The following is a 56,752-nucleotide window of genomic DNA, read 5'->3' as shown; positions in this document are numbered from 1 at the left end:
TACGATCTGATGTACACCGTCGGCGGCGCGCCAGAAGGGGTGATCTCCGCCTGCGCGGTAAAAGCGCTGGGCGGCGACATGCAGGCGGCGCTGATCGATTTTTGTGAAGCGAAGGGGGAAAGCCCCGAGAACCGTCTGGTGGCCGAGCAGGAGCACCGGCGCTGTGCGGAGATGGGCGTAGAGGTCAATCGTGTTTACACCCTTAACGAACTGGTGGAGGGAGATGACATTCTCTTCAGCGCGACAGGCGTGACGGGCGGCGATCTGGTGACGGGTGTTCAACAGGTTGCGAAGGGGGTGCGCACGCAAACTTTGCTCATCTGCGGCGCCGACCGAACGTGTAATATAATAGACTCCCTGCATTCATGGTGATTTATCGAGAAACGAATGACGACGCTAACCGAAGACGACGTAATTGAGCAACTGGATGCTCAGCTGGATTTACTTTCGTTTATGACAACGGCAAATGAGATTTTGCTGCTGGGGATCAGACGTTTTCTGCCGTCGCTGTTCGTGAATAATGATGAAGAGATCGTGGAATATGCAGTGAAGCCGTTACTCGCGCAAAGCGGGCCGCTTGACGATATAAGCGTGGCGTTGCGTTTGATTTACGCGCTGGGAAAAATGGATAAATGGCTTTATGCCGATATCACCCATTTCTCCCAGTTCAGTCAGTATCTGAGCGAACAGAGTGATATTCCGGGGTTCGCGGATGACATCACCTGGGATTTTATCAGCAACGTAAATAGCATTACCCGTAATGCAACCTTATTTAATGCCCTTAAATCGATGAAATTTGCCGATTTTGCTGCATGGTCTGAGGTTCGCTTTACTGGCATGGTCAAGACGGCAATGACGCTGGCGGTAACGACGATACTCAAGGAATTAGAACCGTGAAAATTAGCCTGACAGTGAATGGATTACCGGTTGAAGCGCAGTATGGCGAAGATGAGATACAAAACGTCCATCTCCCTCTGTTACAGGATATCGCGAAGCTGCACAGACGTGGCGGTAAAAGAAGGACCGTTGTTTTTCTCAGTGCTCCGCCGGGAACAGGCAAGTCCACATTAACGACGTTCTGGGAATATCTCTCGCAGCGGGAGCCCGGTCTGCCTGATATACAAACTCTCCCGATGGATGGATTCCATCATTACAATGACTGGCTGGTTGCAAACCAACTGCGTCCTTATAAAGGCGCACCGGAAACCTTCGATGTGGCGAAGCTGGCAAAAAATCTGCGCCTACTGGGCGAGGAGACCGCAGTCTGGCCTCAGTATGACCGACAAAAACACGACCCTGTTGAAGCAGCGATTGCGGTTACGGCCAGCATTGTTATCGTCGAAGGAAACTGGCTTTTACTGGATGACGATAGGTGGAAGGCGCTGGGGGCGTTCTGTGATTTCTCCATCTTTATTACTGCACCTGCGTCAGCGCTGCGTGAGCGTCTTGTGCAGCGCAAGGTCGCAGGGGGGTTATCGCAGGAGGAGGCGCAGGCCTTTTATTTACGTACGGATGGGCCGAATGTTGAGCGCGTGCTGGGCCATAGTCGCCAGGCCGATGCGCTGTTGCGCATGACGGAAGCAGGTGAATACCGGTTTGCCTGAATGGAATAATACGGCGCGCTTTGGGTCATGAAAATGTGACGCAAGTCAGATAAATGGCGAATCTATCCGGCGGAACGTTCCTTTTATTCCCCGTTTCGCTTATTCTTGCTGAAGCGTTTCAGTCGATTAAATGTTCGACAAATGACCAATCAATCGCAGTTTGTGACAGGCAAGGATTCCCCTCAGAACGTAGCTGGATTACTCTTTCAGCCACCTCAAACCCAGGGATAGCTTTGCAGGAGATCTATGACCGTACGCGTAGCGATTAATGGCTTCGGTCGCATCGGACGTAACGTGGTTCGTGCTTTATATGAATCCGGGCGTCGTGCGGAAATCACCGTGGTGGCAATCAATGAACTGGCGGATGCTGCGGGCATGGCGCATTTATTGAAATACGACACCAGCCATGGGCGCTTTGCCTGGGACGTTCGCCAGGAGAGGGAGCAGCTGTTTGTCGGCGACGATGTCATTCGCGTGCTGCATGAGCCTGCTCTTGAGTCGCTACCCTGGCGCGAGTTGGGAGTGGACGTCGTGCTGGACTGTACCGGCGTGTACGGCAACCGTGAGCACGGTGAAGCACATCTGAACGCCGGCGCGAAAAAGGTGCTGTTTTCCCATCCCGGCAGTCACGACCTCGATGCCACTGTCGTTTTCGGCGTCAACCAGCACGAGCTGCAGGCCGAACACCGCATTGTCTCCAACGCCTCCTGTACCACCAACTGCATTATTCCGGTCATTAAACTGTTAGACGATGCGTATGGCATTGAGTCCGGTACCGTGACCACGATCCACTCCGCTATGCACGATCAGCAGGTTATCGACGCGTATCACCCGGATTTGCGGCGCACCCGTGCGGCGAGCCAGTCCATCATTCCGGTTGATACCAAGCTGGCGGCCGGGATCACCCGAATTTTCCCGCAGTTTAACGACCGTTTTGAAGCGATTGCCGTGCGTGTTCCCACCATTAACGTGACCGCAATCGACCTCAGCGTGACGGTGAAAAAACCGGTAAAAGCCTGTGAAGTCAACCTGTTGCTGCAAAAAGCGGCACAGGGTTCATTTCATGGTATAGTTGACTATACGGAATTACCGTTGGTCTCAGTAGATTTTAACCATGACCCGCACAGTGCCATTGTTGATGGCACACAAACGCGAGTCAGTGGCGCACACCTTATCAAGACGCTGGTCTGGTGTGACAACGAATGGGGCTTTGCTAACCGGATGCTCGACACCACGTTAGCAATGGCCGCGAAAGGTTTCAGGTAGAGCGCACGTTGCGCTTGCAAAACTTTAAGAATCAACGAGAGGATTCACCATGTCTGTAATTAAGATGACCGATCTGGATCTGGCAGGTAAACGCGTTTTCATCCGTGCCGATCTGAACGTACCGGTTAAAGATGGCAAAGTGACCAGCGATGCGCGTATCCGTGCTTCTCTGCCAACCATCGAACTGGCACTGAAACAAGGTGCAAAAGTGATGGTCACCTCCCACCTGGGTCGTCCAACTGAAGGCGAGTACAACGAAGAGTTCTCCCTGCTGCCAGTTGTTAATTACCTCAAAGACAAACTGTCCAGCCCGGTTCGCCTGGTAAAAGATTACCTGGACGGCGTAGAAGTTGCTGCCGGTGAACTGGTTGTTCTGGAAAACGTTCGCTTCAACAAAGGCGAGAAGAAAGACGACGAAACGCTGTCCAAAAAATACGCTGCGCTGTGTGACGTATTCGTGATGGATGCATTCGGTACGGCGCACCGCGCTCAGGCTTCTACCCACGGTATCGGTAAATTCGCAGACGTAGCTTGTGCAGGTCCACTGCTGGCTGACGAACTGGAAGCGCTGGGTAAAGCACTGAAAGAGCCAGCACGTCCAATGGTGGCTATCGTCGGTGGTTCTAAAGTCTCTACCAAACTGACCGTTCTGGATTCTCTGTCCAAAATCGCTGACCAGCTGATCGTCGGTGGCGGTATCGCCAACACCTTCGTGGCGGCTCAGGGCCACAACGTGGGTAAATCCCTGTACGAAGCAGACCTGGTTGACGAAGCGAAACGCCTGCTGACCACCTGTGATATCCCGGTTCCAACTGACGTTCGCGTGGCGACCGAGTTCTCTGAAACCGCAACCGCGACCCTGAAATCTGTCAACGACATCAAAGATGACGAGCAGATTCTGGACCTGGGCGACGTTTCTGCACAGAAACTGGCTGAAATCCTGAAAAACGCAAAAACCATCCTGTGGAACGGTCCAGTTGGCGTGTTCGAATTCCCGAACTTCCGTAAAGGGACTGAAATCGTTGCTAATGCTATCGCAGACAGCGAAGCGTTCTCTATCGCAGGCGGTGGTGACACCCTGGCAGCAATCGACCTGTTCGGTATCGCTGACAAAATTTCCTACATCTCCACTGGTGGCGGCGCATTCCTCGAATTCGTGGAAGGCAAAGTTCTGCCAGCAGTAGCAATGCTCGAAGAGCGCGCTAAGCAGTAAGCCATTCAAGGGCAGGGAAACCTGCCCAATTTTCAGCGCGCTTATAAGAGCACGCACCTTTTCTAACGGCCGAAGATACAGGACTAAGCAACATGTCTAAAATTTTTGATTTCGTAAAACCTGGCGTTATCACTGGTGATGACGTACAGAAAGTGTTCCAGGTAGCTAAAGAAAACAACTTTGCTCTGCCAGCAGTTAACTGCGTCGGTACCGACTCTATCAACGCCGTACTGGAAACCGCTGCTAAAGTAAAAGCACCGGTTATCGTTCAGTTCTCTAACGGTGGTGCTGCGTTCATCGCAGGTAAAGGCGTGAAAACTGACATTCCTCAGGGTGCTGCAATCCTGGGTGCTATCTCTGGCGCACATCACGTACACCAGATGGCTGAGCACTACGGTGTTCCAGTTATCCTGCACACTGACCACTGCGCGAAGAAACTGCTGCCGTGGATCGACGGTCTGCTGGACGCGGGTGAAAAACACTTCGCCGCGACCGGTAAGCCACTGTTCTCTTCTCACATGATCGACCTGTCTGAAGAGTCACTGCACGAAAACATCGAAATCTGCTCCAAATACCTGGCGCGCATGGCCAAAATGGGCATGACCCTGGAAATCGAACTGGGTTGCACCGGTGGTGAAGAAGACGGCGTGGACAACAGCCACATGGACGCTTCTGCCCTGTACACCCAGCCAGAAGATGTTGATTACGCGTACACCGAGCTGAGCAAAATCAGCCCACGCTTCACCATTGCAGCGTCCTTCGGTAACGTACACGGCGTTTACAAACCAGGTAACGTGGTTCTGACGCCAACTATCCTGCGTGATTCTCAGGAATACGTGTCTAAGAAACACAACCTGCCGCACAACAGCCTGAACTTCGTCTTCCACGGCGGTTCCGGTTCTTCTGCTCAGGAAATCAAAGACTCCGTCAGCTACGGCGTAGTGAAAATGAACATCGATACCGATACCCAGTGGGCAACATGGGACGGTATCCTGGGCTACTACAAAGCTAACGAAGCTTACCTGCAGGGCCAGCTGGGCAACCCGAAAGGCGAAGACCAGCCGAACAAGAAATACTACGATCCACGCGTATGGCTGCGTGCTGCACAGACTTCAATGATTACGCGTCTGGAGCAGGCATTCAAAGAACTGAACGCGGTTGACGTTCTGTAATTTGAGCTGCTGAAAGCCTTATAAGGCCCGCAATCGCGGGCCTTTTTTTATGTTTTTTCAATATCCTGCAATACCTGTTTTTGTGATCTGCTTGGCAATACGCATACTTTTTGTTTACCCTTTACTGACCTGCCTGTCTCGCTATGGGATGGTTTTTGTTGTTTATAAGAGCATAAGGAAAGATAAATGGAAGATCTCGGTGTTGTAGATAGCATCAATAACGCTGGCTCCTGGCTGGTGCGTAATCAGGCGCTGCTCATCAGCTACGCTGTGAATATTGCGGCGGCAATTGCCATTATTGTCGTGGGGATGATTGTTGCCCGTACCGTTTCCCGGGCCATCAATCGCGTCATGCTCACTCGCCACATTGACGCCACGGTTGCTGATTTCCTGTCAGCGCTGGTGCGCTATGGCATTATCGCATTTACCCTCATTGCGGCATTAGGCCGGGTTGGCGTTCAGACCGCCTCCGTTATTGCCGTGCTGGGTGCCGCCGGTCTGGCCGTTGGTCTGGCGCTTCAGGGCTCGCTCGCTAACCTGGCGGCTGGCGTTCTGCTGGTCACCTTCCGTCCGTTCCGCGCGGGTGAATATGTCGATCTGGGCGGCACGGCGGGCACAGTGCTGAACGTGCAGATTTTCTCCACCACGCTGCGTTCGGCGGACGGTAAAATCGTTATTGTGCCGAACAAGAAAGTCATCGACGGGAACATCACCAACTTCTCCCGTGAGCCGGTTCGCCGCAATGAACTGGTGATTGGCGTGGGTTACGATTCCGATACCGAGCTGGTTAAAAAGCTCATCACCGATATTATCGAGTCTGACGAACGTATCCTGAAAGATCGCGAAATGACCGTACGCCTGAACGAGCTGGGCGCATCGTCAATTAACTTCGTGGTGCGTATCTGGAGCAAGAGCAGCGATCTGCAGAACGTTTACTGGGACGTGCTTGAGCGCATCAAACGTGATTTTGACGCCAACGGCATCAGCTTCCCGTATCCGCAGATGGACGTGAACTTTAAGCGCGTAAAAGAAGCCGAATAACGCGTGTCGATTCAGTCAACGCCCGCCGGAAAAGCGGGCGTTGTGCTTTATGGCTGTTTACGCGCGCTTCCCTCAAGAAGCTGGCTTACCTCGCGCATCAATGTGCCCGCGTCCGCATTACCTTTACTTTCCTGCTGAATCACCCACTCACGTTGTACCGCTTGATACTGCGTCACTCTCTGCCATTTCTCCAGCTCGCCACGGCTAAGAAGATGAAACTGAGCGCCTTCCTTTTCCAGCGTAGCGGTCAGAGATGCCAGCCCCTTGTCCAGGGTCGCGCCGAGCTGTTTCTCTGTGATGTTAGCCGCGCGATAAATAGCCTCTCGATCCTGCCCGGACATGGCATTCCAGGTATCTTTATTCATCACCAGAAGATAGACATGTCCAAGCCAGAGCGCTGGGGAAGAGTAGATATAAGGTGCCTCACGCTGAGCATGAATGTCATACCCGCTGTCGAGGTTGACCATCAGCCCGTTCAACTGTCCGGCGCGCAACGCGTCGGTAATGTTGTTGTTCCAGGGCATTGCCACGGTGGTTGCGCCAGCGTTGCGTAAAAATGACTGATGCCAGAAGCTGGCGGTTCGCCACGTTGTTCCCTCTAACTGACTTAACTTCACACCTGGCTGACGCGTAAAAAAACCTGCCGGATAACCCAAGAAGAACTGCAAATTTACCAGGTTATTTCGCTCCAGTTCCTGGGCAAACTGTGGATGTTGCCCGAAGACGCGATGAAAGAACGTCACCTGTGCATCACCGTTATCTGGCCCCAGAGGGAAGCTTTTAAATATCTGATGCAGCGGAAGTTGTTCAGCCGTATATTCGGGCACGACAATGCCGATGTCAGCTTCTTTACCTTGACTCAACGTCCTTAACGCATTGTAGCTACTTGATATTTCCCCGTTCCAGTGGGCATCAATTTTCAGGCGGCCTTGCGACTCTTTTTCGATCTCACGAAAGAAAACCTGTTTGATAAATTGAGTGCGCATATTGCCGTACGGTTCGTGGTCAGTGTACCGCAGGATCTTTTCCGCGCTCGCGGTGGCCGGAAAGGCAGATAACAGCGCGAATGTGGCATAGACGAACGCTGCAAGGCCTTGATGCTTCATAGTTTTCCAGGAGAAGTTTAGTGAGTCAGGGATCGCATAAGGATACGCCGGTTAATGGAGCAGGGGACTTGATAAAATCTGAATATTGCACCCTGCACAGGGTTTTATTAATTATTCTAATTAATCATTAAAATTATCAATTTTCTCTAATGGCAGGCTCGCAGTATAGTCTGCACATAGAGAAAACCTGATGAGAGTTATGCTATGTTATCTTACTATTTTCAAGGGCTTGCGCTAGGTGCGGCGATGATCCTTCCTCTCGGCCCGCAAAATGCGTTTGTCATGAACCAGGGCATTCGCCGCCAGTATCATCTGATGATTGCCCTGCTGTGTGCGGTGAGCGACCTGCTGCTGATCTGCGCCGGCATTTTTGGCGGCAGCGCACTGCTGATGCAGTCACCATGGCTGCTGGCGCTCGTGACCTGGGGCGGCGTCGCATTCCTGCTCTGGTATGGGTTTGGGGCGCTGAAAACGGCGATGAGCAGCAACCTGGAACTCGCCAGCGCCGAGGTGATGAAGCAGGGGCGCTGGAAAATTATTGCCACCATGCTGGCCGTAACGTGGCTGAACCCCCACGTTTACCTCGATACCTTCGTGGTGCTGGGTAGCCTTGGCGGACAGCTCGACGTGGAGCCTAAGCGCTGGTTTGCGCTGGGAACCGTGAGCGCGTCATTCCTGTGGTTCTTTGGCCTCGCCATTCTGGCTGCGTGGTTGGCACCGAGGCTGCGTACGGCAAAAGCTCAGCGCATCATTAATACGCTGGTCGGGCTGGTGATGTGGTTTATCGCGTTCCAGCTGGCGAAAGAGGGCGTTCACCATGTTCAGGCATTGTTCAACTAAGCGTTGTCTTATGGACATCTGAATAAGACCCGCTAAGCTTGCTGGCATGAGCCCTGTTGTTAGGGCACTCTTCGCAACATGGAGGAATAACAGTGAAGTTTAACGTGATAGCCCTGGCGGCGTTAGTGAGTTTAGGTGCGGTTTCGGCGCAGGCGAATGAACTGCCTGCGGGTCCGCACATCGTCACGTCAGGCACCGCAAGCGTGGATGCGGTACCGGATGTTGCAACCCTGGCGATTGAAGTGAACGTCGCGGCAAAAGATGCCGCGTCCGCGAAGAAGCAGGCGGACGATCGCGTTGCGCAATATCTCTCCTTCCTGGAGCAGAATGGCGTGGCGAAAAAAGATATCAACTCCGCGAACCTGCGCACCCAGCCGGATTATGACTACCAGAACGGTAAAAGCATTCTGAAAGGCTACCGCGCCGTGCGTACGGTGGAAGTCACCCTGCGCCAGCTGGATAAGCTGAACTCGCTGCTGGACGGCGCGCTGAAAGCGGGGCTGAACGAAATCCGTTCCGTCTCTCTGGGCGTTGCGCAACCGGAAAAATACAAAGACGAAGCGCGTAAAGCCGCTATTGATGATGCCATCCACCAGGCGCAGCAGTTGGCGTCCGGCTTCAAAGGCAAACTCGGCCCGGTGTATAGCGTGCGCTACCACGTCTCAAACTATCAGCCAAGCCCGATGGTGCGTATGATGAAGGCCGATGCGGCACCGGTATCTGCGCAGGAAACGTACGAACAGCCGACGATCCAGTTCGACGATCAGGTTGATGTGGTGTTCCAGCTGGAGCCAACGCAGACTCAGCAAACTGAGGCGGCTAAGGCGCAGTAATTTGCCCTCACCCTGACCCTCTCCCACAGGGAGAGGGAATTCAGGCGATTAATCCTGTCTCAACACCTTGTGACCAAATGCCAGCAGCGCGTCGGTGACGTTGCGCATCATGCGGCTTTCCGGTGCAAAACGGTGCCAGTAGAGCATCCGGCGCTGATACAGCCCCGGCGTTAAATCAATCAGCTCACCGCTTTTCAACTCTCTCTCAATCTGCAAATGCGGGATCATGCAGCAGGTGGTTCCCTGACGCGCAAGCTGCACAAAGGCCTCCGACGAGTTCACGATGTGGCACGGCACGCTGCCCGGCGGCAGGTCGAAGTTTTGCTGCAGGAAGGCCTGATGCATATCGTCGAGATGGTCGAACGCCACGGCGGGCGCTTTCAGCAGCGCGGCGCGCGTTACGCCGTTCGGGAAGTAGCGTTCGGCAAAGGCTTTTGAGCCAACAAACAGGTAGTCCAGCGCACCCAGCTGATCGACCAGACAGCTTGGCAGCGCCTGAGGCTGAATACTGACCGCGCCGACCACTTCACCGCGACGCAAACGCTCCTGGGTGCGGGTTTCATCTTCTACCTGCAAGTTGAGCCGGATAGGGGAGTCGGCCAGCACCGGCGCAAGGGCAGGCAGCAGCCAGGTTGCCAGGCTGTCGGCGTTCACCGCCAGTGACAGCAGCAGCGGCGTGGAACCGGTCTGTTCATCACCCAGCCATTCATCTTCCAGCAGCTCAACCTGGCGCAGCAGGGCGAGCAACTTTTGGCCCTGCTCGGTCGGGCGTGGTGGCACGGTACGCACCAGCAGGGGTTGTCCGAACATGTTTTCAAGCTGTTTGATACGCTGTGACACGGCGGATTGGGTGATGCACAGCTTTTGCGCCGCGCGTTCAAAACCACGTTCGCGAATGACGGCATCAAGGGCCTGTAATGTTCTGTAATCCGGACGTTTCATTGCGGGTCAATACTCCTGAATTTTACTTATTCTGCACTATGACACAATTTTCCCCTCGTGACAGACGAAATCCATTCCGCGTGTTCTATAATGCGGCCTGAGTTTTCACACCACAGGCAAAACGATCATGACGCAGGATGAACTGAAAAAAGCAGTAGGATGGGCCGCTCTCCAGTACGTACAGCCAGGTACCATTGTGGGTGTTGGTACGGGGTCAACGGCGGCACACTTTATCGATGCCCTTGGCACGATGAAAGGGCAGATCGAGGGCGCGGTATCAAGCTCCGATGCTTCCACGGAAAAGCTGAAAAGCCTTGGTATTACCGTTTTTGATTTGAACGAAGTGGACCGTCTCGGCATCTACGTTGACGGCGCGGATGAAATCAATGGCCATATGCAGATGATCAAAGGCGGCGGCGCGGCGCTGACGCGTGAAAAGATCATTGCCTCCGTTGCGGACAAATTTATCTGCATTGCCGATGCGTCCAAGCAGGTCGATATTCTGGGTAATTTCCCGCTGCCGGTCGAAGTGATCCCAATGGCACGCAGCGCAGTGGCGCGCGAGCTGGTGAAGCTGGGTGGCCGGCCGGAATATCGTCAGGGCGTGGTGACGGATAATGGCAACGTGATCCTCGACGTGCACGGCCTGGAGATCCTCGATGCGGTGGCGCTGGAAAACGCCATCAACGGCATTCCCGGCGTGGTGACGGTAGGGCTGTTCGCCAACCGTGGCGCGGATGTGGCGCTGATCGGAACCGCTGACGGCGTGAAAACCATCGTAAAATGATCTGACGGGGGGAGCCTTCCCCCCGCTAAAAAAATTTTGAACCGCTAAATTCGGTGACTTGTGTCACGTTTTTACGCCTGTTTTGCCGATCCTGCCGCTTTCGCAATCTTCCTTAGCATTTTCCTCTGCCATTTTGCCCTGTATGACTTTTCTTCAGAGTGCCGACGCAAACGTTCATATTGCTGCAATAGTTTTTTTTGATATGTTGGCTGGAGCGGATGCATATCCAGCACAACATCAGTTCAGACAAAAACAGGGTCGGGTAAATGGCAAAGGTATCACTGGAGAAAGACAAGATTAAATTCCTGCTGGTCGAGGGCGTGCATCAGAAAGCCATCGATAGTCTTCGTGCGGCAGGCTACACCAATATCGAATTTCACAAAGGGGCGCTCGACACCGACGAGCTGAAAGCGTCCATCCGTGATGCCCATTTCATCGGCCTGCGATCCCGTACCCACCTGACTGAAGACGTTATTGCTGCGGCGGAAAAGCTGGTGGCTATCGGCTGTTTCTGCATCGGTACCAACCAGGTGGATTTGAATGCAGCCGCCAGACGCGGTATTCCGGTCTTTAACGCCCCGTTCTCCAACACCCGTTCCGTGGCGGAACTGGTCATTGGTGAACTGCTGCTGTTGCTGCGCGGTATCCCTGAAGCGAACGCCAAAGCGCACCGTGGCGTGTGGAACAAACTGGCGTCCGGCTCATTCGAAGCGCGTGGCAAGAAGCTCGGGATCATCGGCTACGGTCATATCGGCACGCAGCTGGGGATCCTGGCTGAGTCGCTGGGGATGCACGTCTTCTTCTATGATATCGAAAGCAAGCTGCCGCTCGGCAATGCTACCCAGGTACAACATCTGTCCGATCTGCTGAACATGAGCGACGTGGTGAGCCTGCATGTGCCGGAAAATGCGTCAACCAAAAACATGATGGGGGCGGAAGAGCTGGCGTTGATGAAGCCGGGCTCCCTGCTGATCAACGCCGCGCGCGGCACCGTAGTGGATATTCCGGCGCTGGCAGATGCCCTGAAGCGTAAACACCTGGCGGGCGCTGCCATCGACGTTTTCCCGACCGAGCCTGCGACCAACAGCGATCCGTTCACCTCTCCGCTGTGCGAGTTCGACAACGTGATCCTGACGCCGCATATCGGCGGGTCTACCCAGGAAGCGCAGGAGAATATCGGCCTGGAAGTGGCGGGCAAGCTGAGCAAATACTCTGACAACGGTTCGACGCTTTCCGCCGTGAACTTCCCGGAAGTGTCTCTGCCGCTGCACGGTGGCCGCCGTCTGCTGCACATCCATGAAAACCGTCCGGGCGTGCTGACTGCCATCAACCAGATCTTCGCCGAGCAGGGCGTGAACATTGCCGCACAGTATCTGCAAACTAACTCGCAGATGGGTTATGTGGTTATTGATATTGAAGCGGATGAAGATGTCGCTGAGAAAGCACTGCAGAGCATGAAGGCGATTCCGGGGACGATCCGCGCGCGTCTGCTGTACTGATAGTGCGGGCTGTGGTGTCGGGTGGCGCTTACGCTTACCCGACCTGGAAGGTCCGGGGAGTTATGTAGGCCGGGTAAGCGTGAGCGCCACCCGGCTTTATTCTACCAGGTCCAGGTTTTGCCGGGCGTCACCACCGCAGGCAACGGGATATCCCATTTCTCCACCGGCAAGGCCTCTACAGCCTGACAATCATGCGCATACCCTACCGGCTGAAAGCCATGATGCTGCCAGTTTTGCAGCGTTCTGTCATAAAATCCCCCGCCCATACCCAGGCGCTGACCCTGCTCATCAAACGCCACCAGCGGCGTGACCAGCACGTCCAGATCTGCCAGCGGCAGCACATCGCGGACGTCGAGTTTGGGTTCGGTAATTTTCAGACGATTCACCACCAGTTCGCTGCGCGGATGGTAGTGCAAAAACAGCAGGTTGCCCTTGCTGAACGGGTGTAGCACAGGCAGGTACACCTTCTTTCCGGCGCGCCAGAGTTGGTCGATAAGCGGTTGGGTATCCAGTTCACCATCAAAAGAGAGAAACAGCGCGACCGTATGCGCCATCACAACAGGGGGATACGCCATCATACGCGCGGCGGCCTGCTGGGCAAAAAACGCTTGTTGTTCGGGGGTTAACGCACGACGACGTTGACGGATAAGCTGACGAATAGCCTGGCGAGACGCGGGTACTTCAGGGAATTGTGTCATGGTAGTCGGTAGAGAAGAGAGAGGGAATCTCCGAGATGCCGCCGCAGGCTGTAACCCTTGAACCCTTGGTTCAAGGTGAATGTGTCGTCATAGTTTTAAGGCTTCTCGGACGAACCGAGCATGCTCACCAACCATGGAGCGCCACATTCTTGTGGTATGAAATATCGGCTCAGGGGACTGGCCCGCTTGCGAACATCTCAGAGAAATTTTGTCTTCACAGTTACTCTACCATAGTCAACTGAGAAGTGTTATTCAAACTTTGGTCCCGGTCTTTCGGGATTGCGACCCTGATCAAGCAACGCCTGTTCAATGGTCTGCTGGAGCATTTTAATGCGCTGCTCCATGCTTGCCGCGTAGTCGCGGGTCTTCGTTTTTTCCTGAGTCAGTTCATAGCTGATGTTCAACGCGGCGATGAAGACCAGCTGCTCAGTATTTGTGACTCTAGTGCGTTCTTTGAGATCTTGCAACCGCTGATTCAAATCGTCCGCAGCCTGATTCAGGGCATCCCTTTGTTCAGGTGGACAATTCACTCGCAGTGAACGGCCAAAAATCTGGAGATCGACGGGTTGTGCAGACATGCCACCTTCCTGCTGATTGACTGCGCTGCCTTCGCTTACTGCCCCGGGGGCTGCGAAGGGGCGACACTATAGCTACCCTGATGTGAAGATACAAGCCCTTTTCTGGTATCACCAGGGTCCAAAGTGGTAGCATATCATGAATATCCTCCCTTTGATGACGAATGCGTATGTCTATACAGAACGAAATGCCTGGTTACAAGGATTTAAACCAGTTACTGAACCAGCAGGGAGTCGGTTTAACCCCTGCCGAAATGCACGGTCTGATCAGTGGCATACTGTGCGGCGGAAACAGCGACAGCTCATGGCAGCCGCTGATCCACGACCTGACGAACGAAGGGCTGGCCTTTGGTCATGAGCTGGCGGAAGCGCTGCGTAAAATGCACGCGGCAACCAGCGATTCACTGGAAGACGATGGCTTCCTTTTTCAGCTTTATCTGCCTGAAGGCGACGATGTCAGCGTGTTCGATCGCGCCGATGCGCTCGCGGGCTGGGTCAACCACTATCTGTTGGGGCTGGGCGTAACCCAACCTAAACTGGATAAAGTGACCGGCGAAGCGGGTGAGGCCATCGACGATCTGCGTAATATTGCGCAGCTGGGCTACGAAGAAGACGAAGATCAGGAAGAGCTGGAGATGTCCCTCGAAGAGATCATTGAATATGTTCGCGTAGCGTCACTGCTGTGCCACGACAACTTCACGCGCTCGCAGCCCACCGCGCCGGAAGTGCGCAAGCCAACCTTACATTAAGAAAAACAACGCACAGGAGGGTGTCATGGTTATGTCTACTCAAGAGTATTCTCGCCGTCGTCAGGCGCTGCTGGCAAACATGCAGCCGGGCAGCGCCGCGCTGATTTTTGCCGCGCCCGAAGTGACGCGCAGCGCCGACAGCGAATACCCCTATCGCCAGAGCAGCGATTTCTGGTACTTCACCGGGTTTAACGAGCCGGAAGCGGTACTGGTGCTGATCAAAAGCAATGACACCCACAACCACAGCGTCATTTTTAACCGCGTGCGCGATCTGACCGCAGAAGTCTGGTTTGGTCGCCGCCTCGGCCAGGAGGCTGCGCCTGCGAAGCTGGGTGTTGACCGTGCGCTGGCGTTCAGCGAAATCAACCAGCAGCTTTACCAGCTGCTGAACGGTCTGGACGTGCTCTACCATGCTCAGGGCGAATACGCCTACGCCGATGAGATCGTCTTCACCGCGCTGGACAAGCTGCGTAAGGGCGCGCGTCAGAACCTGTCCGCGCCCGCCACGCTGACGGACTGGCGTCCGGTGGTGCACGAGATGCGCCTGTTTAAGTCAGAAGAAGAGCTGAACGTGATGCGTCGGGCCGGCGAAATCAGCGCGCTGGCGCACACCCGCGCGATGGAAAAATGCCGTCCGGGGATGTTTGAATATCAGCTCGAAGGTGAAATTCACCACGAATTTAACCGTCACGGCGCGCGCTTCCCGTCCTATAACACCATCGTGGGCGGCGGCGAAAACGGCTGCATCCTGCACTACACCGAAAACGAAAGCGAACTGCGCGACGGTGAACTGGTGCTGATCGACGCCGGGTGCGAATACCTCGGCTATGCCGGAGACATTACACGCACCTTCCCGGTGAACGGCAAATTCTCGCCCGCGCAGCGCGAAATCTACGATATCGTGCTCGAATCACTGAATACCGCCCTGACGCTGTTCCGTCCGGGGACCTCTATTCAGGAGGTCACCGGGGAAGTGGTTCGCATCATGATTACTGGCCTGGTGAAGCTGGGCATCCTGAAAGGCGACGTGGACACACTGATTACCGAAAATGCCCATCGTCCGTACTTTATGCACGGCCTGAGCCACTGGCTGGGGCTGGACGTTCATGATGTCGGCGCATACGGCCCGGATCGTTCACGCGTGCTGGAGCCGGGTATGGTGTTAACCGTCGAGCCGGGGCTGTATATCGCACCGGATGCCGATGTGCCAGACGCATACCGTGGGATCGGCATTCGTATAGAAGATGACATCGTCATCACCGAAACCGGCAACGAAAACCTGACCGCGAGCGTCGTGAAAAATGCCGACGACATCGAGGCGCTGATGGCGGCGGCACGCGGATGAGCGTGATTATCGTTGGCGGAGGCATGAATGGCGCCACGCTGGCGCTGGCCATTTCGCATTTGACCCAGGGCCAGCTGCCGGTGCATCTGGTCGAGGCCGTGGCGCCGCAGACGACGAACCACCCCGGGTTTGATTCGCGTGCCATTGCGCTGGCGCAGGGGACGTGTCAGCAGCTGTCACGCATTGGCATCTGGCAGGCTATCGCCGAGTGTGCGACAGCGATCAAGACCGTTCACGTTAGCGACCGCGGACACGCCGGGTTTGTAACCCTGGATGCCCATGATTACCGCATTGATGCTCTGGGCCAGGTTGTCGAACTGCACGACGTCGGGCTGCGGCTGTTCCGTCTGTTGCAGGACGCGCCGGGCGTAACCTTGCACTGCCCGGCCCGCGTGGCGAACGTGAGCCGCAGTGAAGAGGCGGTCAGCGTGACGTTAGAGAACGGTACCACGCTTGAAGGCCAGGTGCTGGTGGCGGCGGACGGTTCACGCTCCGCCATTGCCACCCGGTTTGGCGTGCAATGGCAGCAGGAGCCGTACGGGCAGGTCGGCGTGATTGCCAATGTCTCCACGGCGAGTGCGCACAACGGCAGAGCGTTCGAACGCTTCACGCAGCACGGACCGCTGGCGATGCTGCCGATGTCGCACGGGCGCTGCTCGCTGGTGTGGTGCCATCCGCAGGAGAAGGCGGACGAGGTGCTCGGCTGGACAGATGACCGTTTCTGCAACGAGCTGCAAAAAGCCTTTGGCTGGCGACTCGGACGCATCACGCATGCAGGCAAACGTGCGGTTTATCCGCTATCGTTAACCACCGCATCACAATGTATTTCGCATCGCGTGGCGCTGGTCGGCAACGCCGCGCAGACGCTGCATCCGATTGCGGGGCAGGGCTTCAACCTGGGGCTGCGCGACGTCATGAGCCTGGCGGAATCGCTGACGCAGGCATGGTCTGAGCAAAAAGACGTCGGCGGCTATGCCGTGTTGAGCCATTACCAAAACCGCCGCCGGGCCGATAAAGAGGCGACCATTGGCGTCACCGATGGCCTGGTACACCTGTTTGCTAATCGCTGGGGGCCGCTGGTTGCGGGTCGTAACCTCGGGCTGATGGCGATGGAATTGTTCATTCCGGCACGCGACGTGCTGGCGCAGCGGACTCTTGGTTGGGTCGCGCGTTAAGGAGTTATCACCGTGCAAAATGTTGATGTCGCTATCGTTGGCGGCGGAATGGTTGGACTGGCGCTGGCCTGTGGACTGCAGGGCAGCGGCCTGCGTGTGGCCGTGCTTGAGCAAAATCAGCCTCAGCCCGTCGCGCAGGATGCGCCGCCGGAACTCCGCGTCTCGGCCATTAATGCGGCGAGCGAGAAGTTGCTGACTCATCTTGGCGTCTGGTCAGATATTGTGGCCCAGCGAGCCAGCTGTTATCACGGTATGGAAGTGTGGGACAAAGACAGCTTTGGTCACATCACTTTCGATGATGAAAGCCTGGGCTATAGCCATCTCGGCCATATCATCGAAAACGCGGTGGTTCACCACGCGCTGTGGCAAAAGGCGCAGGCCTGTAGCGACGTTACGCTGATTGCAACCGCACAGCTTCAGCAGGTGGCGTGGGGTGAAAACGAAGCGTTTATCACCCTGCAAAATGGCGATATGCTGACCGCGCGTCTGATGGTCGGGGCCGACGGCGCCAACTCCTGGCTGCGCAATAAAGCTGACATTCCGCTGACGTACTGGGATTATCATCACCATGCGTTAGTGGCCACGATCCGCACCACCGAGCCGCACGGCGGCGTAGCGCGTCAGATTTTCCATAACGACGGCATACTGGCCTTCCTGCCGCTCAGCGATCCGCATCTCTGCTCGATTGTCTGGTCCCTGGTGCCTGAAAAAGCTCAGCAGATGCAGGACGCGACGCCCGATGCCTTTAACCAGGCGCTGTGCATCGCGTTTGATAACCGCCTTGGACTGTGCACGCTTGAAAGCGAGCGTCAGGTCTTCCCACTCACGGGCCGTTACGCCCGCCAGTTTGCCGCGCACCGTCTGGCGCTGGTTGGTGATGCAGCGCATACCATTCACCCGCTGGCCGGCCAGGGGGTCAACCTGGGCTTTATGGATGCGGCCGAGCTGGTTGAAGAGTTGCGCCGTCTGCACCGCGAAGGTAAGGATATTGGTCAGCATATGTATCTGCGTCGCTACGAGCGCAGCCGCAAGCACAGCGCGGCCATGATGCTGGCGGGAATGCAGGGCTTCCGCGAGCTGTTTGCCGGGGCGAACCCGGCGAAAAAACTGCTGCGCGACATTGGCCTGAAACTCGCCGACACGCTTCCCGGCGTTAAGCCTCAGCTTCTTCGTCAGGCGATGGGCCTTAACGATCTCCCTCACTGGCTTCGCTAAACGCTAATTTTGACCCCCGTCACACTTTATTTTCCCGGCGCTGACGCCGGGAAAATCTCCTCGTTTGAAATAATCTAATTTCACGCCGTTTTTCGCATTAGATAATCTAATCTTACGTTTTTTTCGGAACGGAAAATCGGCCCGCTTTTCCGCACGAAATATCACCATCTTCTAAATACTGTTAGATCATTGTTAATTTTATGCGGGTTTAATCGCATTTTCCCAGTGAATAACTCTGTAGGCTTTTTAGCGTTTTTTGGTCATAAGCTAATGTGATGACCCGTTTTACCTTATGGTTAACCGCCGGTTTCGGTGGTAAGTTCAGGTAAAAGAGAACGTTTGCGTCGGCGTCTGAAACGGAGGTCGGCGCCGGGTTTCGTGGCAATGTTGTTGCCTGTGAAACGCAAGACAGCCCTGCTTATTCAACGAGGAAAAGATGGCTCAACAGACTCCTTTGTACGAACAACACGTGTTATGCGGCGCACGCATGGTGGATTTCCATGGCTGGATGATGCCGCTGCACTATGGCTCGCAGATTGATGAGCACCACGCGGTGCGCACGGATGCCGGGATGTTCGACGTATCCCACATGACCATTGTCGACCTGCGCGGCAGCCGCACCCGGGAGTTTTTGCGTTATCTGCTGGCAAACGACGTCGCGAAGCTAAAAACGCCGGGCAAAGCGCTTTATACCGGCATGCTTAATGCCTCCGGCGGCGTGATTGATGACCTAATCGTCTATTACTTCTCCGAAGATTTCTTCCGCCTCGTTGTAAACTCCGCCACCCGCGAAAAAGACCTCTCCTGGATTTCCCAACACGCCGAACCTTACGCCATCGACATCACCGTGCGTGACGATCTGTCGCTGATCGCCGTGCAGGGGCCGAACGCGCAGGCGAAAGTCGCCACGCTGTTTACCGATGAACAGCGCCACGCTACCGAAGGCATGAAGCCGTTTTTCGGCGTGCAGGCGGGCGATCTGTTCATTGCGACCACTGGCTATACCGGCGAAGCGGGTTATGAAATTGCGATGCCGAATGAGAAAGCCGCAGGGTTCTGGCAAGCGCTGGTAGAGGCGGGCGTGAAGCCTGCGGGCCTGGGCGCGCGCGATACGCTGCGTCTGGAAGCCGGTATGAACCTCTACGGTCAGGAGATGGACGAAGGCGTGTCGCCGCTGGCGGCTAACATGGGCTGGACCATTGCCTGGGAACCGGCTGACCGCGACTTTATTGGCCGTGAAGCGCTGGAGATGCAGCGCGAGAAGGGCACCGACCAGCTGGTTGGCCTGGTGATGACCGAGAAGGGCGTGCTGCGCGGCGAGCTGCCGGTACGTTTCACCGATGCCGACGGCAATCACCGCGAGGGGGTGATCACCAGCGGGTCCTTCTCCCCGACGCTTGGCTACAGTATTGCCCTGGCGCGCGTCCCGGCGGGCATTGGCAGCACGGCGGTGGCGCAGATCCGCAACCGCGAGATGCCGGTCAACGTGACCAAACCGATTTTTGTTCGCGCCGGTAAGCCGGTCGCTTAACGCTTTTTATCAGGAGAAATTTTATGAGCAATGTGCCAGCAGAACTGAAATACAGCAAAGAACACGAGTGGCTGCGCAAAGAGGCGGACGGCACTTACACCGTAGGGATCACCGAGCATGCGCAAGAGCTGCTGGGCGATATGGTGTTTGTTGATCTGCCCGACGTAGGCACCACCGTGAGCGCAGGCGACGACTGCGCCGTGGCGGAGTCCGTGAAAGCGGCCTCTGATATTTATGCCCCGGTAAGCGGTGAAATCGTCGCCGTGAACGACGCGCTGAGCGATTCGCCGGAGCTGGTGAACAGCGAGCCGTATGAAGGCGGCTGGATCTTTAAGATCAAAGCCAGCGATGAAGCGCAGGTAGCCGCGCTGCTGGATGCCACCGCGTACGAAGCATTACTGGAAGACGAATAACCGTTTTTCTCCCTCTCCCTTTGGGAGAGGGCCGGGGTGAGGGTATCCATTTTCCCCTCACCCTAACCCTCTCCCAAAGGGAGAGGGAACTTAAATTCACTGCACGTTTCAGGAACCATCGCTCATGACACAGACTTTAAGCCAGCTTGAAAACCGTGGCGCTTTCATTGAACGTCACATTGGGCCGGACGCTCAGCAACAGCAGGAGATGCTGAAGACGGTTGGCGCGGATTCATTAAACGCACTGATCGGCCAGATCGTGCCGAAAGACATCCAGCTTGCCACGCCGCCTCAGGTGGGGGAGTCCACGACGGAGTTCGCCGCGCTGGCGGAGCTGAAGGCGATTGCCGGCCTCAACAAGCGCTATAAGTCTTATATTGGCATGGGCTACACCAACGTGCAGTTACCGCCGGTTATCCTGCGCAACATGCTGGAAAACCCGGGCTGGTACACCGCTTACACCCCGTATCAGCCGGAAGTGTCTCAGGGCCGTCTGGAAGCGCTGCTGAACTTCCAGCAGGTAACCCTGGACCTGACCGGACTGGACATTGCCTCCGCTTCTCTGCTGGATGAAGCCACTGCCGCAGCCGAAGCGATGGCGATGGCAAAACGCGTGAGCAAGCTGAAGAATGCCAACCGCTTCTTCGTGGCGGCAGACGTCCATCCGCAGACGCTGGACGTGGTGCGCACCCGTGCGGAAACCTTCGGTTTTGACGTGATTGTCGACGATGCCGATAAAGTGCTGGATCACCAGGACGTCTTTGGCGTGCTGTTCCAGCAGGTAGGCACCACCGGGGAAGTGCATGACTACAGCGCGCTGATCGCCGAGCTGAAATCCCGCAAAGTGATTGTCAGCGTCGCGGCTGATTTTATGGCGCTGGTGCTGTTGACCGCACCGGGCAAACAGGGCGCAGACATTGTCTTTGGCTCTGCCCAGCGCTTCGGCGTGCCGATGGGCTACGGCGGCCCGCACGCAGCCTTCTTCGCTGCAAAAGATGAATTCAAACGCTCCATGCCTGGCCGCATTATCGGCGTGTCGAAAGACGCCGCAGGTAACACCGCCCTGCGCATGGCGATGCAGACCCGCGAGCAGCACATTCGCCGCGAGAAAGCGAACTCCAACATCTGTACTTCACAGGTGCTGCTGGCCAACATCGCCAGCCTGTATGCCGTCTTCCACGGCCCGACAGGGCTGAAACGCATTGCCAGCCGCATTCACCGTCTGGCCGACATTCTGGCCTGCGGCCTGCAGCAGAAGGGCCTGACGCTGCGCCACGCGCACTATTTCGACACCCTGTGCGTTGACGTCGTCGATAAAGCAGCGGTGCTGGCGCGTGCCGATGCTGCAGAAATCAACCTGCGCAGCGACATCCACAACGCGGTCGGCATTACGCTGGATGAAACCACCACCCGTGACGATATCGTTAACCTGTTTAACGTACTGCTGGGCGATGCGCACGGCCTGGACATCGACGCGCTGGACAAAGACGTCGCGCACGACAGCCGCTCCATTCAGGAGAGCATGCTGCGTAATGATGCCATCCTGACGCATCCGGTCTTTAACCGCTATCACAGCGAAACCGAGATGATGCGCTATATGCACTCGCTGGAGCGCAAAGATCTGGCGCTGAACCAGGCGATGATTCCACTCGGCTCCTGCACCATGAAGCTGAACGCCGCGGCCGAGATGATCCCAATCACCTGGCCTGAGTTCTCTGAACTGCACCCGTTCTGCCCGGCTGAGCAAGCGGAAGGCTATCACCTGATGATCAACCAACTCTCCGACTGGCTGGTGAAGCTGACCGGCTACGACGCGCTGTGCATGCAGCCTAACTCCGGCGCGCAGGGGGAATACGCGGGTCTGCTGGCGATTCGCCATTATCATGAAAGCCGCAACGAAGGGCATCGCGATATCTGCCTGATCCCAAGCTCCGCGCACGGCACCAACCCGGCATCTGCTCAGATGGCAGGTATGGACGTGGTGGTGGTCGCCTGTGACAAAAACGGCAACATCGATCTCACCGACCTGCGGGCGAAAGCCGAGCAGGCGGGCGAGAAACTTTCCTGCATCATGGTGACCTACCCGTCGACCCACGGCGTGTATGAAGAGACCATCCGCGAGGTGTGCGAAGTGGTGCATCAGTTCGGTGGCCAGGTCTACCTCGACGGCGCGAACATGAACGCCCAGGTGGGCATTACCTCGCCGGGCTTTATCGGCGCGGACGTGTCGCACCTGAACCTGCACAAAACCTTCTGCATTCCGCACGGCGGTGGCGGCCCGGGTATGGGACCGATCGGCGTGAAGGCGCACCTGGCACCGTTTGTGCCGGGCCACAGCGTGGTGCAGATTGAAGGGATGCTGACCCGACAGGGCGCGGTCTCTGCGGCACCGTTTGGCAGCGCCTCTATCCTGCCTATCAGCTGGATGTATATCCGCATGATGGGCGCGGAAGGGCTGAAGCAGGCAAGCCAGGTGGCGATCCTCAACGCCAACTACATTGCCACGCGCCTGAAATCTGCCTTCCCGGTGCTCTATACCGGCCGTGATGGCCGCGTGGCGCACGAGTGCATCCTTGATATTCGTCCGCTGAAAGACGCGACGGGCATCAGCGAGCTGGATATCGCCAAACGCCTGATCGACTACGGTTTCCACGCCCCAACCATGTCCTTCCCGGTGGCGGGCACGCTGATGGTGGAACCAACGGAGTCGGAAAGCAAAGCCGAGCTGGACCGCTTCATCGACGCGATGCTCGCCATCCGCATGGAGATCGATCGCGTGCAGGACGGCGAGTGGACGCTCGACGACAACCCGCTGGTCAACGCGCCACACACTCAGCACGAGATGGTGGCGGAGTGGACCCACGCTTACTCTCGCGAGCTGGCGGTCTTCCCGGCGGGCGTGGCAAACAAATACTGGCCGACCGTGAAGCGTCTTGATGATGTCTACGGCGACCGTAACCTGTTCTGCTCCTGCGTGCCGATGAGCGAATACCAGTAATTCTGTTGCTGTAGTAACGTAGGCCGGGTAAGGCGAAGCCGCCACCCGGCTTTTTTATTGGGAGAAGACAATGGCAATTGCACTGGTTACCGGCGCCAGCCGCGGGATTGGTAAAGCCACCGCGCTGCAGCTGGCAAGCGAGGGCTACACTGTGGCGGTGAACTTTCACCACAACATCAAGGCCGCGACGGACGTGGTCAATCAGATTGTTGAGGCGGGTGGCAAAGCTTTTGCCGTGCGCGCCGACATCAGCGATGAAGCGCAGGTGCTGGCCATGTATGACAGCATCGATCGCGAAGGCGAACCGCTTATGGCGCTGGTGAATAACGCCGGCATACTGTTTGAACAATCGACCATCGAAAACCTGTCGGCCGAGCGCATCAACCGCGTGCTCGCCACCAACGTGACGGGCTACTTTCTCTGCTGTCGCGAAGCGGTAAAACGCATGTCGTTTAAACATGGCGGCAAAGGCGGGGCGATAGTGAATGTTTCATCCGCAGCTTCGCGTCTGGGCGCGCCGGGTGAATATGTGGATTACGCGGCCTCCAAAGGGGCAGTGGATTCGCTGACTACCGGTTTATCGCTCGAGGTGGCGGCACAGGGCATTCGCGTCAACTGCGTACGCCCTGGCCTGATTTATACCGATATTCACGCCTCGGGCGGCGAGCCGGGACGCGTGGATCGGGTCAAGTCCATGCTGCCGATGCAGCGCGGCGGCCAGCCGGAAGAGGTGGCGCAGGCGATTGTCTGGCTGCTCAGCGAGAAGGCGTCGTACGTGACGGGCAGTTTTATTGAACTGGCGGGCGGGAAATAAACGCCGGGTGGCGGCTTCGCCTTACCCGGCCTACGATTCGCAGGTTTTGTAGGCCGGTGCAAGCGTAGCGCCGCCCGGCGTTACGGCGTTAAAGTTGCTCGCCGTTGCTGGCGATCACGGTTTTGTACCATTCAAAACTCTTCTTACGCGAACGGGACATATCGCCGGTGCCGTCGTCGTGCTTGTTCACGTAGATAAAGCCGTAGCGTTTGCTGTACTGGCCGGTGGTGAAGGAGACGCAGTCGATGCAGCCCCACGGGGTGTAACCCATCAGGTCGACGCCGTCGTAAGTGACCGCCTTCATCATCTCTTCAACGTGTGCTCGCAGGTAGTCGATACGGTAATCATCGTTAATGCTGCCGTCCTCTTCCACCTTGTCGTACGCGCCGAAGCCGTTTTCCACGATAAACAGCGGCTTCTGGTAGCGCTCATACAGCTCGCACAGGGAGTAGCGCAGGCCCACCGGGTCAATCTGCCAGCCCCAGTCAGACGCCTTGACGTGCGGGTTCGGTACGCTGCCTTCAAAACCTGAGATGGCATCGCCCGTGCCGCCTTCCGCTTTCACCGCGTTGGTCATGTAATAGCTGAAACCTAAGTAGTCACAGGTACCTTCGCGCAGGATCTGCTCGTCGCCGGCTTCCATGTTGATGGAGAACCCGCGGCGCTCCCACTCGTTGAGCACGTAAGACGGGTAATAGCCGCGCAGCTGGACGTCGGTAAAGACATAGCGCTCGCGCATGGATTCCTGGGCAAACATCACGTCCTCTGGTTTGCATGAGAACGGGTAAAGCGCCACCATCGCCAGCATGCAGCCGACTTTCATTTCCGGGTTAATACGTCGCGCTGCTTTCACCGCCAGCGCGCTGGCCACGAACTGGTGGTGCAGCACCTGGTACATGGTCTCTTCCGGATTATCATGCTCGGTATAGACCACGCCGGAGCAGCAGTAGCCGAACAGCGGCGCGCGCCAGTTGCGCTGGTTATTGATCTCGTTGAAGGTCATCCAGTATTTGACCTTATTTTTGTAGCGCTCAAACACCACTTCGGTGAAGCGTACAAAGAAGTCGACCACTTTACGGTTGGTCCAGCCGCCGTATTCCTGCACCAGATGCAGCGGCATTTCAAAGTGGGAGAGGGTGATCACCGGCTCGATGTTGTATTTCAGTAGCTCATCGAACATGTCATCGTAGAACTTCAGCCCCTCTTCATTCGGCTGGGTTTCATCCCCTTTCGGGAAGATGCGCGTCCAGGCAATGGAGGTGCGGAAACATTTGAAGCCCATCTCGGCGAACAGTTTGATGTCTTCTTTGTAGTGGCCGTGGAAGTCGATGGCTTCATGGTTTGGATAGTATTTTCCTTCCACCACGTCCTGGGTGATTTCGCGCGGCACGCCGTGGGCACCCCCGGTCAGAACGTCACAAATGCTCGGCCCTTTGCCGCCTTTGTTCCAGCCGCCTTCAACCTGGTGAGCGGCAACCGCGCCGCCCCATAAAAAGTCTTTCGGTAAGGTCAATTTTTTCATCGGTGCTATTCTCAATAAATGACAACTGAATTCGAGTCTAGCAAAGCGAAATTAAATGTCACGATATAACAATTTCAGCAAAATGTGATTTGTCACAGCGAAAAAACAGGGTGTTTTATTGCGTTAATTTCTTCGCCAGTTTGCGCCCGAGTGACTCCAGAATATAGATGACCGGAATTTGCGTGGTGATATCGTACACGCCGCCGATGCGCGTCTGGGGCACATGCCATGAAAGGTTAAAGTCGGCGAGCTTTGCCAGCCGGGAGTGTTCGTGGCTGGTGATGGAGAGCACTTTGCAGCGGTGCAGGCTGAACTGGCTGGCAAAGCGGAGGATCTCCTCGGTTTCGCCGGAAACGGACAGAACGATTGCCAGGGCATTTTTTGCCATATCGTTAGTGACCGGAAAATAAGGATCGTCAATATGGTTGCTGAATTTGCCAATATTAGAAAAGAAGCGAGCACCATATTTAGCCAGCGAGCCAGAGGTACCTGCCCCGACAAATATAATACGCTCGGATGACAGAATAATATCCACGGCATTATCTAACAGGGTGTCGAATTCTTCGTTATTTACGCTCTTAAAGAAACTGATGATTTCACTGGCACCGAAATTGGCCTGCTGCGGTTCGTTCTGCTCCAGATAGAGCTTAAAGCGCACGCGGAATTCAGAGTAGCCTTCACAGTTAAGCTTGCGGCAAAAACGCAGGATGGTGGTCGTGGATACGCCAGCTGCATCCGCCAGTTCACGGATGGTCATGTACATCACTTTGTCACGATTTTTGATGACATAGTTGTAGACCATCATCTCAAGATTATTGAGGCTGGCTATGGCGGAGTGGGTAAACATGCTCACTATGGTAAAACTCATATTCAGACATCTTATGAGAATCATACCATGCAGCCCTGAGAGGACATGCACTTTTATGGTATTGATTATCAATAGCTTACCGATAAATAGAACAAGTGTTAGGTGAAATTATCTGTCATTACACTGATTTTCAAAGATAAATCTGGAATGTGCATTTATTTTAGCTAACAGGTGTTCACTGGAAAAATTCTCAGTTAGCATGGTTACACGATGAATAATCATCTTTCGTTTTCCCGGAGTTACCTATGGTGAGCAAACCATCAATTGCACAGGGATATTCACTGGCTGAGGAAGTAGCCAACAGCATTAGCCACGGCATCGGGCTGGTGTTTGGCATAGTCGGACTGATATTGCTGCTGGTGCAGGCAGTCGATACCAACGCCAGCGCGATGGCGATTACCAGCTACAGCCTGTATGGCGGGAGTATGATCCTGCTGTTTCTGGCCTCGACGCTGTATCACGCCGTTCCGCATCAGCGCGCTAAAACCTGGCTCAAGAAATTTGACCACTGCGCGATCTATCTGCTTATCGCAGGGACGTACACGCCTTTCCTGCTGGTGGGCTTAAACTCGCCGCTGTCGCGCGGGCTGATGATTGTTATCTGGAGCCTGGCGCTGCTGGGGATCCTGTTCAAGCTGACCATCGCGCACCGGTTTAAAGTGCTGTCGCTGGTGACCTATCTGACGATGGGCTGGCTGTCGCTGATTGTGGTGTATCAGCTGGCGATCAAGCTGGCGGTAGGGGGCGTGACGCTTCTGGCCGTGGGCGGCGTGGTCTACTCGCTGGGTGTGATTTTCTACGTCTGCAAGCGTATTCCGTACAACCACGCAATCTGGCATGGGTTTGTGCTTGGCGGCAGCGTGTGCCACTTCCTGGCGATCTATTTGTATGTCGGGCAGGTGTAGTTTTTTACACCGTCCGGGCGGTTGCCCTCACCCACAGGGAGAGGGAGAACACCAAAACCACAGGCCCGGTAAGCACAGCGCCACCGGGCGATACAGCATCACTCTTCCAGCGAATACGGCAGCGGCTCGATGCTCAGGGTATTGGCATCATCCCGCACGCGGAATACGCTGTCGGCTTCCATATCGTTATTCATGACCACCTGAACCAGCACGCGGCCGTCGTCCAGCTGTACGGCGGCTAATACGGTGCCGGTACGGCGCCAGTTATCACCCATCTTCAGCTCGATATCTTCACCTGCTTGTGGAACGCGTCCGGCATGTCCCGCTAGGGTCCACAGCGCGCGCTTGTTCGCCCCACGGAATTTAGCGCGAGCCACCATTTCCTGGCCGGTATAACAACCTTTCTTAAAGCTGATGCCCCCCAGCGCCTGCAGGTTAGTCGCCTGCGGAATAAATTGGGCGCTGTTTGCAGCGTCGATTACCGGCAGACCCGCTTCGATATTCAGCGCCAGCCACTGCTGGCTATTGTTGAACTGCGCTTCACCGCGCAGGGCCTCGGTAACGCGTTCAGCCGTTGCCTCGTCGGTCACCAGCAGAAAACGTTCGGCCGGATGTTCAAACCACAGCAGGGAGGTAACGCCTTCGCTGACCAGCGGTTTGTCAGCATCCGGAAGCGCGGCAAACAGGTTTTTCAGCGCGGCGCGCGCCTGGAAACCCGCCACGCCCAGCAGAACATGTTCATCATCCGGGGCGATGGTGACTTTGGAAAAGACCGCGTACTTTTTCAGTTCGGCCAGCTGGGCATCGCGCAGGCTACGGCGTTCGATAAAGGCAAAACCGTCCTGACGACGGAACAGACGCAGGTTGCTCCACATCTTGCCTTTAGGATCGCAGTGCGCCGCCAGCAAATGCTGATGCTCGGTCAACTGGGCGACGTCAGCCGTCACCTGACCCTGCAGGTATTTTTCGCTGTCCGCACCGGTGAGCGTCGCCAGTGCCCAGTCATCAAGAGTAATAAGCGTCAGCGGCAGACGCGCGGAGGCGGCAGGCTGGCGAGGAGAAAATGGTGTAAATGCCATAAGGATGTCCTGAATTGCTTAACGCTTTGATAATGCCTAATGGTAAAAGAGACTGTCGGCATTGCAAGTGCTTTCAGCAGGCCATTCGTGCCATCGAAGACTTCTGCGTAGTGCCACGCAAAATTATGTAATCCGTTGTCTTAGTGGGGGATAATCTGGCAGCCCGCTTCCAGGTCGTAATATTCCAGTAAAGAAACGGTCAAAAACACGTTACACTAGCGAGTGTTCCCACAAAGAAATAACGCACCTGTAATGGGATACCGACTGTGCCAAATGTAATGCAGGAAACAGAACATGGATATTAACAACAAGGCCCGTATTCACTGGGCGTGCCGTCGCGGTATGCGTGAACTTGATATCTCCATCATGCCGTTCTTTGAGTATGAGTACGACACCCTGAGCGATGACGATAAGCGGCTCTTTGTGCGCCTGCTCGAATCAGACGATCCGGATTTATTCAACTGGCTGATGAATCACGGCAAACCCGCCGACACCGAGTTGCAACGGATGGTGCAATTAATTCAAACACGGAATCGGGAACGTGGTCCTGTGGCAATCTGAACTTCGCGTCTCATGGCGCTCGCAGTGGATGTCTTTATTGCTCCACGGCCTGGTGGCGGCCTTTGTATTACTGATGCCGTGGCCCCTCAGCTACACGCCTCTGTGGTTGCTGCTGCTGTCATTTGTAGTGTTTGACAGCGTGCGCAGCCAGCGCCGGATTAATGCCCGTCAGGGTGAGATCAAACTGCTGATGGATTCCCGCCTGCGCTGGCAGGGAAAAGAGTGGGACATCATCGGTACGCCGTGGATGCTCAATTCCGGCATGATGCTGCGCTTGCGAAGCGTGGATGGAGAGCGTCGCCAGCACCTGTGGCTGGCGGCTGACAGTATGGACGCTGCCGAGTGGCGGGATCTGCGCCGGATGATGTTGCAGCAGCCGACGCAGGATTAACGGCGCGCTAGCTGAACTGCTCGGCCATTTCACCCAAAATTTGTTCGCACCAGTTTTGCAGGCGCTCGTCGCTGAGATCGTACTGATTGGTTTCATCCAGCGCGAGCCCGACAAAGAGCTGGCCGTCGGCGACGATCGGCTTTTTACTGGTGAACTCGTAGCCTTCAGTGGGCCAGTAGCCGATAAATTTCGCCCCTTTTGGTGCCAGCTTGTCGTGCAGCATTCCGAGTGCGTCCAGGAACCACTCGCCGTAGCCCAGCTGGTCGCCCATGCCGTACATCGCAATGATTTTGCCGTCAAGATTGAGCGTATCGAGTTGGTCCCAGATGGCTTCCCAGTCTTCCTGGATCTCACCGAAATCCCAGGTTGGGATACCGAGGATCAGCACGTCGTACTGCTCCATCAGCGCGGGGGCATCATCTTTCAGGTTATGCAGCGTCACCAGTTCCGGGCCAATGATGTCGCGGATTTTTTCCGCTGCCATTTCGGTGTAGCAGGTGCTGGAGCCGTAAAACAGACCAATATTCATCGCGTAACTATCTCAATTCTTGCTATGACATTGCGCGTAGTGTACCAGAAACCGATGGCAATCAGGCATAATGGCAAGATTGCAGAATCAAAGGGGCCGATGTGGAAAAGGATCTCGCACTTGTCGAACAGTTTCTTGATGCGCTGTGGCTGGAGAAGAATCTGGCCGAAAATACGCTCAGCGCCTACCGACGGGACCTCACCATGCTGGTGGAATGGCTGTCGCGCAGAAAACTCTCACTTGAGACCGTGCAGCACGACGACCTGCAGGCGCTGCTGGGCGAGCGCGTGGACGGCGGCTACAAAGCCACCAGCTCCGCGCGTCTGTTAAGCGCCATGCGTCGCCTGTTCCAGCATCTTTTCCGCGAGAAGATCCGCGCGGACGATCCCAGCGCGCTGCTGGCATCACCCAAGCTTCCGCAGAGGCTGCCTAAAGATCTCAGCGAAGCACAAGTTGAGAGATTATTACAGTCGCCCGCGGTTGACCTGCCGCTGGAGTTACGCGATAAAGCCATGCTTGAGTTATTGTATGCAACCGGCCTGCGCGTCTCTGAGCTTGTTGGGCTGACGATGAGCGATATCAGCCTGCGTCAGGGCGTGGTGCGCGTCATCGGTAAAGGTAACAAAGAGCGTCTGGTGCCGCTGGGCGAAGAGGCGGTGTACTGGCTGGAGACCTATCTGGAACACGGTCGGCCATGGCTTCTGAACGGCGTGTCTATCGATGTTCTCTTCCCGAGCCAGCGCGCGCAGCAGATGACGCGACAAACGTTCTGGCATCGCATCAAGCATTACGCCACACTGGCAGGTATCGACAGTGAAAAGCTGTCGCCGCACGTTTTGCGTCATGCCTTCGCGACGCATCTGTTAAACCACGGCGCGGATTTACGCGTGGTGCAGATGCTGTTAGGACACAGCGATCTTTCAACGACGCAAATTTACACCCATGTCGCGACGGAACGCCTGCGGCAGCTACACCAACAGCACCACCCTCGTGCGTGAGTGCAGACGAATTGTAACAGGATCAACTATGAAAAAGTCTTTCGCGCTGTTCACTTTGCTGGCAGCTTCTTTTACCGGTTTTGCCCACGCTGACGATGCCGCCATTAAACAATCGCTGACCAAGCTGGGCGTGACCAGCAGCGACATTCAGCCTGCACCGGTTGCAGGGATGAAAACGGTATTGACCAACAGCGGCGTGCTGTACGTGACCGAAGACGGTAAACACATCATCCAGGGCCCAATGTACGACGTGAGCGGCGCGCAGCCGATCAACGTGACCAACCAGCTGCTGATGAAAAACCTGAACGCGCTTGAAAAAGAGATGATTGTCTATAAAGCTGCGCAGGAAAAACACGTCATTACCGTCTTCACCGACATCACCTGTGGCTATTGCCACAAGCTGCATGAAGAGATGAAAGACTACAACGCCCTGGGGATCACCGTGCGCTATCTGGCCTTCCCGCGCGCTGGCGTACAGAGCCAGCCGGAGCAGGATATGAAGGCCATCTGGTGTGCGAAAGACCGCAACAAAGCGTTTGATGATGCCATGAACGGTAAAGGCGTTAAGCCTGCCACCTGTGATATCGACATCGCTAATCACTACGCGCTTGGCGTGCAGTTTGGCGTTAGCGGTACGCCGGCGATCGTGCTGAGCAACGGCTACGTTGTGCCGGGCTATCAGGGGCCAAAAGAGATGAAAGCATTCCTCGACGCGCACCAGAAACAGACTGGTGGTAAATAATCCGCGTGAAAGCCCCGATAACATTGCGCCGCCGCGACGCGGCTGACACGACAGGTTTACCCGCCGATCTTCCGCCGCTGTTAAAGCGGCTGTATGCCAGCCGTGGTGTCAAGACGGCAGAAGATCTTGAGCGCAGCGTCAAGGGCATGTTGCCCTGGCAGCAGCTCAGCGGTGTCGAAAAAGCGACTGAGATGCTCTACAACGCGTTCCGTGAAGGGACGCGGATTGTGGTGGTAGGGGACTTTGACGCCGATGGCGCAACCAGCACCGCGCTGAGCGTTCTCAGTCTGCGCGCGCTGGGCTGCGATAACGTTGCGTATCTGGTGCCGAACCGTTTTGAAGACGGTTACGGCCTCAGCCCGGAAGTGGTCGATCAGGCTCACGCGCGCGGCGCGCAGATGATCATGACCGTGGATAACGGGATCTCCTCCCATGCGGGCGTCGATCGTGCCCATGCGTTGGGGATCCCGGTACTGGTCACCGATCATCACCTGCCGGGGGATACCCTGCCGGATGCAGAAACCATCATTAACCCCAATCTGCGCGACTGTGATTTCCCGTCGAAATCTCTGGCAGGCGTCGGCGTGGCGTTTTATCTGATGCTGGCGCTGCGCACGCTGCTGCGCGATAAAGGCTGGTTTGAATCGCGCGGTATTGCTGTGCCGAACCTGGCGGAATATCTCGATCTGGTGGCGCTCGGTACCGTGGCGGACGTGGTGCCGCTCGACACCAACAACCGCATTTTGACCTGGCAGGGCTTAAGCCGCATCCGGGCGGGCAAGTGCCGTCCTGGGATCAAAGCGCTGCTGGAAATTTCTAACCGCGATCCGCTCAAGCTGGCGGCCAGCGATCTCGGCTTTGCCCTTGGGCCTCGTCTCAACGCGGCGGGGCGGCTGGATGATATGTCCGTCGGCGTGGCGCTGCTGCTGTGCGACAACATCGGCGAAGCGCGCGTGCTGGCGAACGAGCTGGATGCCCTGAACCAGACCCGCAAAGAGATTGAGCAGGGGATGCAGGCCGAAGCGTTGACCCTGTGCGAAAAGCTGGAGCGCAGCGGCGACACGCTGCCGGGCGGGCTGGCAATGTATCATCCCGAGTGGCACCAGGGCGTTGTCGGTATTCTGGCGTCACGCATTAAAGAGCGCTTCCACCGCCCGGTGATCGCCTTTGCGCCTGCGGGAGACGGCACGCTGAAAGGCTCGGGCCGCTCGATTCAGGGGCTGCACATGCGCGATGCGCTGGAGCGTCTTCACACGCTTCATCCGAATCTGATGATTAAGTTCGGCGGCCACGCGATGGCGGCGGGCCTGTCGCTGGAAGAGGCGAAGTTTGACGAGTTTCAGCGACTGTTTGGCGAGCTGGTGACCGCGTGGATCGATCCGGCGCTGCTGCACGGTGAAGTGGTCTCTGACGGTGAACTCCCGGCAGCCGACATGACCATGGAAACGGCGCAGATGCTGCGCGATGCCGGTCCATGGGGGCAGATGTTCCCTGAACCGCTGTTCGATGGCCGCTTCCGTCTGCTACAACAGCGCATTGTCGGCGAACGTCACCTCAAGGTGATGGTTGAGCCTGTGGGCGGCGGCCCGCTTCTGGACGGGATTGCGTTTAACGTGGACACCTCCGTCTGGCCGGACAACGGCGTGCGTGAGGTAGAACTGGCCTATAAGCTCGATATTAACGAGTTTCGCGGTAATCGCTCCCTGCAAATCATCATCGACAATATCTGGCCAATTTAGCGTCAGTAAAGCTACAAAAAAGGGCGTGGATTCGGTACAATCCCGCTCTTATCACCGCATTCTGACAAGCTCATAAAAGAAAACAGACCATGTTTGAAATTAATCCGGTAAAAAACCGCATTCAGGACCTCACGGAGCGCTCCGACGTTCTTAGGGGGTATCTTTGACTACGATGCCAAGAAAGAGCGTCTCGAAGAAGTAAACGCCGAGCTGGAACAGCCGGACGTCTGGAACGAACCTGAACGCGCGCAGGCGCTGGGTAAAGAACGTTCCTCCCTCGAAGCCATCGTAGACACGCTGGATCAAATGGCACAGGGTCTGGAAGATGTTTCCGGTCTGCTGGAGCTGGCCGTCGAAGCCGACGACGAAGAGACCTTTAACGAAGCCGTAGCAGAACTCGACGTTCTGGAAGAGAAGCTGGCACAGCTTGAATTCCGCCGTATGTTCTCCGGCGAGTACGATAGCGCAGACTGCTATCTCGATATTCAGGCAGGTTCCGGCGGTACCGAAGCGCAGGACTGGGCCAGCATGCTAACGCGTATGTACCTGCGTTGGGCGGAAGCGCGCGGCTTCAAAACCGAAATCATCGAAGAGTCCGAAGGTGAAGTTGCGGGTCTGAAATCCGTGACCATTAAAATCATCGGCGATTACGCTTACGGCTGGCTGCGTACTGAAACCGGCGTACACCGCCTGGTGCGTAAGAGTCCGTTTGACTCCGGCGGCCGTCGCCATACCTCCTTCAGCTCCGCGTTCGTCTACCCGGAAGTGAATGACGATATCGATATCGAAATCAACCCGGCGGACCTGCGTATCGACGTTTACCGCGCATCCGGTGCGGGTGGTCAGCACGTTAACCGTACGGAATCTGCGGTGCGTATTACCCACATCCCAACCGGGCTGGTGACGCAGTGCCAGAACGACCGTTCCCAGCATAAGAACAAAGACCAGGCCATGAAGCAGATGAAAGCGAAGCTTTATGAACTGGAAATGCAGAAGAAAAATGCTGAGAAGCAGGCGATGGAAGATAACAAATCCGACATCGGCTGGGGCAGCCAGATCCGTTCTTACGTCCTTGATGACTCCCGCATCAAAGACCTGCGTACCGGGGTTGAAACCCGTAACACGCAGGCGGTGCTGGACGGCAGCCTGGACCAATTTATCGAAGCAAGTTTGAAAGCAGGGTTATGAGGAACCAACATGTCTGAACAACAATCACAGGGCGCTGACGCGGTAGTCGATCTTAACAACGAACTGAAAACCCGCCGCGAGAAGCTGGCTGCACTGCGCGAGCAGGGCGTGCCGTTCCCGAACGATTTCCGTCGTGACCACACCTCAGACCAACTGCACGCTGACTTCGACGCGAAAGAGAACGAAGAGCTGGAAGCGCTGAACGTCGAAGTGGCCGTTGCTGGCCGTATGATGACCCGCCGTATTATGGGTAAAGCCTCCTTCGTGACGCTGCAGGACGTGGGCGGCCGTATTCAGCTGTACGTTTCCCGTGACGATCTGCCGGAAGGCATCTACAACGAGCAGTTCAAGAAGTGGGACCTCGGCGATATCCTCGGCGCGAAAGGCAAGCTGTTCAAAACCAAGACCGGCGAGCTGTCTATCCACTGCACCGAGCTGCGTCTGCTGACCAAAGCCCTGCGCCCGCTGCCGGATAAATTCCACGGCCTGCAGGATCAGGAAGCGCGCTACCGTCAGCGTTATCTGGATCTCATCTCTAACGATGAATCCCGCAAGACCTTCAAAATTCGCTCTCAGATCATGGCCGGTATTCGCCAGTTCATGGTGAATCGCGACTTTATGGAAGTGGAAACCCCGATGATGCAGGTGATCCCTGGCGGCGCGTCTGCACGTCCGTTCATCACTCATCATAACGCCCTGGACCTCGACATGTACCTGCGTATCGCGCCGGAACTGTACCTGAAGCGTCTGGTGGTGGGTGGTTTCGATCGCGTGTTCGAAATCAACCGTAACTTCCGTAACGAAGGCATCTCCGTGCGTCATAACCCAGAGTTCACCATGATGGAACTCTATATGGCGTATGCAGATTACAAAGACCTGATCGAGCTGACCGAATCCCTGTTCCGTACCCTGGCGCAGGATATTCTGGGCACCACGGAAGTGCCTTACGGTGAAGAGGTCTTCGACTTCGGCAAGCCGTTTGAAAAACTGACCATGCGTGAAGCGATCAAGAAATACCGTCCGGAAACCGAGATGGCCGATCTGGATAACTTCGATTCGGCGAAAGCGATCGCCGAAAGCATCGGTATCAAGGTTGAGAAGAGCTGGGGTCTGGGCCGTATCGTGACCGAGATCTTCGAAGAAGTGGCCGAAGCGCACCTGATTCAGCCAACCTTCATCACTGAGTATCCGGCTGAAGTTTCTCCGCTGGCGCGTCGTAATGACGAGAATCCGGAAATCACCGATCGCTTTGAGTTCTTCATCGGCGGCCGTGAAATCGGCAACGGCTTTAGCGAGCTGAACGATGCAGAAGATCAGGCGCAGCGCTTCCAGGACCAGGTAAATGCGAAAGCAGCCGGTGATGACGAAGCGATGTTCTTCGACGAAGACTACGTGACCGCGCTGGAGCACGGCCTGCCGCCTACTGCGGGCCTGGGTATTGGTATCGACCGTATGGTTATGCTGTTCACCAACAGCCACACCATCCGTGACGTGATCCTGTTCCCGGCGATGCGTCCGGTGAAATAAGTCGTAAAGACTAAAAAAAAGCCCCGTGCGATGTTCGCCGGGGCTTTTTTATTGTGCGGCGAAGGCCCGAAGCGCGTCGCGCGCGACTGTTGCCTCCATGTTCATCCACGGGCTAAAAGCCCACGGCGCGGCATCAAGTGCGCGGAACAGCGCCTCAAGTTCAACCCACTGACAGTCCATCACTTCGTCGTCGTTGAGGGCGATGTCATTGATAACGCGCGCGGCATAGACCGGACAAATTTCGTTCTCGACGATCCCGGAAGGGTCTGTTTCGCAGTAGCGAAATTCCGTTGCCACGGGGGTAATGTCGACGAGCTCTGCGCCCACTTCGAAGCGGCAGCGGCGGATAATCGCCTGTTCAATCTCTTCACCCGTTTGCGGATGACCACATACGGAGTTGGTCCAGACGCCCGGCCAGGCTTTTTTGCTCATTGCGCGTCGGGTGACGAGACATTCACCCCGGCTATTGAACAGCCAGGAAGAGAAGGCCTTATGTAGCGGCGTGTTTGACGTATGCGCGGCATACTTTTCCTGCGTGCCAATCGTCTTTCCCTGATTGTCCACTAAAATCACATGTTCCTGAATACTCATTCTTGCTCCAGTACCAAATTGCCGGAAAGGGCTGAATCATTATACGGCATTCTTATACGAACGGTTTGACCCGCAGAGCGGAAAAGGGCATGACCCAAACGAGGATCGACTGTTATCATAGTGCGCCATTCACGCTGAACGAGGATCTGATTTGTTTGCAGGAAGCCTGACCAGAAAGCCCATCACCGCCGTTTTCTGCCTGACGCTTGCGCTAATGTTAGCGGGATGCTCCGGCAGTAAATCCTCCGATATGGGCAGTTATTCCGGCGCGGTGTATACCGTAAAGCGCGGTGATACGCTGTACCGTATTTCGCGTGCGACGGGTACCAGCGTGAAGGAACTGGCGCGTCTGAATAATATCTCGCCGCCTTACACCATTGAGGTGGGGCAGAAGCTCAAGGTTAACGGCGGCTCCTCTGCAAAGAAATCGGGATCGTCAAAAGGCAAAACCGCCAAAGTGACGCCGTCCTACACGGTGCCGCAATCTTCCTGGCCGCCGGTGGGGCAACGCTGCTGGATTTGGCCAGCCAGCGGCAAAGTGGTCGTGCCGTACTCCTTATCTGAGGGCGGCAATAAAGGCATTGATATCGCGGCAGCGCGCGGAACCCCGGTCTATGCGTCCGGTGCCGGGAAGGTGGTTTACGTCGGCAACCAGCTGCGCGGATACGGTAATCTCATCATGATTAAGCACGGTGAAGACTACATCACGGCTTATGCGCACAACGACACAATGCTGGTTAACAACGGGCAAAACGTGAAGGCCGGGCAGAAGATCGCGACGATGGGCAGTACCGGAACAGACTCGGTGAAGCTTCATTTCCAGATCCGCTATAAGGCCACCGCCATCGATCCGCAGCGTTATCTCCCGGCTCCGGGCGGTAAACCGAAGTGCTAAGTGATTATTTTATCGCCGGTTAGCGTTGCGAAGGCTTGTCTCAAAATGCGTAAGGTCTATAATGCCTTACGCACCTCAAAGCGGGCGTAGTTCAATGGTAGAACGAGAGCTTCCCAAGCTCTATACGAGGGTTCGATTCCCTTCGCCCGCTCCAGTCTCCTGAATATCAATACTTTACTATCCCTCAGTAAGTTACTTTTGGACAGATTCATCCAATGCATTTCAAGCCCGATGTGCGGCCCTATGAACCACATAAACAGGTGAATAGTGATAATCCGGTAGTTACAGGCCCGCCTCTGCCAGCGCTTCGCTCACGCTCCTGACGGTACACGAGCATCCTGATAAGGTGTGCCCCCTCTGACAATCTGATTTGGTCACTGGTGACTTTCGCAAAGCGAAACCAACCAGGTTGGCCTGATGAAGTCGCTACGCTCCGCTTGTTGCTTGGACCACTAACAGGGCTTTATGCTGCTATTGTCTGAAATCTGATACATTGCACAAACATCATGTGGAATGCTGTAAAATTCATCAGTATGATTGTGTATACCATCGCCAGTTAAGCGTTAAGGAATGCTGAGAGGACAATATGGATGTTACTGATGAGGTTTTGTTGAGTTCAGGGTTTACACCATCGGATTTGCAGAAGATAAAAAACAACGTTGAAAGCTATGGTGGAACGTTGGGGGAAGCGATTCAGGATCTGGCTAATCGATTCAGGGTTGTTTTATGGATAACATCGGCATGTCTGATGGTTTTTATCATTTTAGTGTTATTTTCTGCGAAAGAAACCGTCGTAGGTGGTGGAATATCAATTCTGATCGCAATAGTCATCGTTACATTTATTCAGCCGCCAGTCCTATCTTACAAATCCTGGCGGTTCTGGAGAAAATTCAGAGGCTAATGGTTCGATGTGTCAGTAGAAAGCAGGTCAAATATTACTTTGGCCTTAAGTCCATAACCTACTATTTTCATTGTTAATTTTGGACGGCTCATCGTATCGACCTTGCGATAGAAATCACGGGGCATCCATTTAAATAGCCTCCATGCTTCGGGTCTTCTGGCTAATCCAAAGATGCTATATACACTTGCGCTTAACGTAATAGCGTTATAAAACGCAAGTCCTGTTTCAGGCTTGAAACCCATAAATTGGGCCGCTTCCATAGTGCCATCAGCCACAAATCCCTCTGTTCTATATTGTTTTCCATATATACCAGGAATGATTTCTTTTGACAGACCGTTAATGCCATCTGTTACAAGGATAGCCCCTGCCAGCATACCTAAAGGTGTCATCGTAGCGACCATCAACGCACCGCCAGCAATCGCCATTCCAGAAACTACAATGTGAATAGCAGAAATCATGTAGCCGACGATTTTATTATTTTCCTTAACAAATTCGACCTTCGCGTAAAGCTGTGCGGACTTGGTTCTTAACAGACGCTCTTGTTCAAGCAAGCTGTTTGTTTCAGCACGCAGATTTTTGATGCATACAATGCATTCTTCATCGGTTTTAGCTCGTCGTGCTGTTTCAAATTCTTTCTCTACAACCTGTTTTATCTCTCCAACAAACTTGATACGTGTAAGACCATCTTGCAAATAGAATGCTGACAGCCGGTTTGCAGTTTCGACGAGTTTCCGGGCTTCCAGATTCACCATGGTATCTGACCATGTTCTGTTCCATCCCCTATTAAGCAGCGCGATATCCATAAAGCCTCCTTTCCTAAATGTATCTGGTCATTTTACGTGCAATAAGGTCGGAGACAACAGGAAATACATTTCCCAATATCTGATTTTAGCGGAAAGAACACATGATCAAACCTTGAAACTCCACGCCGCAATTCTTTATTTTTCATTGTCCGACGTTCCAAACGTATTGGAGTACGGGCAGGACTGCCAGCGAGTCACCAACGTGAACAAGTAAATGCTGTTTTCGTATCCCCAATATACCCCAGTGCAGCCTCGCATCCATGCCCGGCAAAAAATCCAGCCGACGACGAGCCACATCACTAAGAGTACCGCAATCTCAAAGTATATTTTCATGGTTGTTGTTATAGATGTGATTATTAATGTGGTAATGATTTGAAGGGGTATTTTGTAAGGTAGTGGCTGACAGGACAAGCAACTAATTTTAATCGGGTATGAGCAATACTGATAATTCGCTTATGATAATAAGAAAAGGGGCTTTAGCTATTTATACACTAATCATTTTCACAACCCGCCCCGTGGGTGCCCCGCTTCGCCTGCGCCAGGCCTTGTTTAAAAGCGCTTTTCTTCATCAAATATCGCTTCATGACGCCTGCCTTTCGTTCCGTCTGACAATGTCAGGCAGGAAACATACCAGAGCATGACATGCACAAAAACATGAAGCATCTGGCGTGAGCAGCGTTGTGACTGTCTTTTCGTTTACCCACCTTATAGCCACAGCGATCGCCTGAGGCTATGCTTCATCCTGCATCATAATAATGAAGAGGCAATGTCATGGATAAAGAGCTCCTGGAAGCGGGGTACCGGGCCTATACCGGTGAAAAAATTGATGTCTATTTCAACACCGGCATCTGCAAACACTCGGGAAACTGCGTGCGCGGCAGCGCGGCGCTGTTCGACCTGAAACGTAAACCGTGGATTATGCCTGATGAAGTGGACGCTGAAACGGTTGTACGCATCATTGATACCTGCCCAAGCGGTGCGCTGAAGTATCGCCAAAAATAAGTGAGGAACCATGGATATTCTGGAAGGCCATAATATGTTTTACGTGAACGATGCGAACGGGAATAAGGTTGCCGAGATTGTTTTCGTGCCAACCGGCGAGCACCTTAGCATTATTGAGCATACCGACGTTGACCCGAGTCTGAAAGGGCAGGGCGTTGGCAAACAGCTGGTGGCGAAAGTGGTGGAAAAAATGCGCGGTGAGCAGCGTAAAATCATCCCGCTCTGCCCGTTTGCCAAACACGAGTTTGATAACACCCGCGAGTATGACGATATTCGCGCCTGACCCGTCGACAGGGACGTCATCAACACCCATCCGCATGTAACAGCCTGAAAAATAAAGACCTGTTAATTAGCATGGTGATTAATTGTAAATGAGAATGATCTTGATATTCATTCTCATTGGCATTAATGTTTGCTCGTTGTTTATTCAATTTACGGGCGAAACCTTCAAATATAGAAGGTAAGACATTGATCACTATGAAAAAGAAAAGTATTACGGCATGGCTGCTGTTCTGTAGCACTCTGGTCCTGACTGGCTGCCAGTCAATGGATACTCCACCGCAGCCTGCTGCGCAACTTCCTCTCACCTCTCGCATTATTGATGCGCAAACGGGCAAGACGCTTACGCCCGATGCACTTCTGGCGGTGCTGAGCCGTGCGCCGACGGCGATCGTCGGTGAAGAGCACACCAACGCCGATCATCACGCCATTGAGCTTTGGCTTTTGCAAAACATGGTCAAGAAACGCCCGCAGGGCAGCGTGTTGCTGGAGATGTTAACCCCAGACCAACAGCCTGCGGTTGACCGTGTTAAACAGGCGCTGCATGACGGGGCCGCAATGCGCGAGCCGCGGATCCAGGAGGCGCTGCGCTGGAACGCGGGGTGGCCGTGGCCGCTGTACGGCGCGCTGGTGATGACCGCGCTTAAGGCCGATTACCCTTTGCTGGCGGCCAATATTACGCGCGAACGGATCGGCGAAATTTACCAAAACCCCGTTTTCCCGGCGGGTGAACACTCCTCTCAGAAAACTGTCCGCGACGCACAGGCGTCCATCATCTACCTGATGCACGGCGGCGACATCCAGGCGGCGCAGATACAGGCGATGGTCGCTATCCAGCAAAACCGCGATCGGGCGATGGCGCAGGCGCTGATCGACGCGCCTAGGCCTGCCGTTCTGTTCGCCGGTGGCTACCATGCGGCGAAAGATATCGGTGTGCCAGTGCACATTCAGGATCTCAACGGCTCCGCGCCTGTCGTCCTGATGCTCGCGACTGAAGGCACCACGATAACGGCGAAGCAGGCGGATTACGTCTGGTTTGTGCCGGCCAGCAAACCATGAACCTGCACTGTGATATTCGCGCGCCCTGGGTAAGAGGGTCGGCCACCAGCGTCATTGCGCACGCCGCCATTGCGCTGCCGTTTATCCTGCATTTCGCCAGCCCGCCGCCGGTGGCCTCCCCGGCGGCGGTCATGGTCGCCTGGTCACCCGAGCTCGAAGTCTCGCTGCTTCAACCGACGCTGCCCCCCGGCATCAGCCAGCAGCGGAAGGTTGAGGCGATGAGCGCCGAAGACGCGCCGCAGCGTAAAGAAATGCCGGTGCTGCCGGTCGTCGACGAGGCGGAATTCCAGACGGTGGCGCGCAAGCCCGTGCAAAAAACGGTGAAAAAAACCGAGGTGAAAAAGACACCTCACCAGCAGCAGCGGGAAGAGAAGGGCAACGCGACCCTGACCAGCCGCGCGGCACCGCCCGTGCAGGCTATCGTCAGCACGCGCAACGCCGCGCCGCTTGATACGGACTCCGCCGTGCAAAGTCGCCAGACAATCGGCTGGGAGGCGCTGGTGAAAGGCAAAATCAACCGAATGCGCAATTACCCCGAAGATGCCCGACGGCGCAAACGCACCGGCACCGTGGTGATTGCCTTTAGCGTGAATGGCCGGGGTGAAGTGCTGGCCAGTCGGCTGGTGGACTCCTCCGGCACGCTGTCGCTCGACCGCGCCGCGCTGGATGCCCTGCAAAAAGCGCAGCCGCTCCCGCAGCCGCCGGCCAGTATTTTGCGCAACGGTATTCATAACGTGACGTTACCCGTGGAGTTTACGCTTCTCAGGATTTAAAACCGAAAGGACGACAAATGCACTATTTCCGGTTAATGGCCGCAGGCATTCTGCTTGCGGCACAGTGGGCTATTGCCCAAAACCTGCCGCAGCCGCCGGTGGCCAAAAAAGTGCCCCATGCGACGGAAATGTTTGGCGACACGCGTCAGGACGACTATGCCTGGATGCGCGACGATACCCGGCAAAATAAAACGGTGCTGGATTATCTGCGTCAGGAGAATCTCTACACGCAGCATATTTCCGCCACGTGGCAGCCGTTAAAAACGCAGATATATAAAGAGATGCAGGCGCGACAGGTTGAGGATAATTATACCCAGCCGGTACGTAAGGGACATTACCTTTATAAAGTCGACTATCAGCGCGGGGCGAATTTCCCGCGGATCCTGCGCCAGAAAGAGGGCGAGACGGAATGGGCACTGGTGCTGGATACCGCCGGGCGCAGCAAAAATCACGACTATTATGCGCCGGGGCGTTTTACCGTCAGTGAAGATAACCGCTATATCGCGCTGGCGGAAGATTATACCGGCGACGGACAGTACCGTATTTCGGTCTATGACAGCCAGAATCGGCAATGGCTGAAAACGCAAATTAAACAGGCCTCTGACGATATCGTTTTCAGCAACGACGGCAAACTGCTCTATTACGTGGCGCTTCAGCCCGAGACGCTAACGCCAGACAACGTAATGCGCGTGGAGTTAAGCACCGGAAACAGGCACGCCGTCTGGCAGGAAAAAGACGGCCAGTTTTATACCGGCATTGCGCGTTCGGCCTCAGATAAGTATTTACTTATTACCCTTAGCGCCAACGATACCTCCGAAGTGCGCTATCTCTCTTTAGATCATCGGGATGCGCCTTTGCAGCTCCTACGCCCGCGCAGCAGCGGGACAGAATATTACGCCGATCACGCCAATGGCCGCTTTTATATTCGCAGTAACCACCAAAATAAACGCTTTGGCCTGTATCAGGGGGACGGAAAAACGGCCTGGCAGCGGGTGCTGACACCTGAGAAAGATTATGAGCTGGAAGGGTTTACCTTATTTAACCGTGCGGTAGTGGTCGCAGAGCGCTACGACGGGAAAACCCATTACCGCAAATTGAATTTTGCGGACAACCACTGGCAGTCATTACATTTTCCGGATCAAACCTATATGGCGCGCACCGGCAATAATAGCGATGGTCGCGCCACCGTCTTTCACTATATCTACGCCTCGCTCGACCGCCCGCTTGGGTATTACACCTGGGATCTGGCGAGCGGTAAGGTCACGCGCATCCATCAAAAAGCCGTCCCCGGGCTGGTGGAAGGCACCTATACCAGCAGGCTGATCTTCGTTCCCGCGCGCGACGGCGTGTCCATTCCCGTGTCGCTTGTCTGGCGAAAAGATCGCTTTACGCAGGGACATAACCCGCTGCTGGTTTACGGCTACGGGGCTTACGGCATGAGCCTGGACGCGGCGTTCAGCGTGCCGCGCATGAGCCTGCTGGATCGCGGTTTTGTCTTCGCGCTGGCGCACGTGCGCGGCGGCGGCGAGAAGGGGGTGGGCTGGTATCAGGCGGGCAAAAAAGCCAATAAGCAGAACAGCTTCAACGACGTTATCGACGCCACGCGGGGCCTGGTGAAACAGGGCTATGGCGACGCCCGTCGCGTCTACGGCATGGGCGGCAGCGCGGGCGGCCTGCTGCTTGCGGGTGCGGTGAACCAGGCACCGGATCTTTTCCAGGCCGTGGTGCTGCAGGTGCCGTTTGTCGATGTGCTCAACACCATGCTGGATAAAACCCTGCCGCTCACTCAGCAGGAGTACGGCGAATGGGGCAATCCTAATACGGCAGCAGACTACAACGCCATCAGGGCCTGGAGCCCCTACGACAATATTACGCCAAACGCCTGGCCGACGATGCTTGTCACCACCGGGCTGTATGACTCCCGCGTGCCTTACTGGGAAGCGGCAAAGTACGTCGCGCGTCTGCGCGCAACCAATACGCAAAAAAATAACGTTCAGCTCCTGAACGTCAATATGAATTCGGGGCATAGCGGCCGCAGCGGCCGTTATTCCCGTCTTGAGGACTCCGCCGAGGCGTTTAGTTTCCTCATTTTTGTTGATAGCCAGAAAAATAAATAAGGGGTGTATTTTGAAAAGCACACACGTCGTTGGCTATATGCTGACAGGGTGTCTTATTGTTCCCGTTACCACCTTCTCCGCTGAGAAAGAAGGGGAATCGGTATTTTCGACATTGACCATTACGGATAACGCACAGGCAGAAACGAACCATCCCGGCTCGTCGGCAGAAACCTATACGCGCCCGGGTGCCTACAGCTCGCGCACGCTGAACGAGAATCTGCAAAGCCTGGACGCCTCGTTGCGCAGCATGGCGGGGACATACACGCAAATCGATGCGCTACAGGGGGCGGTGAACGTTAACATCCGTGGGATGAGCGGGCTGGGGCGCGTTAATACCATGGTGGATGGCGTGACCCAGACATACTACGGTATGGCACCCACGACCTATCACTTCGGGCAAAATAACGGCGCAGGCGTGCTGATCGATCCTAACTTTCTTGCCGGGGTTGACGTCACGCGCGGCAGCAGCGCCGGATCGCAAGGCGTGAACGCCCTGGCGGGTAGCTCCAACATGCGCACGCTGGGCATTGATGATGTGATCAAAGCGGGAAGGCAAACCGGCGTCCTCTCGCGCTTTTCGGTTGGCGATAACGGCCTGGGGCGGACCGGGATGGTGACGGTGGCCGGTAAGGCCGATCCCTTTGATAACGGCGGGCTGGTTGGCGCGCTGGTGGGGATCAGCGGCAGCCGGACCTACGCCACCTTCGATAACGGCGGTGGGCGCAGCAGCAGTGAGTTTATCGGCGAAGACGTGAAGTATATGCGCCAGGAGCCACGCTCCCAGCTGTATAAGCTCAACTTTGATCCTAATCCTTACCATCACATCGAGTTTGCCGGGCGTAACTACCAAAACGTCTTTACCCGACGCGATATCACCAGCGACGATTATTACCTGCGCTACAACTTTGCGCCGCTCACCGAGCTGATCGATTTTAACCTGCTGGCCAGCACGAGCCGTGCCAAGCAGGATTACAAGCCGGAATCGCTGTACAACTTTAATAACGCCTCGACGGAGAATAAATCGAACGCGCTGGATATGAGTAACACCAGTCGGTTCCGCTACGCCGATATTGACGTCGCGTTTCTGTTCGGCGGTAAGCTGATGGACACCGAATACACCCGCCGTTTTGAGCAGGATAACGATACCGACAGGAACGCCTTTGTGCCGTCCGGTAAGCAGAAGATTTCGTCGCTTTATACCGGCTTAACCCTGAATAAAAGCATCTACCAGCTCGATCTCAACCTCAACTACACCCGCAGCAAGGTGTCAGGCATAAAACCGGCCTGTGACGCCAACGAAAAATGTTTCCCGCAGGGGGAGGCAACGATCGACCTGGACGATAAAGCGCTCAACCCGTCCGCGACCCTGTCTGCCCAGGTCACGCCGTGGCTGCAGCCTTTCGTCGGCTGGAGTCGCTCCTCCCGCGCGCCTAACGTGCAGGAGGTCTTTTTCGCGAACGAGGCTGGCGCGTCGATGAACCCGTTCCTGAAACCGGAGAAGGCGGATACCTGGCAGGCGGGCGTCAATATCGTCAAAGAGGGGCTGCTGACGGAAAGGGATTCGTTCCACATGAAGGCACTGGCCTACGAGTCGCGCATTAAAGATTACATCAACAGCGAATCCTTTTTCCTGTGCTACGACGGGTCGCGCTGCAAGGATATTGATAACTCGGCGAGCGGCTTCAATGCCAATATCTACATCAATACGCCGTCCCCGGTAACTTCCCGGGGATATGAAATCGAAGCCGGATACGATGTCGGCTATGCCTATGTCAACGTCACCTGGAGCAAGCAGCAGACGGATCAGCCTACCTCTATCGCCAGCACAAGCTACAGCTTTGCCTACGACGACATGAGCGATCTGCCTGACTATTACGCCACGCTGGATCTTGGCGCTCGCTTTTTCGATGAAAAGCTGGTGGTGGGGAGCCTGTTTAAATTCACCGGGAAATCAAAACGCCTGAGCACCGAAGGCATCAGTATTGATTCGAATACGGTCCCGAAAGAGAGTATGCCTAATATTCCGACCATCGTCGATCTCTACAGTAGCTATCAGGTGACGGATAACGTCCTGCTGCGTCTGGGCGTGCAGAACGTCACTAACCGTGATTACTCCGAGGCGCTCAACCGCATGAATCAGAGCCTGGACAATGCCGTTGAAGGGGCGTCGCTGAATACCACGGCGCGCGGCCGAACCTGGATTGCGGGCGGGGAAATTCGCTTCTGATAAAAAGCGGTGTTCAGCCGGGGGCTGAACACCGTGTGTTTAACCGACGAACATTACCGATACGCACAGCACGCCGACGATCAGCGTCAGCAGGTTGCCGATGGAGCGGTACGGCTTGAGCGAAGGGATAAGGTAGGTCGAAAGCGTTGGCATGATGAACAAGATCATGGCAATAAGCGGGCCGCTGATGGCGTAAATCATCGAGATGGCATTCGGATTAATGCAGCAGACCACAAAGGTGATCAGCGACACGCCCAGAATGGAAATCGCGCGGTTAAAGGCGCGGCTTTTCTTCACGCCCACCTGATTCAGGCCCGATTTGACGATCTCCGTTGCCCCTTCAATCACCCCGAAATAGGTGCCAAGGAACGATTTTGACATCGCGACAATCGCCACAATAATGCCGGAGACCCCCAGCCAGGCCGGAGACGAAGGCATCATCGACAGCGCAGAGAGGATGGTGACCCCTTCCTCTTTGGCGGCGACGATATAGGACGGCGGGATCGAGAGCAGGCAGCTGAACACAAAGAACAGCACGCTCAGGCAGATGATCAGGTAAGCCACCTTCATGATTTTTTTGCATTTACCCATGGCCGCGTCACCGTATTTTTCGCGACGGTCAACGGCAAACGTCGAGATAATCGGGGTATGGCTAAAAGCGAAAACCATCACCGGGATCGAAATCCACACCTGATGCAGCGTATGTTTATCGAACGCCATCTGGCTGGTCAGAAGCGTTGGCTCCCAGCTGCCGGTCAGATAGAGCGACACAAACAGGAAATAGGCAATCAGCGGGAAGACGAGGAAACCCATGACCTTGATGGTGATGTGGCGGCCCATCAGGAAGATCAGATTCAACACCAGCACCACGCCAAAGCTCACCAGCATGCGCTCCGGGAGCGTAATCGCCATGCGCTTCGCCAGCTGTTCGGTTAAGGAGTTGGTGATCGCCACCGCGTAGATCAGCACCACCACAAAGAAGGCAATGAAATAGAGCGTGGTGATCAGGTTACCGATCTTCTTGCCGTAGTAGTGATTCACCGCGCCGGTGATGCCCTCGTTGCCTGTGGTTTTCGAGGACAGGATAAACTGCGCGAGCGCTTTATGCGGCCAGTAGGTTAAGGGATATGCCACGAGGGCAGTAATCAGCAGGACGAGTGCGCCTGCGGAGCCGAGCTGAATGGGCAAGAACAGCGTTCCTGCGCCCACGGCAGTGCCGTAGAGGGCGAAACTCCAGAGAGTCTCTTCTTTTGACCAAATTTTCGACATTAGAGCAACGTATCAACTGTAAAACGAACAAAAAGAAGTGCAATTTACCATAATTGTGAGCGGAGGGCGCAGTTGCTTCGAAGGAGATTGGCCGGCGATGAAAGCCGGCCTGAGGGAAATCAGTTTGCCAGGGCGCGTCGCTGCTGGCGTCGCTTGATGATTTTCTCGCGCAGAGTGTCATACGCCCAGTTATAAAACATGGTGTAGGGCAGGAAGAACAGGAAGAACCCAATCTCCAGGGACAACGCCTGCCACAGCGTGACGCCCAGCACCGCAGCAACGATGGAGACGCCGATGACGATAAACCCGCACTCGAACCCCAGCGCGTGCAGGGCGCGCACTTTAGCCGTGCGTTTGATGCGGTGAACGGGCCAGAAGCGGTCGAAGCCGAAGTTATAGATAATGTTCCAGAGCATCGCAGTGGTCGCCAGAATAATGGTTAACCCGCCCATTTCAACGACGGAGCGCTGCATAAAATACGCCGCCGTCGGGGCGAGGATCGCCGTGGCAATCCCTTCAAAACAGACGGCATGAAAGATCCGCTCCGGCAGTTTACGTTGGAGTGCATCCTGATGTTGCATAGCGTTAGACCTCGTTATTTCGCCAGGTGGGGCGTTAATGCCGCCTATTTTTATCGCTAAAGATGATATATAAAAGATGGTATCCATCGATAAAGTAGATACTTCATGCGTTACTCTCCCGAAGCTCTCACCGCCTTTGTTGAAACCGTTGCCGCCGGCTCTTTTTCCGCCGCCGCGCGCCGCCTGCGCAAAAGCCAGTCCACCATCAGCACCTCGATAGCGAACCTGGAGGCCGACCTCGGGTTTGATCTCTTTGACCGCTCGGCGCGCCAGCCGGTGTTAACCAGCCAGGGCGAGCAGGTGCTGGGCTACGTGCAGTCGATTCTTGCCGCCAGCGCCCGTCTGGACGAGCTGGCGGTGTCGCTGACCGCGCAGACCGAAGCGCGCCTGACGTTCGTGCTTTCCGATACGCTCAACCCGGACGTACTGGAAGATCTGATGAACCAGTTCGACCAGCGTTTTCCCCATACGGAATTCGAATGCCTGATTGGCGAGGAAGAGGATGTCATCGACCTGCTGCAGAAGGAGCGGGCGCAGATTGGCCTGACGGAAGCGCGCGAAAGCTACCCGACCGATATTGGCGTGACCCGGCTTCCCATGCAGACCCGGATGGCAATCTACGTCTCGGCGAACCACCCGCTGGCGGGTCAGCATGAGACGAAAGCCGATGAGCTGCACGGCTGGCGCGAGCTTCAGCTGAGCACCTACCTCGAGCGGGAGGCGACGCGGGCGCGCGGTCCGGTCTGGTCCGCGCCGAATTACCTGTTACTCCTGAGTATGGCCGTGCAGGGCTTTGGCTGGTGCGCGTTGCCCTGTGCGCTGGTGGATGAATTCGCGGCCGCAAAATCGCTGGTTCAACTCAACGTGCCGGGCTGGCCGCGATCGATAGCCATCGATCTGCTGTGGAATAAACGATCGCCACCTGGCGTCGCGGGAAGCTGGCTGCGCCAGTATTTGCAGGACGCACGCTAATCCTTGTGATTAAACTCACTATTTTTAAACAATTGCATCAATTGTTGATAACAATCCTCTACTATCGTCCTGTCATTTTGCACAGAGGTCGTGATGAAAGATGTCGTTATAGTGGGTGCGTTGCGTACGGCTATCGGCTGTTTTCAGGGAGCGCTTGCGCGTCACTCTGCGGTCGATCTTGGCAGCGTGGTGGTCAAAGCGCTGGTCGAACGCAGCGGGATCGCCGCACATGAAATAGACGAGGTGATCCTCGGCCAGGTGCTGACCGCGGGCGCGGGGCAAAACCCTGCCCGTCAGGCGGCGCTCAAGGGCGGTTTGCCGAATACCGTCTCTGCGATAACCATCAACGATGTCTGTGGATCGGGCTTAAAGGCGCTCCACCTGGCGACTCAGGCCATTCAGTGTGGCGAAGCGGAGGTGGTGATTGCCGGAGGCCAGGAGAACATGAGCCGCGCTCCGCACGTCCTGACCGACAGCCGCACCGGCGCGCAACTCGGCAACAGCCAGCTGCTCGACAGCCTGGTGCATGACGGGCTGTGGGATGCCTTCAATGACTATCACATGGGCGTAACGGCAGAGAATCTGGCGCGTGAATACGGCATCAGCCGTGAGCTTCAGGACGCCTACGCCCTGAGTTCACAGCAAAAGGCGCGTGCAGCCATTGATTCCGGGCGTTTTCGCGATGAAATCGTCCCGGTCAGCACACAGCGGCAGAACGGCGAGGCCGTTGCGGTGGACACCGACGAGCAGCCGCGCACCGACGCCAGCGCAGAAGGGCTGGCAATGCTCAATCCCGCTTTTGAAACGCTTGGATCCGTCACCGCAGGCAATGCCTCGTCCATTAACGACGGTGCGGCGGCGGTGCTGATGATGAGCGAAAGCAAAGCGCAGGAGCTGAATCTCCCTGTGCTCGCGCGCATTAAAGCCTTTGCCAGCGTAGGCGTCGATCCTGCGCTGATGGGGATCGCCCCGGTGTATGCCACCCGACGCTGCCTTGAGCGCGCGGGCTGGCAGCTTTCCGACGTCGATCTGATAGAGGTTAACGAAGCCTTTGCGGCGCAGGCGATTTCGGTGGGCAAAATGCTGGAATGGGATCCGCTGCGGGTTAACGTTAACGGCGGGGCAATCGCACTCGGTCATCCGATTGGCGCGTCTGGCTGCCGCATTCTTGTCTCCCTGGTCCACGAAATGAAAAAACGTAACGCTCACAAAGGGCTGGCAACGCTCTGTATCGGCGGTGGGCAAGGGGTGGCGCTGGCGATTGAACGCTGACGGCTCCGCCTCTGAGAAAACCTCCTGCCGGGAGGTTTTTTTTTGACATCCGGAAATCTATTTTTACCCTTATCAGCTCTTTCTTATGTATTTAAAAACGCTTGCGCGCGAAATAATTAACGTCGCTAAGTGCTTTGTGTGATCTCTCTCCTGAAATTTACCCTTAATCGCCGCGTTTTGTTGATGGGCTTCACGTCCATTCTTGCCAAAAAAAATGAAACAAATAATTTCGATCCTGGTCACTAAAATAACGTTATTTAAAAAATAAACTCCAGTTTCATAAAAACGAAGCGTTATTTTAATTAAGGGTTTTGTCATGTTTAAACAATCTCTGGTCCTTGCTTCCCTTATTGGTGCGTCATTCGCGGCACAGGCCGTCACCGTCGACCTGCGCCACGAATACATCGATAGCGGCTCGAATGCGGACCGCGTCTCGGTCTCGCATCGCTTTGCCAATGGCCTGGGTTTTTCTGTTGAGGCGAAATGGAAATCCGGTGGTGATAAGGCCGACCGGCCATTTACCGATATGGTGGGTAACGGTCATGAAGATCAAATTAGCTGGCGCTGGAAAGCCACGGACAATATTGCGCTGACGCCTGCATTTACTATTGAGAGCAATGACAGTCGAACTATCTATAAACCGAATCTACACCTGCAATATAGCTTCGACAGTGGCTTCTATGTGGCTGCGCGTTACCGCTATGAATATACCCGCTATCCGTCCAGCGCAAATAAAGAAGACGATAAAGTTAACCGTGGCGATGCGTGGGTAGGCTGGGTATTAGGCGACTGGCGTACCGAGCTGAACTATGTTTATGCGAAAAGTTCAGAAGGCATGGTTCGTAATAACAATAAAGATTACTCCAACGAATATAACGCCAAACTTGCGTATAAATGGGATAAAAACTGGGCGCCGTATGTTGAAGTTGGCAACGTGGGTGTGAAAGAGACCGATGAGCGTCAGACCCGTTTCCGTTTAGGCGTAGCGTACTCGTTCTAATCATTCAACGCCTTCCCCAAAACCCGCCGGGTGGCGCTAACGCTTACCCGGCCTGCTCTTTCCCTCCATTTCACTGGCCGGCAAAAAATAATCGCGCAATCAGCTAAAAAAAAGCCCTCCGTAGCGGAGGGCAAGGCCAGTTACAGAAACACAAACTCAAATCATGCATGCAACATGTCGGGTTGCTCGGGGAGTTTCGCGATATAGAGCGCCGGTTTGCCGTCTTTATCGGAACTGTACAGTACCGCCTTATCATCCGGCGTAAAGGAGGGATGCGGATGGGTGACTTGGCGGCTGTTCGCGACCGTCGCCCAGGAGGTATCGTGACGGGCGATACGGAACCAGGCTTTTTCCGCCACGTTAAAGCCATAAAGATATGGATCGTTATCGATGGTATAGCCACCGGTGTCTTTCACATCGACCGGCGTGCCGGAGCCATCGCCTACCAGCAGGGTGCCGTCAGCGTTGCTCATCAGGTGTGAACAGGCGGGCATCTGCATCACCTCTTCATTCACGCCGCTCTCCGGGTTAAAGCGGCTGATGGTGCGCCCCTGTTGCCCTTTTAAATAAGAGACATATATCAGCGCAGAACCGTCCGGTACCCAGAATTCGTGGGTGCAGCTTTCGCCTTCCGCGTGCGCTTTTACCTTACGTACGTTGCTACCGTCTTCGTTAACCAGCCACATGCGGGCATCGACCAGGTCGTGCGGGCCTTCATGGCAGAAGGCCACGGTATTGTCATCAAACGGGCGATAGATCGGATGGCCGAGCCAGATTTTCTCGTCGAGAATGGTCGTGCTTTCGCCGGTTTTCAGGTCCACGCGCAGCAGGCGGCAGTGCGGCCCTTTGTGGAAAAAGTCGTGGAAAATTTTCCAGTCGTTTAGCGGCGTCCAGTCAGCTTTGTCAATTTCGATCCCCACCAGTTTGGTGCAGTCGCTGTTGGCAACCCAGGTGCCATAGCCGACCCACTCATCGGGGACGCGGTACACTTCGCGCTCGGCCAGGGTCTTTAAATTCACCTCCAGCAGCGTGCGATCGTTCTTCACATAGTAGAGCGAGGTGTCATCCGGCGAGAGGAACCCGCCGAAGGTGTTATCACCCGCACCTTCCGTCAGCTGCACCGCTTCTGCATTTTTCAGATCCAGCAGGTAGTAATTCCAGTGACCGTCAAATTCCCCGGCAAACAGCAGATGACTGCCATCGTTAAAGAAGCACTTCTGGTAGAAGTAGTTGCGATGACAGGTTACCTCGGGCGGGGTCAGGCGGGTGACTTCCACGCCCGTATCCGGATCGCGGCTGACCGCATAGTTCAGCTTGACCCGCATACCTTTAGCCATAATGCACTCCTTTAAAAGAGAAAAGTTGAATTGAAAACTTGCCTCTAAATTATCAAAACATCGTTTCAATGTGTGTGACTGGCCGCGCACTTTGTAATAAAGAGTAACTGCTAAGCCGCAATCTTTGATTTTTAACGCGAAATGTTTTTGTCGGCGTTAAAAGTTTAAGGTTTCATAATGCATTGTTTCTTATGCTAAATATCCATTTCGTTCCCTTTCTCTCATTTCGCTGGCGGCGGACAATCGTGATCCGAACGCCATTTTTGCTATAAACTCACAGAAAAATTGAAACGTTGTTTTAAATGTAATTGAAAACCCCTGATTCAAGGGATAGTATGTCTTCATCAACAAAACGGAACATCGTTTCGTTAATTATCTCTGCCTTCGGGCACGATCAATTCTGGAGGTTAAGGTGGACGTCAGACAAAGCATCCACAGTGCGCATGCAAAAACGCTGGATACCCAGGGGCTGCGCAGTGAGTTTTTAGTTGAGCAGGTTTTTACAGCCGATAACTACACCATGGTGTATAGCCACATTGACCGCATTATCGTCGGTGGGATCATGCCGGTTGCAAAAACCGTCTCAGTAGGCGGGGAAGTGGGCAAGCAGCTGGGCGTGAGCTATTTTCTGGAGCGTCGTGAGCTGGGCGTGATCAACATCGGCGGGCCGGGCACCATTACCGTCGACGGCCAGTGCTACGAAATCGGCCATCGCGATGCGTTGTACGTGGGGAAAGGGGCCAAAGAGGTGGTGTTTGCCAGCATCGACAGCGGTAAACCTGCGAAGTTTTACTACAACTGCGCCCCGGCCCATACCTCTTATCCCACCAAAAAAGTGACCCCGGCGGACGTGGCTCCGGTCACGCTTGGCGATGACCTCACCAGCAACCGCCGCACCATCAACAAATACTTTGTGCCGGATGTGCTGGAAACCTGCCAGCTGAGCATGGGGCTGACCGAGCTGGCGCCGGGTAACCTGTGGAATACCATGCCGTGCCATACCCACGAACGCCGCATGGAAGTTTACTTCTACTTCAATATGGATGACGACGCCTGCGTGTTCCACATGATGGGGCAGCCGCAGGAAACGCGTCATATCGTGATGCATAACGAACAGGCGGTCATTTCGCCGAGCTGGTCGATTCATTCAGGCGTGGGAACGAAAGCCTATACCTTTATCTGGGGTATGGTCGGTGAAAACCAGGTCTTTGATGACATGGACCACGTCGCAGTAAAAGATCTGCGCTAGTCGCAGGCAGTTAAGTTTAAACCTGCCTGTTGGTGACAGGCGCTGATAGAGTGAGGAACAAACATGATTCTGGATGCATTTTCTCTGCAGGGTAAAGTGGCTGTCGTGTCCGGTTGTGACACCGGGCTGGGTCAGGGGATGGCGTTAGGCCTGGCGGAAGCGGGCTGCGATATCGTGGGCATCAACATCGTTGAACCAACGGAAACCATCGAGCGCGTCACCGCGCTGGGCCGCCGCTTCCTGAGCCTGACCGCCGACCTGCGTCAAATTGACGTCATCCCGGAGCTGCTGGAGCGCGCGGTGGCGGAGTATGGACATATCGATATTCTGGTCAACAACGCGGGCCTGATCCGTCGCGAAGACGCGATCAGCTTTAGCGAGCGCGACTGGGACGACGTCATGAACCTGAACATCAAGAGCGTGTTCTTTATGTCTCAGGCGGCGGCGAAGCACTTTATTGCCCAGGGCAACGGCGGCAAGATCATTAATATCGCGTCGATGCTCTCCTTCCAGGGCGGTATTCGCGTGCCATCCTACACGGCGTCTAAAAGCGCGGTAATGGGCGTTACCCGCCTGCTGGCGAACGAGTGGGCGCAGCACAACATCAACGTCAACGCGATTGCACCGGGCTACATGGCGACTAACAATACCCAGCAGCTGCGTGCTGATGAAGAGCGTAGTGCGGCTATCCTTGAGCGTATCCCTGCGGGACGCTGGGGCCTGCCGAGCGATCTGATGGGGCCGGTTGTCTTCCTGGCTTCCCCGGCGTCTGACTATATCAACGGTTACACCGTGGCCGTTGACGGCGGCTGGCTGGCGCGTTAATCCCCCAGTCGGTAATAACCTCTGCCCTTGGGCGGAGGTTTTTTTTGCCTCGAAATACCCATTATCCATATCGCTAAAGATGAAAAATCCATATTGAAAAGCGTGGGTTGATGCTGGTCACACTATAATCTGTTGTAAATTAAGAAATTAGTAAAAATAGAGGATTATTCAGGATTAGTTGAAAGTGTAATGTCCATCACATAACGCTACCTTGCAGCGAAATAATCCATATCTTCACCAGTTCCGGCCTGACACTTTTCCGCGCTATCTCGTAATTTCAGTGAACGAATTTCGCTGTTCAGGCAGGAAACTATGACATCTCTCAATGACTCTACCCTCATGCCCGCGGCGCTGCGCGACACCCGCCGCATGAACCAGTTTGTCTCCGTCGCGGCGGCCGTAGCGGGTCTGCTGTTTGGGCTGGATATCGGCGTTATCGCCGGTGCGCTGCCGTTTATCACCGATCATTTCACGTTAAGTCATCGCCTGCAGGAGTGGGTGGTGAGCAGCATGATGCTGGGCGCCGCAATTGGGGCGTTGTTCAACGGCTGGCTCTCGTTCCGTCTGGGGCGAAAGTACAGCCTGATGGTCGGGGCGATCCTGTTTGTGGCCGGTTCACTGGGGTCGGCGTTTGCCACAAGCGTTGAGGTGCTGTTGCTCTCCCGCGTGCTGCTTGGCGTAGCGGTGGGGATCGCCTCCTACACCGCGCCGCTGTATCTCTCCGAAATGGCGAGCGAGAACGTGCGCGGCAAGATGATCAGCATGTATCAGCTGATGGTGACGCTCGGCATCGTGCTGGCGTTTCTTTCCGATACCTGGTTCAGCTACACCGGTAACTGGCGCGCCATGCTCGGCGTGCTGGCGTTGCCCGCGCTGTTGTTGATGGTGCTGGTGATTTTCCTGCCGAACAGCCCGCGCTGGCTGGCGCAAAAAGGCCGCCACGTCGAGGCGGAAGAAGTGCTGCGAATGCTGCGTGACACCTCTGAAAAAGCGCGTGAAGAGTTGAACGAGATCCGCGAAAGCCTGAAGTTGAAGCAGGGCGGCTGGGCGCTGTTTAAGGTCAACCGCAACGTGCGCCGCGCCGTGTTTCTGGGAATGCTGTTGCAGGCGATGCAGCAGTTTACGGGCATGAACATCATCATGTACTACGCTCCACGCATCTTTAAAATGGCGGGCTTCACCACGACCGAGCAGCAGATGATCGCCACCCTGGTGGTCGGGCTGACCTTTATGTTCGCCACCTTTATTGCCGTATTTACCGTCGATAAAGCCGGACGTAAACCGGCGCTGAAAATTGGCTTTAGCGTGATGGCGCTCGGTACGCTGATCCTCGGCTACTGCCTGATGCAGTTTGATCAGGGCACGGCATCGAGCGGGCTTTCCTGGCTCTCCGTCGGTATGACCATGATGTGCATTGCCGGTTATGCAATGAGCGCCGCGCCGGTGGTGTGGATCCTGTGCTCTGAAATTCAGCCGCTAAAATGCCGCGACTTTGGTATCACCTGTTCCACCACCACCAACTGGGTGTCGAACATGATTATCGGTGCGACCTTCCTGACGCTGCTGGATGCCATTGGTGCAGCAGGAACATTCTGGCTCTACACGGTGCTGAACGTGGCGTTTATTGGCGTAACGTTCTGGCTGATCCCAGAAACCAAAGGGGTGACGCTGGAGCACATTGAACGCAAGCTGATGGCGGGGGAGAAGTTAAAAAACATAGGCGTGTGATTTTATT

General features: G+C 55.3%; 54 protein-coding genes, 1 tRNA gene and 1 other RNA gene (1 of these 56 cut by a window edge). 42 read left to right on the top strand and 14 right to left on the bottom strand.

Annotated elements, in window-relative coordinates:
- The 7 genes from glpX to mscS form a co-directional block, all read left to right on the top strand.
- Window positions 1–372, top strand: the final stretch of a protein-coding gene (gene glpX, locus ACWKX3_RS21265; protein ID WP_202561097.1) for a class II fructose-bisphosphatase. It extends 600 nt beyond the left edge of the window; 372 of the gene's 972 nt are visible here — the last part of the coding sequence; the start codon falls outside the window, past its left edge; the stop codon is at window positions 370–372.
- Window positions 373–387: 15 nt separating this feature from the next.
- Complete coding sequence (locus ACWKX3_RS21260; RefSeq protein ID WP_102890235.1) at window positions 388–897, top strand: MltR family transcriptional regulator; 510 nt, start codon at window positions 388–390, stop codon at window positions 895–897.
- Window positions 894–1,604: a nucleoside/nucleotide kinase family protein gene (locus ACWKX3_RS21255; protein WP_400405344.1), complete on the top strand. Its 711-nt coding sequence runs from the start codon at window positions 894–896 to the stop codon at window positions 1,602–1,604. Before ACWKX3_RS21260 ends, ACWKX3_RS21255 begins: the two co-directional genes overlap by 4 nt.
- A gap of 246 nt (window positions 1,605–1,850) precedes the next feature.
- Window positions 1,851–2,870, top strand: a complete 1,020-nt coding sequence (gene epd / locus ACWKX3_RS21250) for an erythrose-4-phosphate dehydrogenase (protein ID WP_006178403.1) — start codon at window positions 1,851–1,853, stop codon at window positions 2,868–2,870.
- A 49-nt stretch (window positions 2,871–2,919) separates the two neighbouring features.
- Window positions 2,920–4,083, top strand: coding sequence for a phosphoglycerate kinase (pgk, locus tag ACWKX3_RS21245; RefSeq protein ID WP_006178402.1), 1,164 nt, complete (start codon window positions 2,920–2,922; stop codon window positions 4,081–4,083).
- A gap of 92 nt (window positions 4,084–4,175) precedes the next feature.
- On the top strand, window positions 4,176–5,255 hold the full coding sequence (gene fbaA / locus ACWKX3_RS21240) for a class II fructose-bisphosphate aldolase (protein ID WP_006178401.1): 1,080 nt from the start codon (window positions 4,176–4,178) through the stop codon (window positions 5,253–5,255).
- 186 nt (window positions 5,256–5,441) lie between these two features.
- Window positions 5,442–6,296 carry a small-conductance mechanosensitive channel MscS gene (gene mscS, locus ACWKX3_RS21235; RefSeq protein WP_006178399.1) on the top strand — a complete coding sequence of 285 codons (855 nt, stop codon included), beginning with the start codon at window positions 5,442–5,444 and terminating at the stop codon, window positions 6,294–6,296.
- A 47-nt stretch (window positions 6,297–6,343) separates the two neighbouring features.
- Here mscS and dctP read toward each other — a convergent pair whose 3' ends face one another.
- The gene (gene dctP, locus ACWKX3_RS21230) at window positions 6,344–7,402 is read right to left on the bottom strand and encodes a TRAP transporter substrate-binding protein DctP (RefSeq protein WP_454542394.1); all 1,059 of its coding nucleotides are present in this window, start codon (window positions 7,400–7,402) and stop codon (window positions 6,344–6,346) included.
- A gap of 204 nt (window positions 7,403–7,606) precedes the next feature.
- On the opposite strand from dctP, the gene argO reads away from it, so the two are divergent.
- Together argO and ACWKX3_RS21220 are read left to right on the top strand one after the other, a co-directional pair.
- Window positions 7,607–8,242 carry an arginine exporter ArgO gene (gene argO / locus ACWKX3_RS21225; protein ID WP_006178397.1) on the top strand — a complete coding sequence of 212 codons (636 nt, stop codon included), beginning with the start codon at window positions 7,607–7,609 and terminating at the stop codon, window positions 8,240–8,242.
- A gap of 92 nt (window positions 8,243–8,334) precedes the next feature.
- Window positions 8,335–9,075, top strand: coding sequence for an oxidative stress defense protein (locus tag ACWKX3_RS21220; RefSeq protein WP_006178396.1), 741 nt, complete (start codon window positions 8,335–8,337; stop codon window positions 9,073–9,075).
- A gap of 48 nt (window positions 9,076–9,123) precedes the next feature.
- Here the strand turns inward: ACWKX3_RS21220 and argP are convergent, their stop codons facing one another.
- Window positions 9,124–10,017, bottom strand: a complete 894-nt coding sequence (argP, locus tag ACWKX3_RS21215) for a DNA-binding transcriptional regulator ArgP (protein ID WP_006178395.1) — start codon at window positions 10,015–10,017, stop codon at window positions 9,124–9,126.
- Between the two features lie 127 nt (window positions 10,018–10,144).
- On the opposite strand from argP, the gene rpiA reads away from it, so the two are divergent.
- The gene (gene rpiA / locus ACWKX3_RS21210) at window positions 10,145–10,804 is read left to right on the top strand and encodes a ribose-5-phosphate isomerase RpiA (protein ID WP_101737021.1); all 660 of its coding nucleotides are present in this window, start codon (window positions 10,145–10,147) and stop codon (window positions 10,802–10,804) included.
- 266 nt (window positions 10,805–11,070) lie between these two features.
- Window positions 11,071–12,303 (top strand): phosphoglycerate dehydrogenase, encoded by a 1,233-nt coding sequence (gene serA / locus ACWKX3_RS21205; RefSeq protein ID WP_006178392.1) that lies wholly within the window; start codon window positions 11,071–11,073, stop codon window positions 12,301–12,303.
- A 101-nt stretch (window positions 12,304–12,404) separates the two neighbouring features.
- Here the strand turns inward: serA and ACWKX3_RS21200 are convergent, their stop codons facing one another.
- The 3 genes from ACWKX3_RS21200 to zapA all read right to left on the bottom strand — a co-directional run bounded on the left by ACWKX3_RS21200 (window position 12,405) and on the right by zapA (window position 13,579).
- Complete coding sequence (locus ACWKX3_RS21200) at window positions 12,405–13,001, bottom strand: 5-formyltetrahydrofolate cyclo-ligase (protein WP_454542393.1); 597 nt, start codon at window positions 12,999–13,001, stop codon at window positions 12,405–12,407.
- Between the two features lie 23 nt (window positions 13,002–13,024).
- Window positions 13,025–13,208, bottom strand: a non-coding RNA gene (gene ssrS / locus ACWKX3_RS21195) — 6S RNA.
- Window positions 13,209–13,249: 41 nt separating this feature from the next.
- Window positions 13,250–13,579 carry a cell division protein ZapA gene (zapA, locus tag ACWKX3_RS21190; RefSeq protein WP_006178390.1) on the bottom strand — a complete coding sequence of 110 codons (330 nt, stop codon included), beginning with the start codon at window positions 13,577–13,579 and terminating at the stop codon, window positions 13,250–13,252.
- 167 nt (window positions 13,580–13,746) lie between these two features.
- On the opposite strand from zapA, the gene ACWKX3_RS21185 reads away from it, so the two are divergent.
- From ACWKX3_RS21185 to ACWKX3_RS21150, 8 genes are all read left to right on the top strand, one after another.
- Window positions 13,747–14,325, top strand: coding sequence for a YecA/YgfB family protein (locus tag ACWKX3_RS21185; RefSeq protein WP_072208719.1), 579 nt, complete (start codon window positions 13,747–13,749; stop codon window positions 14,323–14,325).
- A 31-nt stretch (window positions 14,326–14,356) separates the two neighbouring features.
- The gene (gene pepP / locus ACWKX3_RS21180; RefSeq protein ID WP_137272805.1) at window positions 14,357–15,670 is read left to right on the top strand and encodes a Xaa-Pro aminopeptidase; all 1,314 of its coding nucleotides are present in this window, start codon (window positions 14,357–14,359) and stop codon (window positions 15,668–15,670) included.
- On the top strand, window positions 15,667–16,845 hold the full coding sequence (gene ubiH / locus ACWKX3_RS21175; protein ID WP_454542392.1) for a 2-octaprenyl-6-methoxyphenyl hydroxylase: 1,179 nt from the start codon (window positions 15,667–15,669) through the stop codon (window positions 16,843–16,845). Before pepP ends, ubiH begins: the two co-directional genes overlap by 4 nt.
- 12 nt (window positions 16,846–16,857) lie before the next feature.
- Window positions 16,858–18,060: an FAD-dependent 2-octaprenylphenol hydroxylase gene (gene ubiI, locus ACWKX3_RS21170; RefSeq protein WP_454542391.1), complete on the top strand. Its 1,203-nt coding sequence runs from the start codon at window positions 16,858–16,860 to the stop codon at window positions 18,058–18,060.
- 436 nt (window positions 18,061–18,496) lie between these two features.
- Window positions 18,497–19,591, top strand: a complete 1,095-nt coding sequence (gcvT, locus tag ACWKX3_RS21165; RefSeq protein ID WP_454542390.1) for a glycine cleavage system aminomethyltransferase GcvT — start codon at window positions 18,497–18,499, stop codon at window positions 19,589–19,591.
- Between the two features lie 23 nt (window positions 19,592–19,614).
- Window positions 19,615–20,004, top strand: a complete 390-nt coding sequence (gene gcvH / locus ACWKX3_RS21160; RefSeq protein ID WP_006178383.1) for a glycine cleavage system protein GcvH — start codon at window positions 19,615–19,617, stop codon at window positions 20,002–20,004.
- Between the two features lie 124 nt (window positions 20,005–20,128).
- Window positions 20,129–23,002, top strand: a complete 2,874-nt coding sequence (gene gcvP / locus ACWKX3_RS21155; protein WP_454542389.1) for an aminomethyl-transferring glycine dehydrogenase — start codon at window positions 20,129–20,131, stop codon at window positions 23,000–23,002.
- Window positions 23,003–23,072: 70 nt separating this feature from the next.
- Window positions 23,073–23,816: an SDR family oxidoreductase gene (locus tag ACWKX3_RS21150; RefSeq protein ID WP_006178381.1), complete on the top strand. Its 744-nt coding sequence runs from the start codon at window positions 23,073–23,075 to the stop codon at window positions 23,814–23,816.
- Between the two features lie 88 nt (window positions 23,817–23,904).
- Here ACWKX3_RS21150 and ACWKX3_RS21145 read toward each other — a convergent pair whose 3' ends face one another.
- Window positions 23,905–25,338 (bottom strand): 6-phospho-beta-glucosidase, encoded by a 1,434-nt coding sequence (locus tag ACWKX3_RS21145; protein ID WP_454542388.1) that lies wholly within the window; start codon window positions 25,336–25,338, stop codon window positions 23,905–23,907.
- 115 nt (window positions 25,339–25,453) lie between these two features.
- A complete protein-coding gene (locus ACWKX3_RS21140) occupies window positions 25,454–26,185 on the bottom strand; it encodes a MurR/RpiR family transcriptional regulator (RefSeq protein ID WP_101738561.1) in 732 nt (243 codons plus the stop codon).
- Window positions 26,186–26,451: 266 nt separating this feature from the next.
- Between ACWKX3_RS21140 and trhA the strand changes: the two genes are divergently transcribed.
- Complete coding sequence (gene trhA / locus ACWKX3_RS21135; protein ID WP_137849902.1) at window positions 26,452–27,111, top strand: PAQR family membrane homeostasis protein TrhA; 660 nt, start codon at window positions 26,452–26,454, stop codon at window positions 27,109–27,111.
- A gap of 98 nt (window positions 27,112–27,209) precedes the next feature.
- Here trhA and ygfZ read toward each other — a convergent pair whose 3' ends face one another.
- Window positions 27,210–28,190 carry a tRNA-modifying protein YgfZ gene (gene ygfZ, locus ACWKX3_RS21130; protein WP_058608593.1) on the bottom strand — a complete coding sequence of 327 codons (981 nt, stop codon included), beginning with the start codon at window positions 28,188–28,190 and terminating at the stop codon, window positions 27,210–27,212.
- A 294-nt stretch (window positions 28,191–28,484) separates the two neighbouring features.
- Here ygfZ and sdhE point away from each other — a divergent pair, with 294 nt between their 5' ends.
- Both sdhE and ACWKX3_RS21120 read left to right on the top strand, forming a co-directional pair.
- Window positions 28,485–28,751, top strand: a complete 267-nt coding sequence (sdhE, locus tag ACWKX3_RS21125) for an FAD assembly factor SdhE (RefSeq protein ID WP_006178375.1) — start codon at window positions 28,485–28,487, stop codon at window positions 28,749–28,751.
- The gene (locus ACWKX3_RS21120; protein WP_446187471.1) at window positions 28,732–29,142 is read left to right on the top strand and encodes a protein YgfX; all 411 of its coding nucleotides are present in this window, start codon (window positions 28,732–28,734) and stop codon (window positions 29,140–29,142) included. Before sdhE ends, ACWKX3_RS21120 begins: the two co-directional genes overlap by 20 nt.
- Before the next feature lie 7 nt (window positions 29,143–29,149).
- Here the strand turns inward: ACWKX3_RS21120 and fldB are convergent, their stop codons facing one another.
- Window positions 29,150–29,671: a flavodoxin FldB gene (fldB, locus tag ACWKX3_RS21115; protein ID WP_006178373.1), complete on the bottom strand. Its 522-nt coding sequence runs from the start codon at window positions 29,669–29,671 to the stop codon at window positions 29,150–29,152.
- A gap of 101 nt (window positions 29,672–29,772) precedes the next feature.
- Here fldB and xerD point away from each other — a divergent pair, with 101 nt between their 5' ends.
- The 5 genes from xerD to lysS all read left to right on the top strand — a co-directional run bounded on the left by xerD (window position 29,773) and on the right by lysS (window position 35,865).
- Complete coding sequence (gene xerD / locus ACWKX3_RS21110; RefSeq protein ID WP_006178372.1) at window positions 29,773–30,669, top strand: site-specific tyrosine recombinase XerD; 897 nt, start codon at window positions 29,773–29,775, stop codon at window positions 30,667–30,669.
- Window positions 30,670–30,697: 28 nt separating this feature from the next.
- Window positions 30,698–31,411, top strand: a complete 714-nt coding sequence (gene dsbC / locus ACWKX3_RS21105; protein WP_006178371.1) for a bifunctional protein-disulfide isomerase/oxidoreductase DsbC — start codon at window positions 30,698–30,700, stop codon at window positions 31,409–31,411.
- A 5-nt stretch (window positions 31,412–31,416) separates the two neighbouring features.
- Window positions 31,417–33,150, top strand: coding sequence for a single-stranded-DNA-specific exonuclease RecJ (recJ, locus tag ACWKX3_RS21100; protein ID WP_454542387.1), 1,734 nt, complete (start codon window positions 31,417–31,419; stop codon window positions 33,148–33,150).
- Between the two features lie 89 nt (window positions 33,151–33,239).
- Window positions 33,240–34,338, top strand: a protein-coding gene (gene prfB, locus ACWKX3_RS21095) for a peptide chain release factor 2 (RefSeq protein WP_101737028.1) whose coding sequence is annotated in 2 segments (ribosomal slippage) — window positions 33,240–33,314 and window positions 33,316–34,338 — 1,098 coding nt in all. Because the reading frame shifts where the segments join, the coding sequence is not laid out codon by codon here.
- Window positions 34,339–34,347: 9 nt separating this feature from the next.
- On the top strand, window positions 34,348–35,865 hold the full coding sequence (gene lysS, locus ACWKX3_RS21090; RefSeq protein WP_006178365.1) for a lysine--tRNA ligase: 1,518 nt from the start codon (window positions 34,348–34,350) through the stop codon (window positions 35,863–35,865).
- A 48-nt stretch (window positions 35,866–35,913) separates the two neighbouring features.
- Here lysS and idi read toward each other — a convergent pair whose 3' ends face one another.
- The gene (gene idi, locus ACWKX3_RS21085) at window positions 35,914–36,456 is read right to left on the bottom strand and encodes an isopentenyl-diphosphate Delta-isomerase (RefSeq protein WP_006178364.1); all 543 of its coding nucleotides are present in this window, start codon (window positions 36,454–36,456) and stop codon (window positions 35,914–35,916) included.
- Window positions 36,457–36,607: 151 nt separating this feature from the next.
- Between idi and actS the strand changes: the two genes are divergently transcribed.
- The 3 genes from actS to ACWKX3_RS21070 all read left to right on the top strand — a co-directional run bounded on the left by actS (window position 36,608) and on the right by ACWKX3_RS21070 (window position 38,252).
- The gene (gene actS, locus ACWKX3_RS21080; protein WP_042321883.1) at window positions 36,608–37,351 is read left to right on the top strand and encodes an amidase activator ActS; all 744 of its coding nucleotides are present in this window, start codon (window positions 36,608–36,610) and stop codon (window positions 37,349–37,351) included.
- 80 nt (window positions 37,352–37,431) lie between these two features.
- Window positions 37,432–37,505: transfer RNA gene (locus tag ACWKX3_RS21075), tRNA-Gly, on the top strand.
- A gap of 432 nt (window positions 37,506–37,937) precedes the next feature.
- Window positions 37,938–38,252 carry a hypothetical protein gene (locus tag ACWKX3_RS21070; protein WP_058608576.1) on the top strand — a complete coding sequence of 105 codons (315 nt, stop codon included), beginning with the start codon at window positions 37,938–37,940 and terminating at the stop codon, window positions 38,250–38,252.
- Here ACWKX3_RS21070 and ACWKX3_RS21065 read toward each other — a convergent pair.
- Window positions 38,249–39,055 (bottom strand): DUF4225 domain-containing protein, encoded by an 807-nt coding sequence (locus tag ACWKX3_RS21065; RefSeq protein ID WP_454542386.1) that lies wholly within the window; start codon window positions 39,053–39,055, stop codon window positions 38,249–38,251. The two genes, ACWKX3_RS21070 and ACWKX3_RS21065, sit on opposite strands and share 4 nt — an antisense overlap.
- Window positions 39,056–39,826: 771 nt before the next feature.
- On the opposite strand from ACWKX3_RS21065, the gene ACWKX3_RS21060 reads away from it, so the two are divergent.
- The 6 genes from ACWKX3_RS21060 to ACWKX3_RS21035 all read left to right on the top strand — a co-directional run bounded on the left by ACWKX3_RS21060 (window position 39,827) and on the right by ACWKX3_RS21035 (window position 46,512).
- Window positions 39,827–40,057: a (4Fe-4S)-binding protein gene (locus ACWKX3_RS21060; protein ID WP_454542385.1), complete on the top strand. Its 231-nt coding sequence runs from the start codon at window positions 39,827–39,829 to the stop codon at window positions 40,055–40,057.
- Between the two features lie 10 nt (window positions 40,058–40,067).
- Window positions 40,068–40,340: a GNAT family N-acetyltransferase gene (locus ACWKX3_RS21055; RefSeq protein WP_088208591.1), complete on the top strand. Its 273-nt coding sequence runs from the start codon at window positions 40,068–40,070 to the stop codon at window positions 40,338–40,340.
- 194 nt (window positions 40,341–40,534) lie between these two features.
- Entirely contained in the window at window positions 40,535–41,395 is an 861-nt protein-coding gene (locus ACWKX3_RS21050) for a ChaN family lipoprotein (RefSeq protein WP_454542384.1), read from the top strand.
- Window positions 41,392–42,168, top strand: a complete 777-nt coding sequence (locus ACWKX3_RS21045) for an energy transducer TonB (protein ID WP_454542383.1) — start codon at window positions 41,392–41,394, stop codon at window positions 42,166–42,168. Before ACWKX3_RS21050 ends, ACWKX3_RS21045 begins: the two co-directional genes overlap by 4 nt.
- Before the next feature lie 17 nt (window positions 42,169–42,185).
- Window positions 42,186–44,285 (top strand): S9 family peptidase, encoded by a 2,100-nt coding sequence (locus ACWKX3_RS21040; RefSeq protein ID WP_454542382.1) that lies wholly within the window; start codon window positions 42,186–42,188, stop codon window positions 44,283–44,285.
- A gap of 10 nt (window positions 44,286–44,295) precedes the next feature.
- Window positions 44,296–46,512 carry a TonB-dependent receptor domain-containing protein gene (locus ACWKX3_RS21035; RefSeq protein ID WP_454542381.1) on the top strand — a complete coding sequence of 739 codons (2,217 nt, stop codon included), beginning with the start codon at window positions 44,296–44,298 and terminating at the stop codon, window positions 46,510–46,512.
- A gap of 39 nt (window positions 46,513–46,551) precedes the next feature.
- Here ACWKX3_RS21035 and ACWKX3_RS21030 read toward each other — a convergent pair whose 3' ends face one another.
- Both ACWKX3_RS21030 and ACWKX3_RS21025 read right to left on the bottom strand, forming a co-directional pair.
- Entirely contained in the window at window positions 46,552–47,781 is a 1,230-nt protein-coding gene (locus ACWKX3_RS21030) for an amino acid permease (RefSeq protein WP_006178348.1), read from the bottom strand.
- 119 nt (window positions 47,782–47,900) lie between these two features.
- Window positions 47,901–48,362, bottom strand: coding sequence for a multidrug/biocide efflux PACE transporter (locus ACWKX3_RS21025; RefSeq protein WP_042321875.1), 462 nt, complete (start codon window positions 48,360–48,362; stop codon window positions 47,901–47,903).
- A 105-nt stretch (window positions 48,363–48,467) separates the two neighbouring features.
- Between ACWKX3_RS21025 and ACWKX3_RS21020 the strand changes: the two genes are divergently transcribed.
- From ACWKX3_RS21020 to ACWKX3_RS21010, 3 genes are all read left to right on the top strand, one after another.
- The gene (locus ACWKX3_RS21020) at window positions 48,468–49,334 is read left to right on the top strand and encodes a LysR family transcriptional regulator (RefSeq protein WP_006178346.1); all 867 of its coding nucleotides are present in this window, start codon (window positions 48,468–48,470) and stop codon (window positions 49,332–49,334) included.
- Window positions 49,335–49,427: 93 nt separating this feature from the next.
- Window positions 49,428–50,606 (top strand): acetyl-CoA C-acetyltransferase, encoded by a 1,179-nt coding sequence (locus ACWKX3_RS21015; protein WP_141114208.1) that lies wholly within the window; start codon window positions 49,428–49,430, stop codon window positions 50,604–50,606.
- Between the two features lie 316 nt (window positions 50,607–50,922).
- The gene (locus tag ACWKX3_RS21010) at window positions 50,923–51,606 is read left to right on the top strand and encodes an oligogalacturonate-specific porin KdgM family protein (RefSeq protein WP_006178343.1); all 684 of its coding nucleotides are present in this window, start codon (window positions 50,923–50,925) and stop codon (window positions 51,604–51,606) included.
- 161 nt (window positions 51,607–51,767) lie between these two features.
- Here ACWKX3_RS21010 and ACWKX3_RS21005 read toward each other — a convergent pair whose 3' ends face one another.
- Window positions 51,768–52,943: an oligogalacturonate lyase family protein gene (locus ACWKX3_RS21005; protein WP_220710582.1), complete on the bottom strand. Its 1,176-nt coding sequence runs from the start codon at window positions 52,941–52,943 to the stop codon at window positions 51,768–51,770.
- Between the two features lie 412 nt (window positions 52,944–53,355).
- Between ACWKX3_RS21005 and kduI the strand changes: the two genes are divergently transcribed.
- The 3 genes from kduI to araE all read left to right on the top strand — a co-directional run bounded on the left by kduI (window position 53,356) and on the right by araE (window position 56,745).
- Entirely contained in the window at window positions 53,356–54,192 is an 837-nt protein-coding gene (gene kduI / locus ACWKX3_RS21000; protein WP_006178341.1) for a 5-dehydro-4-deoxy-D-glucuronate isomerase, read from the top strand.
- A 63-nt stretch (window positions 54,193–54,255) separates the two neighbouring features.
- Window positions 54,256–55,017: a 2-dehydro-3-deoxy-D-gluconate 5-dehydrogenase KduD gene (gene kduD, locus ACWKX3_RS20995; RefSeq protein WP_006178340.1), complete on the top strand. Its 762-nt coding sequence runs from the start codon at window positions 54,256–54,258 to the stop codon at window positions 55,015–55,017.
- 294 nt (window positions 55,018–55,311) lie between these two features.
- Complete coding sequence (gene araE, locus ACWKX3_RS20990; protein ID WP_227658177.1) at window positions 55,312–56,745, top strand: arabinose-proton symporter AraE; 1,434 nt, start codon at window positions 55,312–55,314, stop codon at window positions 56,743–56,745.
- Window positions 56,746–56,752: the final 7 nt, after the last annotated feature.

The organism is Enterobacter sp. UPMP2052, assembly GCF_053709675.1.
Note: the sequence above shows the minus strand (reverse complement) of the source record. Positions and strands in the feature narration are given on the sequence as shown.

Excerpts from the sequence above, each read along its gene's own strand:
- ACWKX3_RS21260 (WP_102890235.1), top strand. The coding sequence starts at position 388 with ATGACGACGCTAACCGAAGACGACGTAATTGAGCAACTGGATGCTCAG.
- epd (WP_006178403.1), top strand. The coding sequence starts at position 1,851 with ATGACCGTACGCGTAGCGATTAATGGCTTCGGTCGCATCGGACGTAAC.
- pgk (WP_006178402.1), top strand. The coding sequence starts at position 2,920 with ATGTCTGTAATTAAGATGACCGATCTGGATCTGGCAGGTAAACGCGTT.
- fbaA (WP_006178401.1), top strand. The coding sequence starts at position 4,176 with ATGTCTAAAATTTTTGATTTCGTAAAACCTGGCGTTATCACTGGTGAT.
- mscS (WP_006178399.1), top strand. The coding sequence starts at position 5,442 with ATGGAAGATCTCGGTGTTGTAGATAGCATCAATAACGCTGGCTCCTGG.
- dctP (WP_454542394.1), bottom strand. The coding sequence starts at position 7,402 with ATGAAGCATCAAGGCCTTGCAGCGTTCGTCTATGCCACATTCGCGCTG.
- argO (WP_006178397.1), top strand. The coding sequence starts at position 7,607 with ATGTTATCTTACTATTTTCAAGGGCTTGCGCTAGGTGCGGCGATGATC.
- argP (WP_006178395.1), bottom strand. The coding sequence starts at position 10,017 with ATGAAACGTCCGGATTACAGAACATTACAGGCCCTTGATGCCGTCATT.
- rpiA (WP_101737021.1), top strand. The coding sequence starts at position 10,145 with ATGACGCAGGATGAACTGAAAAAAGCAGTAGGATGGGCCGCTCTCCAG.
- serA (WP_006178392.1), top strand. The coding sequence starts at position 11,071 with ATGGCAAAGGTATCACTGGAGAAAGACAAGATTAAATTCCTGCTGGTC.
- ACWKX3_RS21200 (WP_454542393.1), bottom strand. The coding sequence starts at position 13,001 with ATGACACAATTCCCTGAAGTACCCGCGTCTCGCCAGGCTATTCGTCAG.
- zapA (WP_006178390.1), bottom strand. The coding sequence starts at position 13,579 with ATGTCTGCACAACCCGTCGATCTCCAGATTTTTGGCCGTTCACTGCGA.
- ACWKX3_RS21185 (WP_072208719.1), top strand. The coding sequence starts at position 13,747 with ATGTCTATACAGAACGAAATGCCTGGTTACAAGGATTTAAACCAGTTA.
- pepP (WP_137272805.1), top strand. The coding sequence starts at position 14,357 with ATGTCTACTCAAGAGTATTCTCGCCGTCGTCAGGCGCTGCTGGCAAAC.
- ubiH (WP_454542392.1), top strand. The coding sequence starts at position 15,667 with ATGAGCGTGATTATCGTTGGCGGAGGCATGAATGGCGCCACGCTGGCG.
- gcvT (WP_454542390.1), top strand. The coding sequence starts at position 18,497 with ATGGCTCAACAGACTCCTTTGTACGAACAACACGTGTTATGCGGCGCA.
- gcvH (WP_006178383.1), top strand. The coding sequence starts at position 19,615 with ATGAGCAATGTGCCAGCAGAACTGAAATACAGCAAAGAACACGAGTGG.
- gcvP (WP_454542389.1), top strand. The coding sequence starts at position 20,129 with ATGACACAGACTTTAAGCCAGCTTGAAAACCGTGGCGCTTTCATTGAA.
- ACWKX3_RS21150 (WP_006178381.1), top strand. The coding sequence starts at position 23,073 with ATGGCAATTGCACTGGTTACCGGCGCCAGCCGCGGGATTGGTAAAGCC.
- ACWKX3_RS21145 (WP_454542388.1), bottom strand. The coding sequence starts at position 25,338 with ATGAAAAAATTGACCTTACCGAAAGACTTTTTATGGGGCGGCGCGGTT.
- ACWKX3_RS21140 (WP_101738561.1), bottom strand. The coding sequence starts at position 26,185 with ATGTTTACCCACTCCGCCATAGCCAGCCTCAATAATCTTGAGATGATG.
- trhA (WP_137849902.1), top strand. The coding sequence starts at position 26,452 with ATGGTGAGCAAACCATCAATTGCACAGGGATATTCACTGGCTGAGGAA.
- ygfZ (WP_058608593.1), bottom strand. The coding sequence starts at position 28,190 with ATGGCATTTACACCATTTTCTCCTCGCCAGCCTGCCGCCTCCGCGCGT.
- sdhE (WP_006178375.1), top strand. The coding sequence starts at position 28,485 with ATGGATATTAACAACAAGGCCCGTATTCACTGGGCGTGCCGTCGCGGT.
- fldB (WP_006178373.1), bottom strand. The coding sequence starts at position 29,671 with ATGAATATTGGTCTGTTTTACGGCTCCAGCACCTGCTACACCGAAATG.
- dsbC (WP_006178371.1), top strand. The coding sequence starts at position 30,698 with ATGAAAAAGTCTTTCGCGCTGTTCACTTTGCTGGCAGCTTCTTTTACC.
- lysS (WP_006178365.1), top strand. The coding sequence starts at position 34,348 with ATGTCTGAACAACAATCACAGGGCGCTGACGCGGTAGTCGATCTTAAC.
- idi (WP_006178364.1), bottom strand. The coding sequence starts at position 36,456 with ATGAGTATTCAGGAACATGTGATTTTAGTGGACAATCAGGGAAAGACG.
- ACWKX3_RS21070 (WP_058608576.1), top strand. The coding sequence starts at position 37,938 with ATGGATGTTACTGATGAGGTTTTGTTGAGTTCAGGGTTTACACCATCG.
- ACWKX3_RS21065 (WP_454542386.1), bottom strand. The coding sequence starts at position 39,055 with ATGGATATCGCGCTGCTTAATAGGGGATGGAACAGAACATGGTCAGAT.
- ACWKX3_RS21060 (WP_454542385.1), top strand. The coding sequence starts at position 39,827 with ATGGATAAAGAGCTCCTGGAAGCGGGGTACCGGGCCTATACCGGTGAA.
- ACWKX3_RS21055 (WP_088208591.1), top strand. The coding sequence starts at position 40,068 with ATGGATATTCTGGAAGGCCATAATATGTTTTACGTGAACGATGCGAAC.
- ACWKX3_RS21050 (WP_454542384.1), top strand. The coding sequence starts at position 40,535 with ATGAAAAAGAAAAGTATTACGGCATGGCTGCTGTTCTGTAGCACTCTG.
- ACWKX3_RS21045 (WP_454542383.1), top strand. The coding sequence starts at position 41,392 with ATGAACCTGCACTGTGATATTCGCGCGCCCTGGGTAAGAGGGTCGGCC.
- ACWKX3_RS21040 (WP_454542382.1), top strand. The coding sequence starts at position 42,186 with ATGCACTATTTCCGGTTAATGGCCGCAGGCATTCTGCTTGCGGCACAG.
- ACWKX3_RS21030 (WP_006178348.1), bottom strand. The coding sequence starts at position 47,781 with ATGTCGAAAATTTGGTCAAAAGAAGAGACTCTCTGGAGTTTCGCCCTC.
- ACWKX3_RS21025 (WP_042321875.1), bottom strand. The coding sequence starts at position 48,362 with ATGCAACATCAGGATGCACTCCAACGTAAACTGCCGGAGCGGATCTTT.
- ACWKX3_RS21020 (WP_006178346.1), top strand. The coding sequence starts at position 48,468 with ATGCGTTACTCTCCCGAAGCTCTCACCGCCTTTGTTGAAACCGTTGCC.
- ACWKX3_RS21015 (WP_141114208.1), top strand. The coding sequence starts at position 49,428 with ATGAAAGATGTCGTTATAGTGGGTGCGTTGCGTACGGCTATCGGCTGT.
- ACWKX3_RS21010 (WP_006178343.1), top strand. The coding sequence starts at position 50,923 with ATGTTTAAACAATCTCTGGTCCTTGCTTCCCTTATTGGTGCGTCATTC.
- ACWKX3_RS21005 (WP_220710582.1), bottom strand. The coding sequence starts at position 52,943 with ATGGCTAAAGGTATGCGGGTCAAGCTGAACTATGCGGTCAGCCGCGAT.
- kduD (WP_006178340.1), top strand. The coding sequence starts at position 54,256 with ATGATTCTGGATGCATTTTCTCTGCAGGGTAAAGTGGCTGTCGTGTCC.